The sequence below is a fragment of the Streptomyces sp. NPDC088923 genome (assembly GCF_044749745.1).
In the GTDB taxonomy this organism is placed as follows: domain Bacteria; phylum Actinomycetota; class Actinomycetes; order Streptomycetales; family Streptomycetaceae; genus Streptomyces.
This window is the reverse complement of sequence record NZ_JBIVIO010000003.1, coordinates 528,588-586,258: the sequence shown is the minus strand read 5'-3', so window position 1 is coordinate 586,258 and position 57,671 is coordinate 528,588. Positions and strand designations below refer to the sequence as shown.

Annotated in this window: 40 protein-coding genes (2 of these 40 cut by a window edge); 19 read left to right on the top strand and 21 right to left on the bottom strand. The window is 72.4% G+C overall.

All coding sequences use genetic code 11. The features are described 5' to 3' along the window. A protein-coding gene (locus ACIP4O_RS18070) for a toxin glutamine deamidase domain-containing protein (protein ID WP_401575466.1) crosses the window boundary here: on the bottom strand, nucleotides 1-3,055 show its 5' portion. 920 nt of this gene lie to the left of the window's left edge; the window shows 3,055 of its 3,975 coding nt (coding positions 1-3,055); it begins with the start codon at nucleotides 3,053-3,055; the stop codon falls past the left edge of the window. A gap of 608 nt (nucleotides 3,056-3,663) precedes the next feature. Here ACIP4O_RS18070 and ACIP4O_RS18065 point away from each other — a divergent pair. Beyond that, nucleotides 3,664-4,122: a hypothetical protein gene (locus ACIP4O_RS18065; protein ID WP_401575465.1), complete on the top strand. Its 459-nt coding sequence runs from the start codon at nucleotides 3,664-3,666 to the stop codon at nucleotides 4,120-4,122. 465 nt (nucleotides 4,123-4,587) lie between these two features. Here ACIP4O_RS18065 and ACIP4O_RS18060 read toward each other — a convergent pair whose 3' ends face one another. From ACIP4O_RS18060 to ACIP4O_RS18040, 5 genes are all read right to left on the bottom strand, one after another. After that, on the bottom strand, nucleotides 4,588-5,517 hold the full coding sequence (locus ACIP4O_RS18060; RefSeq protein WP_401575464.1) for a helix-turn-helix domain-containing protein: 930 nt from the start codon (nucleotides 5,515-5,517) through the stop codon (nucleotides 4,588-4,590). Nucleotides 5,518-5,708: 191 nt separating this feature from the next. Beyond that, on the bottom strand, nucleotides 5,709-15,695 hold the full coding sequence (locus tag ACIP4O_RS18055) for a hypothetical protein (RefSeq protein ID WP_401575463.1): 9,987 nt from the start codon (nucleotides 15,693-15,695) through the stop codon (nucleotides 5,709-5,711). Between the two features lie 75 nt (nucleotides 15,696-15,770). Further along, a complete protein-coding gene (gene eccCa, locus ACIP4O_RS18050; protein ID WP_401575462.1) occupies nucleotides 15,771-19,910 on the bottom strand; it encodes a type VII secretion protein EccCa in 4,140 nt (1,379 codons plus the stop codon). Continuing rightward, nucleotides 19,910-20,359, bottom strand: a complete 450-nt coding sequence (locus ACIP4O_RS18045) for a WXG100 family type VII secretion target (protein WP_401575461.1) — start codon at nucleotides 20,357-20,359, stop codon at nucleotides 19,910-19,912. Before ACIP4O_RS18045 ends, eccCa begins: the two co-directional genes overlap by 1 nt. A gap of 131 nt (nucleotides 20,360-20,490) precedes the next feature. Beyond that, entirely contained in the window at nucleotides 20,491-20,808 is a 318-nt protein-coding gene (locus ACIP4O_RS18040; protein WP_361324952.1) for a WXG100 family type VII secretion target, read from the bottom strand. A gap of 196 nt (nucleotides 20,809-21,004) precedes the next feature. Here ACIP4O_RS18040 and ACIP4O_RS18035 point away from each other — a divergent pair, with 196 nt between their 5' ends. Next, nucleotides 21,005-21,655, top strand: coding sequence for a hypothetical protein (locus ACIP4O_RS18035; protein WP_401575460.1), 651 nt, complete (start codon nucleotides 21,005-21,007; stop codon nucleotides 21,653-21,655). A 119-nt stretch (nucleotides 21,656-21,774) separates the two neighbouring features. Here the strand turns inward: ACIP4O_RS18035 and ACIP4O_RS18030 are convergent, their stop codons facing one another. From ACIP4O_RS18030 to ACIP4O_RS18015, 4 genes are all read right to left on the bottom strand, one after another. Further along, on the bottom strand, nucleotides 21,775-24,471 hold the full coding sequence (locus tag ACIP4O_RS18030) for a right-handed parallel beta-helix repeat-containing protein (protein WP_401575459.1): 2,697 nt from the start codon (nucleotides 24,469-24,471) through the stop codon (nucleotides 21,775-21,777). Nucleotides 24,472-24,496: 25 nt separating this feature from the next. After that, nucleotides 24,497-25,864, bottom strand: a complete 1,368-nt coding sequence (locus ACIP4O_RS18025) for an EsaB/YukD family protein (protein WP_401575458.1) — start codon at nucleotides 25,862-25,864, stop codon at nucleotides 24,497-24,499. A gap of 300 nt (nucleotides 25,865-26,164) precedes the next feature. Further along, nucleotides 26,165-26,461 (bottom strand): YbaB/EbfC family nucleoid-associated protein, encoded by a 297-nt coding sequence (locus ACIP4O_RS18020; protein ID WP_401575457.1) that lies wholly within the window; start codon nucleotides 26,459-26,461, stop codon nucleotides 26,165-26,167. 101 nt (nucleotides 26,462-26,562) lie between these two features. Beyond that, nucleotides 26,563-27,543: a ricin-type beta-trefoil lectin domain protein gene (locus ACIP4O_RS18015; RefSeq protein WP_401575456.1), complete on the bottom strand. Its 981-nt coding sequence runs from the start codon at nucleotides 27,541-27,543 to the stop codon at nucleotides 26,563-26,565. Nucleotides 27,544-27,779: 236 nt separating this feature from the next. Here ACIP4O_RS18015 and ACIP4O_RS18010 point away from each other — a divergent pair, with 236 nt between their 5' ends. Next, nucleotides 27,780-28,109, top strand: coding sequence for a WXG100 family type VII secretion target (locus ACIP4O_RS18010; RefSeq protein ID WP_401575455.1), 330 nt, complete (start codon nucleotides 27,780-27,782; stop codon nucleotides 28,107-28,109). A 91-nt stretch (nucleotides 28,110-28,200) separates the two neighbouring features. Beyond that, nucleotides 28,201-28,524: a WXG100 family type VII secretion target gene (locus ACIP4O_RS18005; RefSeq protein WP_401575454.1), complete on the top strand. Its 324-nt coding sequence runs from the start codon at nucleotides 28,201-28,203 to the stop codon at nucleotides 28,522-28,524. Nucleotides 28,525-28,724: 200 nt separating this feature from the next. Here ACIP4O_RS18005 and pepE read toward each other — a convergent pair whose 3' ends face one another. Further along, complete coding sequence (gene pepE, locus ACIP4O_RS18000; protein ID WP_401575453.1) at nucleotides 28,725-29,453, bottom strand: dipeptidase PepE; 729 nt, start codon at nucleotides 29,451-29,453, stop codon at nucleotides 28,725-28,727. 26 nt (nucleotides 29,454-29,479) lie between these two features. Beyond that, the gene (locus ACIP4O_RS17995) at nucleotides 29,480-30,313 is read right to left on the bottom strand and encodes an IclR family transcriptional regulator (protein WP_361324925.1); all 834 of its coding nucleotides are present in this window, start codon (nucleotides 30,311-30,313) and stop codon (nucleotides 29,480-29,482) included. A 158-nt stretch (nucleotides 30,314-30,471) separates the two neighbouring features. Between ACIP4O_RS17995 and ACIP4O_RS17990 the strand changes: the two genes are divergently transcribed. From ACIP4O_RS17990 to ACIP4O_RS17975, 4 genes are all read left to right on the top strand, one after another. Continuing rightward, a complete protein-coding gene (locus ACIP4O_RS17990; RefSeq protein WP_401575452.1) occupies nucleotides 30,472-31,425 on the top strand; it encodes a DUF1177 domain-containing protein in 954 nt (317 codons plus the stop codon). After that, nucleotides 31,425-32,816, top strand: coding sequence for a cytosine permease (locus tag ACIP4O_RS17985; protein ID WP_401575451.1), 1,392 nt, complete (start codon nucleotides 31,425-31,427; stop codon nucleotides 32,814-32,816). The genes ACIP4O_RS17990 and ACIP4O_RS17985 overlap by 1 nt, the downstream gene beginning before the upstream one ends. Beyond that, nucleotides 32,813-34,138, top strand: a complete 1,326-nt coding sequence (locus ACIP4O_RS17980; protein ID WP_401575450.1) for a M20/M25/M40 family metallo-hydrolase — start codon at nucleotides 32,813-32,815, stop codon at nucleotides 34,136-34,138. Before ACIP4O_RS17985 ends, ACIP4O_RS17980 begins: the two co-directional genes overlap by 4 nt. Before the next feature lie 428 nt (nucleotides 34,139-34,566). Then, on the top strand, nucleotides 34,567-35,877 hold the full coding sequence (locus ACIP4O_RS17975) for a ricin-type beta-trefoil lectin domain protein (protein ID WP_401575449.1): 1,311 nt from the start codon (nucleotides 34,567-34,569) through the stop codon (nucleotides 35,875-35,877). Nucleotides 35,878-35,920: 43 nt separating this feature from the next. On the opposite strand, the gene ACIP4O_RS17970 is transcribed toward ACIP4O_RS17975, so the two are convergent. Next, a complete protein-coding gene (locus tag ACIP4O_RS17970) occupies nucleotides 35,921-36,481 on the bottom strand; it encodes a DUF308 domain-containing protein (protein ID WP_401575448.1) in 561 nt (186 codons plus the stop codon). A 164-nt stretch (nucleotides 36,482-36,645) separates the two neighbouring features. On the opposite strand from ACIP4O_RS17970, the gene ACIP4O_RS17965 reads away from it, so the two are divergent. Continuing rightward, nucleotides 36,646-37,254, top strand: coding sequence for a TetR/AcrR family transcriptional regulator (locus tag ACIP4O_RS17965; protein WP_401575447.1), 609 nt, complete (start codon nucleotides 36,646-36,648; stop codon nucleotides 37,252-37,254). Between the two features lie 149 nt (nucleotides 37,255-37,403). Here the strand turns inward: ACIP4O_RS17965 and ACIP4O_RS17960 are convergent, their stop codons facing one another. Then, nucleotides 37,404-38,033 (bottom strand): chorismate mutase, encoded by a 630-nt coding sequence (locus ACIP4O_RS17960; protein ID WP_401575446.1) that lies wholly within the window; start codon nucleotides 38,031-38,033, stop codon nucleotides 37,404-37,406. An 86-nt stretch (nucleotides 38,034-38,119) separates the two neighbouring features. Beyond that, a complete protein-coding gene (locus tag ACIP4O_RS17955) occupies nucleotides 38,120-38,917 on the bottom strand; it encodes an alpha/beta fold hydrolase (protein WP_401575445.1) in 798 nt (265 codons plus the stop codon). A gap of 361 nt (nucleotides 38,918-39,278) precedes the next feature. On the opposite strand from ACIP4O_RS17955, the gene ACIP4O_RS17950 reads away from it, so the two are divergent. After that, on the top strand, nucleotides 39,279-39,869 hold the full coding sequence (locus ACIP4O_RS17950) for an FAD-dependent oxidoreductase (protein ID WP_401575444.1): 591 nt from the start codon (nucleotides 39,279-39,281) through the stop codon (nucleotides 39,867-39,869). A gap of 362 nt (nucleotides 39,870-40,231) precedes the next feature. Here the strand turns inward: ACIP4O_RS17950 and ACIP4O_RS17945 are convergent, their stop codons facing one another. After that, nucleotides 40,232-40,657 carry a hypothetical protein gene (locus ACIP4O_RS17945; protein ID WP_401575443.1) on the bottom strand — a complete coding sequence of 142 codons (426 nt, stop codon included), beginning with the start codon at nucleotides 40,655-40,657 and terminating at the stop codon, nucleotides 40,232-40,234. Nucleotides 40,658-41,311: 654 nt separating this feature from the next. Here ACIP4O_RS17945 and ACIP4O_RS17940 point away from each other — a divergent pair. Beyond that, nucleotides 41,312-42,319 carry a hypothetical protein gene (locus ACIP4O_RS17940; protein ID WP_401575442.1) on the top strand — a complete coding sequence of 336 codons (1,008 nt, stop codon included), beginning with the start codon at nucleotides 41,312-41,314 and terminating at the stop codon, nucleotides 42,317-42,319. Nucleotides 42,320-42,363: 44 nt separating this feature from the next. On the opposite strand, the gene ACIP4O_RS17935 is transcribed toward ACIP4O_RS17940, so the two are convergent. Together ACIP4O_RS17935 and ACIP4O_RS17930 are read right to left on the bottom strand one after the other, a co-directional pair. Beyond that, nucleotides 42,364-42,912, bottom strand: a complete 549-nt coding sequence (locus ACIP4O_RS17935) for a CGNR zinc finger domain-containing protein (protein WP_401575441.1) — start codon at nucleotides 42,910-42,912, stop codon at nucleotides 42,364-42,366. Between the two features lie 88 nt (nucleotides 42,913-43,000). Then, complete coding sequence (locus tag ACIP4O_RS17930; protein WP_401575439.1) at nucleotides 43,001-43,474, bottom strand: SsgA family sporulation/cell division regulator; 474 nt, start codon at nucleotides 43,472-43,474, stop codon at nucleotides 43,001-43,003. Between the two features lie 583 nt (nucleotides 43,475-44,057). On the opposite strand from ACIP4O_RS17930, the gene ACIP4O_RS17925 reads away from it, so the two are divergent. Next, a complete protein-coding gene (locus tag ACIP4O_RS17925; RefSeq protein ID WP_401575438.1) occupies nucleotides 44,058-44,984 on the top strand; it encodes an alpha/beta fold hydrolase in 927 nt (308 codons plus the stop codon). 132 nt (nucleotides 44,985-45,116) lie between these two features. Then, a complete protein-coding gene (locus ACIP4O_RS17920; RefSeq protein ID WP_401575437.1) occupies nucleotides 45,117-46,241 on the top strand; it encodes a glycosyltransferase in 1,125 nt (374 codons plus the stop codon). Between the two features lie 156 nt (nucleotides 46,242-46,397). On the opposite strand, the gene ACIP4O_RS17915 is transcribed toward ACIP4O_RS17920, so the two are convergent. Continuing rightward, nucleotides 46,398-46,664: a hypothetical protein gene (locus tag ACIP4O_RS17915; RefSeq protein ID WP_401575436.1), complete on the bottom strand. Its 267-nt coding sequence runs from the start codon at nucleotides 46,662-46,664 to the stop codon at nucleotides 46,398-46,400. A 250-nt stretch (nucleotides 46,665-46,914) separates the two neighbouring features. On the opposite strand from ACIP4O_RS17915, the gene ACIP4O_RS17910 reads away from it, so the two are divergent. Together ACIP4O_RS17910 and ACIP4O_RS17905 are read left to right on the top strand one after the other, a co-directional pair. Beyond that, complete coding sequence (locus ACIP4O_RS17910; RefSeq protein WP_401575434.1) at nucleotides 46,915-47,346, top strand: Ohr family peroxiredoxin; 432 nt, start codon at nucleotides 46,915-46,917, stop codon at nucleotides 47,344-47,346. A 158-nt stretch (nucleotides 47,347-47,504) separates the two neighbouring features. Next, nucleotides 47,505-48,422, top strand: coding sequence for a TIGR03619 family F420-dependent LLM class oxidoreductase (locus ACIP4O_RS17905; protein ID WP_361324854.1), 918 nt, complete (start codon nucleotides 47,505-47,507; stop codon nucleotides 48,420-48,422). A 582-nt stretch (nucleotides 48,423-49,004) separates the two neighbouring features. Here ACIP4O_RS17905 and ACIP4O_RS17900 read toward each other — a convergent pair. Further along, nucleotides 49,005-49,451 (bottom strand): VOC family protein, encoded by a 447-nt coding sequence (locus tag ACIP4O_RS17900; protein ID WP_401575432.1) that lies wholly within the window; start codon nucleotides 49,449-49,451, stop codon nucleotides 49,005-49,007. A 38-nt stretch (nucleotides 49,452-49,489) separates the two neighbouring features. Next, the gene (locus ACIP4O_RS17895) at nucleotides 49,490-50,314 is read right to left on the bottom strand and encodes an alpha/beta fold hydrolase (RefSeq protein WP_401575512.1); all 825 of its coding nucleotides are present in this window, start codon (nucleotides 50,312-50,314) and stop codon (nucleotides 49,490-49,492) included. Nucleotides 50,315-50,791: 477 nt separating this feature from the next. Between ACIP4O_RS17895 and ACIP4O_RS17890 the strand changes: the two genes are divergently transcribed. The 4 genes from ACIP4O_RS17890 to ACIP4O_RS17875 form a co-directional block, all read left to right on the top strand. Beyond that, nucleotides 50,792-51,850, top strand: coding sequence for an alpha/beta hydrolase (locus ACIP4O_RS17890; protein ID WP_401575431.1), 1,059 nt, complete (start codon nucleotides 50,792-50,794; stop codon nucleotides 51,848-51,850). Nucleotides 51,851-52,101: 251 nt separating this feature from the next. Beyond that, nucleotides 52,102-54,882 (top strand): AAA family ATPase, encoded by a 2,781-nt coding sequence (locus ACIP4O_RS17885; protein ID WP_401575429.1) that lies wholly within the window; start codon nucleotides 52,102-52,104, stop codon nucleotides 54,880-54,882. 268 nt (nucleotides 54,883-55,150) lie between these two features. Beyond that, nucleotides 55,151-55,573, top strand: coding sequence for a hypothetical protein (locus ACIP4O_RS17880; protein WP_401575428.1), 423 nt, complete (start codon nucleotides 55,151-55,153; stop codon nucleotides 55,571-55,573). A gap of 71 nt (nucleotides 55,574-55,644) precedes the next feature. Then, nucleotides 55,645-57,671: the 5' portion of an AAA family ATPase gene (locus ACIP4O_RS17875; RefSeq protein ID WP_401575427.1), read on the top strand. Its footprint extends 745 nt past the window's final position; 2,027 of the gene's 2,772 nt are visible here — the first part of the coding sequence; the start codon lies at nucleotides 55,645-55,647; its stop codon lies beyond the right edge, outside the window.

Genomic DNA, 57,671 nt, shown 5'->3' with positions numbered 1-57,671 from the left:
ACGGATTCACCCGCCCCACCCACCCATAACGCCCCGGCAACCCCACCCCAACCCCCGCGGACACCACAGGGACAGGTCTGTCAGACACGTCATGCGCCGTGGGTGAAGGGGCACCGGGCCTGTCGGGGATGGGTGCGCCCAGGAGACGGCTGTCGTTCCGGCGGGCTGCATGTCGTTCCGCGGCTTTCCGCGTCTCGCGCAGGGTCTCGCGCATCGCCGTGTACGGCGCGAGGAGTTCTTTCGGTACCGATGGGGCGGCGGTTGTTCCTGACAGCCGCGCGAAATGCGCTTCCCACTGTTTCAGCATGTCCAGTGTCTGCTCGGAGATTCCCCTGCTCGGCGCGACAACCGCAGCTCCCACGTCGTGTGCCAAGTATTCGCGGGCCTCGGCGGAGAGCGTCGGCACCTGCAACTGCTCAAGATGTGCGACGTTTTCGAAAACCCGGATCAACGACTTCACCAGAGGGTGCGCAAGGATGGAAGCCGCAGCCCTCGACGGCGTTGTGTTCTGCGAGAACGAGGCCGCAGGGAACGTGCGCTGGGACATGTGGCTCAGTTCATGGACGAATTTCCCCATCTCCGCCGGAGTAGTGAGCCCCTTGCCGTAGTTGCGCAGTTCCAGAAGTATCAGCGGAGTCCCAAGACGTCCGGAGTTGTTGTCCAGTTCGAAATCGCTGATGCCGAAGATGTCCGACTGATCGACTATCAGGGCTTCTCCCGATTCACCGAGGAGCGCGGACCACAGATAGTCGCTCATGGTGAAGTTTCCGGTAACTGCGATCCTCCTCGCGAGCAGCTGCTTGCCCCTCAGCTCGGATGCCGGATGGGATGTGGAAGGATAGTTTTCCACCAGCCTGTTCAGATGCTCGACGAATATGTCCTCAATTTTTTCGCCCTCACGGGCGAGAAACGTTTTGACTGTCTCGGGAAGTATTTCGTGAATCTCACGGAAGGGGACCCTGGAAAGCGCTGGAACGGCCACCTTCGATATGGTCTCCAAATACACCGTGGCCACCGGTTCGGCAACGACGTGTTCGAACACGAGCCAGGCGTATCCGCGCAGTTCCTCCAAGCCTGCGATCGAGCCGAGGAAGGCGATTTCGTTCGGCCCGAAATCACCGATCACGCTGCGCGCGTAGTTCCCCACGACTTCTTCGGCAAATTGGCGACCGATGCCGAGTATCGGCGCGAAGTTGGAGAATTCTTCCGGGAGGTTCTGCGCGACGGACCGGAGCGTGGTGCTGAGCCCGCCAAGCGTCACGCCGACAGTGTATTGCGTGTACGCCGGATGTCCTGGACCTGTCAGAGCCTTTCCCACAAGGAGGCTGCGGCCGGCTTCGGTGAGCACCCAGCCGGGGCCGAGGGCCTTTTCGAGCGGTATCGGACGGCGAGAGGCGTTCGCTCGTGCGAGCCCTTTCTGAACAGAGTCGCGCAACTCCATACCCCGCTGAGGGCGGAACCTGTTTCCCTCGTCCGACAGCACTTGCATGGGCGGAAGAACCAGCTCGGGAATCTTGATGTGCTGTTCGCCGGTCGGTTCCTTGCCGGTCATTTCCCTGATCAAATTCGATGACAGCGCAGCGGCGCCCTTTTTGCCGAGGAAAATAGTGACGCTGTCGACCTTGATCTGAGGCATATGGAGAGCCCGAGCAGGTGCGATGAATTCGACCTCGTCGCTGCGGAGAGACGTGTAGTAGGCGAGAACCGTGCCGTAGGAGAGAGCTATCGACGACTTCCCTTTCTCGTCGAGTATGAGAGGGAACTGGAACTCCGTCTCCGTTCCGATGGCTCCGACGCGAATCGGTCGCGCCGGAGCTGTGCTTGCTCGTTCCGCGGAGCCCAGAGGGTAGCCGGGGATGTCATGCGTGGTCGGGAGGAAGGACAGCGCGTCCGTCGGCAGAGGGGCCAGGTCTCCCGACTGACCGTCCAGGAACACCACAGCCTCGTCATCCCGGACCACATTGATCACATGCGCGATCCCACCCGACGCACTCCCCCGCACCACCATGCCCCGCTGCCCCGGCGCCGCCGACAACATCGCCTCGACCACCGACTCCACACCCGCCACCGGATAAGGCTCCACATCCCGATAACACCCCAAAAAAACCGTCAAACCATCCACCGCACCCCCTGCAGGGCCCACCCCCTCCTCACCCCACCCCGACGGAGGAGCAACAAACACTGCCCCCTCCGCCAACGACAAATCCACCGCAATCGCCACCAACACACAATTCGTCAAAAACTCCCCACCCGCCTCACGGAACGGATTCACCCGCCCCACCCACCCATAACGCCCCGGCAACCCCACCCCAACCCCCGCGGACACCACAGTCACGGGGAGAGTGCGAGGTGCGTCGATCGGAGGTTCCGGTTCGGGGGTGTCGTTCAGGGGGATGAACCCGACAGTGTGCGGGGCCGGGGGCAGGATGGCGGCCTCTTGGCCTGTCCGGCCGTCCAGGTAGACGACTCCGTGGTCGGGATGGTGCAGGACGGTGAACACGTGGTCGGCTCGATCGGGGTCGGTTTCCGCCTCGGGGTCGATGGCCGACTCGGAGCCGTTCCAGGTGAGGACGAGACCGCGGGTGTGCGGCGGGGTGGCGGCCATGAGTTCCGAGATCTCGCCGAAGCCGTGCACGGTCCGTGGGGACCGGCCGGTGACGGCGTCGCGCAGGGCTTGGGCGGTCCATGGGTCCGGTGTCTCTTCCTCAGCAAGTTCGGCCGGTCGCTGGGCGGCCCGCGAGGGCTCTTCCGGGGGCAGCGGAACGGAAGCGGCCCGCCCGCCGGTGTCGGGGCCGCGTGTCAGACGGGGCGAGTCGAGGTATGCCGTGGGGCGTGGCGGCGCCACCTCGGCCCTCGGCGTGTCCTGCGGGGGCTGCTGCTGCGTACCGACGCGGTCGACGGTGGAGCGCAGGATCATGCGGTATGCGTCCGCGAGCCGCTGTTCCACCGTCCGCTGGATCTCCGCGCGTGCTGCCGGGCCCAGTTCCAGCTCCAGCAGGTCCTGTGCCACGGGGAAGCATGTCTCGCGCAGGGAGGGGGAGTCGGACACACTCATGGGACACTCCGTCCACTAGCAACAGCCGGGTTCGCACAGCCGGAACCGATACGTCGTCAAGAAAACACGTGTGCGCAACGTCTGGAGATACCGTAGCCCCTCCTGGTGGGCCGGGGCGGACGGTGCCGCGGGTCCCGTCGCGGCCGGTGGTTCGGTTGAGGGCGAGCGCGGCGAAGTCGCGGGCGGGGTGCACGCGTCGCGGCTCGTCTCCGGAAGCCGAAGCCGGATCTCGCTCAGGGTGGGGAAGGCGGGGACGGCGTGCCAGAGCTGGTTGCCAGAGGCAACACCGGTGATGGCGAGAGTCGCGGCGGGCAGCAGCTCCGCGACGCAGGGTCCGGCGAAGGTGGCGCCGAGGACGACCTCGCGTTTCGGGTCGAGCAGTTGGTGCGGTACGGGCCGGGCCGGGCCGGGAGCACTGAGACCTGGGGCTCGCCGGTCCGGCGGCTCGGGAGATATGTTTTCTCTCTCGTACGTGTACACCCGTCACGTCCCGGACATCGTCAGGGCGCCGTTCATTCCGACGGGCGGAGTGAAACCGCGAAGCATCCGATTACGTGGTGCTGACAGGCCCCCCGACGCTGGGGCCACGGTATGAGGAGCGAGTGAGCATGGCGGACATGACGCGGGAGAAGCTGGAGCGGCCGGTCAGTGCGGTGGTGCTGACCGATGAGGCGGTGGCCAAGATCACCGCCCTGCTCCAGGACGCGGAGCCGGGGCTCGCGCTCCAGGTGACGGTGGAGCCGGGCGGCTGCGCCGGGCTGCGCTACCAGCTCCTCTTCACGGACAAGTACGCCAAGGCGCTGCTCCGGATGCGGGCCGAGCGCGCGGGCGAGACGTTCACCCACGACGAGGAGACCACGGCGCAGAGCGCGGCCCTGGAGGCCGACGGCATGTCCGTCGGCTGGTTCGGCACGGTCGGGGTGGTCACCAGCGCCCACGACGACCATCAGTTGACCGGTGCTCGCGTGGGCTACCAGGAGACCCTGGAGAGCTGGGGCTTCACCATCGACAACCCGAGCACGACCGCCCCTTGCTCATGCAGCGGGGCCGAACACTGCGGCAGGTGACGTGGCGTCGTACGACCGTGGCCGATCCCATGCCATGGGCGTACGACGGCACACCCGCGCGGGGTTGGAGGGCACCTCGTGTTGCTCGCAGAAAACCGTCCCGCCATACATGTGTGTCCGCTCCCTGCTCCGAGCCGGAGGCGACCGATGACGCACGCGCGCAGCCCGTCCGCCGTTCCGCCGTTCCGCCGTTCCCTGCGCAATGATGTGGAGGAGAAGCAGGCTTCCGTCCTGGAGTTCGCTATGGAGGCTCTGGCGCGGACAGGGGAGGCCGGCCTCAAGTCCCTCGCGCGCGCTGCCGGCGTCGGCGTGGGCATCACGTACCGGCACTTCCCGGCCCGGGAGAACCTTCTTGTCGCGGTCTACGCCGGACGAACTCACGGCGCTCGCCGATGCGGCGGACGCACCACTCGCCGCGTACCCCCCGCGGGAGGCCCTGCGTCGCTGGCTGCTCCTGGTCGCCGGCTAACTGGACCGCTGCTTTGTTCCCGTATCGGCCCCGGACTTCTGCCGCTGACCCAGCCGCGAACCAGCGGTCAGGGCTTCGTGATCGTGGTCTTCTCGGACCGTGGCACGGTCCATCCTGTTCGCGACGATCAGTTCGCACGGGAGCTCGGCGAGCACCGACAGCATGCCGAACATCGCCCGCCCCTCCATCCTGGCGGTGCCGATGCCCCGCTCGATCGCGTGCAGGCCGATCCCGCGCTGGCGCAGTTCGGCGCCGGGGGGCACCAGGTAGAGGACAGACCGGGAGAGGCGGTCGTGCCGGGTGATCTTCAGTGTGCCGCCAGGTCGCAGCAGCCGCATGACGTCATGGGCGGTCACCGTGCCGTCATCGGGTCCGGAGCGTTGTGGGCGCGGCGGTAGGCCAGCGGTGACAGGCCCCAGGTACGTGTGGAAGTGCTTGCGCAGGGCGACGGGGTCGCCGAAGCCGTAGGCTGTGGCGATCCGTGCGACGGTCAGGTCGGTGGACGCCAGCAGCAGGCGAGCGTGCGCCAGCCGCTGCTGCGCCAGCCGCTTCAGCGGGCTGCTGCCCACCTCGCCGCGGAACCGCCCGGTGAAGGTGCGCTCGCTCGTGTGCGCGTGCCGGGCCATGTCCTTCAGGGTGACCGGCTCGGCCAGCCGGTCCAGCGCCCACAGCCGGGTCGCCGAAGTGGAACGGTCGGTGTCCCGCGGAACCGGGTGCTCGATGAACCGCGCCTGCCCGCCCTCGCGCCACGACGCAGCGCCGCGCGGCGGCCGATGCCACCGCCGCGCCGTGGTCCAGACGGACCAGATGCAGGCACAGGACGATGCCGGTCGCTCCGCCGGCGGACGTAAGGATGCGTCCGTTGTCGACGAAGAGGACGTCCGGATCGACGTCGACGTCGGGGAACAGCCGCGCCAGCGCGTCACACAGCGCCCAGTGGGTGGTGGCCCGCCAGCCGTCCAGCAGACCTGTCGCCGCGAGCAGGAAGGCCGTGGTGCACAGACTGACGATGCGGGTTCGCGACCCTATCCGGTCCAGCGCCGCGGCGAGTTCCTCGGGGAGCGCGCCGGTGGCGAGAAGGTGCTCGCTGGCTTCCCGCGGGTCAGGCGGGCCCGGGTCAGGCCACCGTGGTCGGCGTTCCGCCGACCGGTGGACAGAGGCTGATGTCGAGGTCCTGGAAGAGCACGTGGACGGTGTGGCCGTAGCGCGGAGGCACGTGGGAGAACACGTGGTTGATCCAGTCCGCTTCCTCGCCGGGGAAGGTGGACAGATGGACGTACACGTCCCTGGGCGACTCCCCGGCCTGCGCCAAGGTGTTTTCGATGTGCGCCGTCACCATCGCCGCCAGCTCCGTCCCGGCGCCCTCGACGGGGACGGGCTCGCCCGGCTGCCAGCCGGAGGCGTGGAGGTAGTCGGCTAGCTGCGGGAAGTTCTGCGGGGAGTACTCGATCGGGTTGTCCCTGGTGGCGGGGGCGGGGCCGGTCTCCGGGCGGGTGGCCGACGTGGTGGCGGCGGGGGGCGCGGCGGTCACCGGGCGGGTCTGCTGAGACGCGGCGGCCGCAGGCGCGGCCGCCATTCCCGCCCCGGCTGTCTCCCCGGCTGCGCCGAGGGCGGCGAGCGGGTCGTCCATCCGGGCGTTGAGCTGGGTGTCGATCCGCTCGGTGCCAGTCCACCGCCAGGTGCCGTACTGCCGTCCCAGCGCGGAGGATTCGGCGAGCGCCAGCCGAATACCTCCCGTCCGGTAGGTATGGGCGATCAGCAGGATGATGTCTTCGAGTTGCCCGACGCGGGCCCGCTGTTCGGGAGTGCCCCTGCCCGCGAAGACCGGCCGCTGGTGGTCCACCGCGACCCGCAGTCGCGCCCAGGTTCTCGACGCGAACTGGACATCCAAGGGCGTGGCCCCGCTCCTGTCGGCGATGGTCCGCCGGTCCTGCGCGGACAGCGGTACGAACGGAGCCTCCCCGTCCGCCCAGGCGTGTTCCGTGCGACCGCGCAGGGCGTCGAGAAAGGCGCTGTCGGTGCCCTCGGCGAAGCTGAGCGGGTCCTCGCCGAGCACGGCCTCCAGAAAGCCCCGTACGAAATGGCCGCCGTTGTGCCGACTGGGGTGGTGGCTGTCCGCGTTGGCGATGGGGTCGGCGTGCTGGAGGGCGTACAGGTAGCCCTCCGCGAGCCGTTCCGGCTCGACATAGAAGGAGGTCAGGACCTCGGTGGTCTGGCTGCCGAGCTGCTGGGAGTGTTCGAGGAAGATCCCGCCCGGGCCCCAGCCGCGGCCCCAGACCCACGCCAGGGGGTCCGGGGTCTCCCGCAGCGGCCCGTAGCGGAAACCGACCGGCCTCGACTGCCCCGGCAGATACACCTCGATCGCGGGGTGGCCGTCGGCGTCCCCCATGACCACGACCTCGACGCGCGGGCCGCCGGGCGCCGCCCGTTCCGCGAAGGCGGCCAGCGGGCGCAGTCCCCGCGTCACCATCTCCAGGGGGTCGGCGGCCAGGGCGCGCAGCGTGCCGTAGCGCTGGCCGAGCTCGGTGGAGAGCCGTAGCGCCTCCGCCTCGCCCGCGCCGCCGCGCCACGCGGCTGCGATCATCGTGGCGAAATCGGCGAGCATGGTTATCTGCCGCGCCTGGGTGTCGCTGCGCTCGGGGCCCGCCAGGGGGCGCTGGTGGTCCAGGGCGACGCGGTACCTCGCCCAGTTCCGCGCGTCTTCGTCCGACTGGCCGACGGCTGCCGCCAGCAACTCCTGGTCGTCGTCGGTAAGTTCAAGGACGTGCGGGTTGCCGGCCCAGTCGTGGCGCTGCCCCGCGCGCAGGGCGGCGATGAGGTCGTTGGGGCTGAGCGCCCTGCTCGGCACGACGTCCCTGCCGAGCCCCGCCGCGATGAAGTTGCGCGCGAAGATGACGCAGTTGTAAGTGAACAGGCCGTACTGGCTCTCGAAGTTCCGCTCCGCGTAAAGGTAGGCCCGGGTGAGCTGCTCGGGGGTGAAGCGGTACGTGACCAGCACCTCGTTGGTCTCGCTGAGGAGGTCGTACTCGGTTTCCAGGTTGACGCGGCCGGCCGCGTACCCGGCGAGCACGGCCATCGTCGAGGAGTCGTCCATCGGGCCGAAGCCGAGGACGAGGGGCGCCGACCGGCCGGGCAGCCGGACCGCGAGGAAGGCATGGCCGACGTGGCCATCCTCATCCAAGAACTCGGCCAGCGTCCGCGAGCCGGGATGCGCCCCGAGGACGACCTCCACCTCGTGGGTACTTTGGCCTGAGGCGTGCACGTCGGGCGCCTCGCTCGCGGGGCGGGTGGCGTGTTGCTGGATGTACTCCCGCAGGGGGCGCATCGCCTCCACGAAGTCGGCGAGTGGGTCCTCTTGGGCGGGGGTGGCGGGGTTTCCGGGCACCTCCGCGTTGGGCCCGCCGGGAGCCCGGACGGCTTGCCCGGGCTCGGCGGCCTGCGGGGGCGGGGCGTCGAGGTCGGAGTCATCCGTGTCGAAGTCGAAGGTGCTGTGCGGCAGGGCGGCGTCGCCGGGACTGGCCGGGCCCGCGCCCCACAGTTCCTCGTCCTCCTCGTCGTGACCGACCGCTGGTACCACGGATGCCGGGACGACGGCGGCGTGGCGGGGGTCGGCGTACGCCGCCGGCATCGGCAGGGCCGCCTCCGTCCCGTCGTCCTCCACCGTGCCGAGCGTCAGGTTCAGCACGTCGAGGTCCCGCTGCTGCAACTGGGACAACTCGGCCCTGCGGAAGTTGAGTTGTGCGAGCGCTGTCTGGGATTGGCTGCTGAGAGGCTGCCTCGTCCCGACCTCGCCCCACAGACTGTCGATGAGTCCCTGAAGGATGTGTTCCTGGGCCTCCACGGGCAGACCCTGGGCAGCGGGAGCGGCGGGCGGCACGGCGGGAGCGGCGGGCAGAGCGCGCGGAGGTGCGGGCAGAGATACGGGCGGGGTGGGGAGTGCCCGGCGCGGTGCTTCGGGCACGCGGCTGCGCAGTCCCTCGAACTGCGCGCGCTGGGAGGCGGACATCTGGCCGGACCACTGGGAGAGGTTCAGCACCAGTGCGCGCAGGTGGTGTTGGGCCATCCCGGATTCCAGCCCCTGGGCCAGCACCGCGAGAGAGCCGTCGATCAGGGCCTCGTCGGCCGCGGCGGTCCACACGTGAACGACGTCGGGGGTGACGGGCGCCTGGGGCGGGGACAGCGTCGGGGCCGACGGTTTGGAGGGTGCCGGTGTGGGTGTGGGTGTGGCTGTCTGCGTAGGTGTGGGTGTCTGGGCCGATTCGGAGAGGGCCTCCAGGAACAGCGTGTAGCTCCGGGTCTGCGCCGCGTCCATGTGCGAAACCTGCGCGGACAGCCAGTCGAGCGTCCCCTCTTCCTCAAGCGCGCGGATGCCGCCGTCGGCCAAGGCGGTCCATACGTCGGCGAGCGTGGCGGTGACGGTGCGGGGCCCGCGCGGGAAATCGTGGCCGTACGAGGCCGGCGCGCCCATGGCTGGCAGTGTGTCCTCGTCCCGCACACCTGCGCGCAGCGGTTGCGGCACGTCGGGGGTCTCGGGCTCGGTCGCGACGGGTTCGGCGGATACGGGCTCCGCAGGTGCGGATTCTGCAGGTGCGGATTCCGCAGGTGCGGGTTCCGTGCGCGCGGGCGCGGCCGTGGCGAGGTTCTCGGGGTGGGCGGCGACGTACAGCTCCCGGCTGATGTTGGCGGAGATCACCGCTTGCGAGGTCTCGAAGCTCTTCAGCTGTTCGGGAGTCATCAGGTGCCCGCGCTCCCCCAGCCAGTCGAGGACGGAGAGCGCACGCGGGGTGACCTTCACCTCGGGCTGGGCGCGCAGCTTCATCCTCGCGATCCAGTTCGCGACGAGTGACTTCTCGTCGTGACCCACGTGGTCGCGGACCGGCAGCGCGGAAAGCGCGGCCTTGCGGGCCGCCTTCGCACCGCCTTGCGCGTACGCCTTGGCCACGTGGATGACGACGAGATCGTCGTGCTGCTGCGCCGTGTGCGCGGTGGGGCCGACGCTGGGTCCCTGCGGGTGCGGACGCATGCCCCCGCGGAAGGCGTAGCCGACCTCCTGGAGGTGGTCGATGGCGACGTCCGCGTGGGCGTCGGGCACACCCGGGTAACGCTGCTCGCCCGGAGGCTCGGTGACGACGGTTCCGCTCGCGAGGGGGGTCGCTTTCGCGGTGTCTCCGGCGGAGCCGGCGGGAGGCCGAGGTGCGCTGTGCGGTGCGACGTGAGCGGGGGCCTGTGCTTCGGGTGCGGGGGCTTCCGGCGTGGGCGCGGGGGTGGCGGACCCGGCGTTCGTTCCGGTACGGGTGGGGGAAGCGGGCGCGGCGGTGTGCGGCTCTCCGCCCGGAAGCACGGGCGCGGTTGCCGTCTCCGTGGCGGTCGGCTCGGCGGGACGCGGGGTGGGCGTCTCCGTGACCGCCCCGGTGCGGGCGGGCGACACCGGCGCGGACGTGCGCGGCCCCTTAGCGGGCAGGGCGGGCGCGGTGACCGGCTCCGCACGGGTGGGCTCCGTGGTGTGCGGGACGGTCGGCTCCGGTGCCTGCGGCTCGGGGTGGCGGACGGGCGGAGCCATCTTCAGACGCCTGGGCGCCTTCGAGACCTGTGTGGGTGTGTACTCATCGGAGGAACGGGCCGGGCGCGAGTCGCCGCCGGTACCGCCGGCGCCCCGGTAGTACTGGCCGCCATGACCGCCGGAGCTCCCGGGCTCGCCCGTGTACGGGTCCGGCTCACTCGTGTACGGGCCCGGCTCGCCCGTCGGCGTACCCGTGAAACCGTGGGCCGAGTTGCCGCCTTGAGCCGAGTACGCGTCCGCGGTCGCGGGTGCGGGTGCGGGTGCGGGTGCGGGTGCGGGTGCGTCAGGGTGCGCGACGCCGGCGGGCGTGGTCCCGGTCCGTACGGCAGTGCTGGGCCGCGCGGACGGGCGCGGGGGCCGGGCGGTGACGCCGGAGCGTGTGCCCGTACCGGCCGCAGGGGTGGCTTCGGTGTGGGTGTCGGTCCTCGTGGCCGTATCGGTGCGCGTGTTGGTCTTCGCTGGGGTCTCGGTACGGATACCGGTGGCTGGGGCGACGGAAGTCTTCTCGCCGGTCTCGGCAGCCGCGCCGGTGGTGGCGCCGGATTCCTCGCCGGACTTCGCGTCCGCGCCGTGGGCGGCCGCGTCGGCGGGGCCCGCACCGGCCTGGGCGTCGGGCCCCGTGGCCGTACCGGAACCCTTGCCCGACTCGGCCTCGGACTTCATGGCGGAGCCGAAGCCCTCGCCGGACTCGGCCCCGGACCCGGTACTCGTACCCTCGCCGGGCTTGCCGCCCGATGCCGCGTGGCCGCCGCCCGACACCTGGCTCGGGTCGTTCTCCAAGCGGGCTCCGCCCCGGCCTGCGGGAGCGGAGCCTCCCCCGGTCCCGGAAGGGGCGGTGTTGCCCTCGCCGGGCTGGAGGAGTTCGGTCGTCGTGGCGGACGCCTGGTTGCCGGAGCCGTTGTCGCGCCGGGACCAGGGGTTGCTGGGGTCGTTGGCGCTGTTCCACTCCTGCTCGCCGCCGAGGTCCTTCAAGGTGTGGATGTTCTTCCCGCCCGGGCCGGGACGCGAGGGCGGCTTGGGGGCGGAGTGACCGCCACCGCCGCCGGACGAGGCGTAGTGGCCACCCTCCGCCGCGCTCCCGCCAGGCGTCTGGCGCGTATCCAGGTCACCGAGACCGACCACGTTCGTCCTCGGCTTCCGCCCGGCACCCGGAGCGGCTCCCTTGCCGACCCCCGAACCCGGCGACTGACGCGTATCCAGATCACCAAGACCGACCACGTTCGTCCTCGGCTTCCGCCCGGCACCCGGAGCGGCTCCCTTGCCGACCCCCGAACCCGGCGACTGACGCGTATCCAGGTCACCGAGACCGACGACATTGGCGCCGGTGTTCGTCCTCGGCTTGTACCCGGCGCCCGGAGCGGCCCCCTTGCCGACGCCCGGGCGGTCCGGGGAGAGGAGGCCGTGGTCGAGGCTGCCGGTGCCCCCGCCGAGCACGGTGCCCTGGCCGCTGAACGGCTTCGCGGGCTGCTTCGGCGCGCGCTCCCCGAGGGAGCCGCCCGCACCGGACACGTGTTCCGCGCCGCTGTCCCCGCCTGAGGCCCAGGCGGAAAGCACCGGATCGTGAGCGCCCTCGTTCCCCAGGACGTTCCCCTTGCCCCCGAACACCTCGAAGGGTTTGGCGGGCGCGTTCCGGTCGTCCTGCGCTCCGCTCGTGGCCGGTTCGCGCGCGGGACGGTTCTCCGCAGGGCGCCGCGCGGCGGAACCGTCATTGGTGGGGTCCGCGGCGGGACGGTCCGGCGCGGGGGTCTTCGCCGCCGGGGGCGCGTCCCGGTCGGCGCCGGGGCGCGCGGCAGGTGTCTCCCGTGGCGCTCCACCGGCAGGCCGTACGGTCCCCACGTCCGCACCCGCCGCCCGCACCTCGCCCCGCTCCCCGTGCGGACCAGTCGGCCGGTACCCGTCCCCGGCGTCCGCCGCTCCGGCCGACTCCGCCCGTGCGGGCGCGCCGCCTCGGATCTCGCCCTGGGGGCGCGTCCCGCCCGCCTCCGCACCGGGGGCGTGGGCGTCGGGCTGGCGGGCCTCCCCGCCACGTACAGCGCCCGTGGTCCGCCCGTTCTCCGGGTTGCCGCCCCGCGCGGGACCGTTCTGCGCAGGACCGGTCTGCTGAGCAGGACTCCCCTGCGCCCGCTCGCCGTGCGCTGCCGAGCCGTGAGGGGCAGTCTGCGCGGGACGCGCGGCCCCCGCCCCGTCGCTCGTGCCGCGGGAATCGTCGGTGCCGGGACGTCCCGCCTTGTCGCCGGGGACGTGCGCGGGCTCGCCCTCGGCTGTCGGCCGCGCGGGGCCCCCGTCGGAGACGGGCCGTACGGGCGCGCTGTCTCGCGCGGGAGGCGCGGCCTCGTTCCCGTGCGTTGTGGTGGCCGGCGGGGTGGTCTGGGCCTCGGGGCGTGAGACGTCCGCCGGGCTGTGGGCGGTGTCGTCCCTTACGGGTCCGGTGGGCGGCTGCGGCGCTTCCTCGACGGGGGTGGAGGCGGGCGTGGTGACGCCCTCGTGCACGGATTCGCCGCGCGCGGGGGCGGCGGAGCCCTCCGGAGCGGGCGGGTTCACGTGGTCGGGGCCGCCGAGCCTGGTGCCGTCCCCGAAGAACGGGGACGTCTTCTCGCCGCCATGGGTGACGGGGATGTCCGCCACCTCGTAGTACCACGTTCCGGAACCGGGCGTCACGTTCTCGCCACGCGCGATCTCGCCCAGCCGCTCCTGCCGCTCGCCCCGCCAGACGGGCGGCTGCTCGCCCCCCATCGACTCCGTGGCCGAGTGCCCCAGCGGGGACGAGGCTTCGCCGGACCCGTCCCCCGACACCGGATCAACAGCCACGCCGCCGACATCCTTCACACCCGCTCCCTCGACGGGGGCACCGGAGGACTCACCAACCGCTGGACTCGGCGCGGCCGGCTCCGGGCCGCCCAGCCGGGTCCCCTCGTCCCCGAACGAGGCTATTTCCTCGCCGCCCTTCGTGATCACCGTGTCGGGCGCTTCGTGCCAGGCACCGCGACCCGGCCCCTGGGCCCCGCCCGCGCGGATCGATTCGAGTCGCGCCACCCGCTCCGGCCCCCACGACGGCGGCTTCACGCGGAACGACTCCCCCTCGTCCGGCTCCGGGCGGACGGCGGTGTTCCCGGCCTCCGCTTCCGCGGTCGCCGAACCGTGTTCCGGAGCGGGCACGGCCTCGGCGGCAGGGCCCGACTCCCCCTTGCCCGCTGCCGGTTGAAGGCTCACGGGGTCCTTGGGACGGAGTTCCCCCCGGGCGATCTCGTCCAGACGGCGCTTACGAATCACATGGGTCGGCTCGCCCTTGCCCGACCCCGACGAGGCGGGGGTCTCCGCCGAGCCGTCCGCTCTCGTGCCCTTGGCCCCCGCGTTGTCCCTGACCGCGGAGCCCTCGGCCTCCCGGCCCGGGGCAGAGGGCTCCGCGGACACCTTGGGGTCTCCCGGAGCGGTGACGGCCTCAGCGCCGGGCCCCGACTCGCCTTTGCCCGCCGCCGGTTGGGGGCGTACCGAGTCCTTGGGACGAAGCTCCCCGCGCGCGATCTCGTCCAGACGGCGCTTACGAATCACATGGGTCGGCTCGCCCTTGCCCGACCCCGACCCCGACCCCGACCCCGACCCCGACCCCGACCCCGACCCCGACGAGACAGAAGTCCCCCCGCCCGCGTTGTCCCTGACGCCGGAACCGCCCGTCGAAACGGATGGCTCCGCCGCAGCCTTCGGCACCTCCGGCACCGGCCTGTCCCCGGCACCGCGCACCTCCGAAGCCGGTACGCCCTCGGGGCCCGTCCCCGGCTGGGCCGCCGCCGACGCCGGTTCCGCCTTCGCGGGCGCCGGTCCCGCCGGAGCCGTGTCCTTCGCCGCGAGCTGCTCGCGGGCGATCTGCTCAAGCCGCTGCTTGCGGATGACCTGCCACGGCTCGCTCGCGCTCTTGCCCGTATCGGCGCCGGCCTTCGCCGCCGCCGGGTGGTGGGTGTCGGACCCGGCGCGAACCGGACCCGCATCGGGACCGGCCAGCGGCCGGGCCCCCGGCTCCGCCGCCAGCCCGGCGCCCGTACGCCCACCGCCGGAGGTCGGAGCCGAAACCGTCCCCGGGCGCGCTGTCCGCGGGTCGTGAACCGCCGAACCGCCTCCGGCCCGTTCCGCCTCCGAGCCGTGGAGCGCGCCCCCGCCCCGCTCCGCGTCACCAGCCACCGGGCGGGCCCCCCGCTCCGCGTCCAGCCCGGAACCCGTACGCCCACCGCCGGAGGCCGGAGCGGAACCCGTCGCGGGGCGCGCGGTCTGCGGGTCTCGGGACACCGGACTGCCGCCCCCGGCCCCCTCCGCGCCGAGGAGGCTGCCCCGGGCGCCGTCCTGGTCGCCGCCAGAGGCGCGTACCTCTCCCCCGCCCGGAACGGGCCGAGCCGCCCCGTCACCACTGCGGCCCCCGGGACCCGACGGACCCGCACCCGCGGAAGGCTCAGGAGCGGCGGCGCGTACCGCCCCGGGGCCGGTCAGCGCCGCCGTCTCCTCGGGCTTCGCGCCTCCGGGGCCTTCGTGGGGGGTGGGGGCGGTGTCCTGGCGGGCCGGAGCGGCTGCGGGGCGGACGCCGGTTCCGGCCGGAGCGGAGTCCTGGGCGGTCGGGCGGGGCGGGGCGGGCGTGCCGGTGGTGGGGGTGGTCTCGCCGGTGGCCGCGGCGGAGGTGCGGGTCGGGCCGGAGGTCACCGGGTGCGGGGCCGGGGTCTCGGCGCCGGCAGGACGGGTGCCCCTGGGAGGCAGCTCGGTGGTCTTCAGCGGGGTGTGCGCGAGCGGGTTCTCGACGGTGTGGCCCGAGAACCCGGGCGCCGCGCCGCCGTCCTTGGGCAGGTTGCTGACCGGGACCGGTACGCCGGGGCCGTCGCCGCCCTTGCCGCCGCTGCCGGTGGGGACCGTGTGCGGCTGGGAGTGGACCGCCGGGTCCAGCCACTTCTCGCCGATCTTCGTGGCAAACACGGCTTCGGCGCCCAGCCCGATCGCCCACGCCTCGTTGGCCCAGTCGATGTGCATCTTCTCGCCCGCCGCGGCGTTGGCCATGAGCTGGATCAGCAGGTCGGAGCCGAGGCCGAGGCCGGAGGCGATGACGGTCTCGGCGGCGAAGGCGGCCAGTTCGATGCCGAACATCTGGGCGGCCGAGCGCTCCGCCAGGTTCATCACCGCGGTGGCCCACTCGGCGAACATCTCCAGATAGGGCATGAGCAGGATGCCGACGCCGACCGTCAGGCCCAGCAGGGCGAGGCCGAAGATGTTGGCCAGCGCGGCCACCAGGCGCTGCTTGTTGATCTCCTTGACGGCCTTGTCGACCTCGTCGGCGTAGATGTTGAGGGCTTCGCCGGTCTTCCAGGCGATGTCGGCGGCGGCGAGCATCGAGGAGCGCACGCTCTGTTCACCGGACCCGAAGCCCTCGCGGGCCGCGACGGCCGCCTTGCCGCTCCACTGCATCCCGTCCATCTGATCCTTCATGGACTGCACCAGCTCGTAGACGCTGTCGCCGTACTGAATCCACTCCGCGGCGAAGTCCCGGATCGGACCCGTGTCGAACTGAGCCATGGGAGGAGGAGACCTTTCAGCGGAACAAGCGGAACAGCGGTAGGGGTGCGGGGGCGCCCGGGGGGCGCCCCCGCGTCAGACGGCGGTCACCGGCGGGAATTCTGGGGCGGACGCGGCGGACGCCGCGGACTGACCGGGCCGGTCGGATTCCGTAAGGGGTTCCGGGGGTTCCGGCGCGTCGTGCACGGCCTGGATCACGACCCCCTCCTTGCGTGAGACGAGCGTGCCGCGCCCCGGCGTGCGGCGGGCCGCGCGGTGGTCCCCGAGCAGCGCGCCCTCGCGCGGATCACCCGACAGCAGCAGGCCGCCTGTGCCCAGTTCGCGCAGCCGCGCGACGAGCGGGTCGGAGGTGAGCGAGCGGGAAGCACCGCCGATACGGCGGGCCAGCACCAGGTGGAATCCGATGTCGGCGGCGTGCGCGAGGAAGTCGGTCACCTGGGCGAGCGGACCGCGGCCCCCGAGCCCGCCGGAGACGAGGTCGTAGTCGTCGACGACGAGGTACAGCTCGGGGCCGGTCCACCAGTTGCGCGCGCGCAGGTCGCGGGCGCTGATCCCGGCGGGCGGGGTGCGCTCCCGCAGTTTCTCGACCAGTTGCTCGACGTACACCTCGGCGGACGCGAATTCGCCGGCCTGTGCGCCGATGTAGTCGTCCGGTACGCATTCGAGCAGGCCGCGCCGGTAGTCGACGACGACGAAGCGGATGTCCCACGGGGAGCGGGCCGCTGCCATGCGGCGCATCCAGGAGCGCAGGAACTCGGTCTTGCCCGAGCCGGTCTCGCCGAGCACGAGGAAGTGCGGGCCGCCCTCCTTCTCCAGGTTGAGTACGGCGGGGGCGAGGTCCGCCTCGCGCAGCCCGACGGGTACGTCGCCGGTGCCGAGACCGGCGCCCCCCGGGTGGGCCGCCTCGACGGCCGCGGCCAGTTCCCCGGCGTCGATGTGCTCGCCGAGCACCCGCAGCGGCGGGGCCTCGGGGCCGCCCCAGCCGGTCCGCAGCTCGGTGACGAGATGCCGCTGTGCCTCGGTGAGCCCCTCGGCGGTGGCGACCGCGTCGGCGCGGGGCAGTGCGGTGTGGAACATGTTGCCGGGCGCGATGATGCCCCGCCCGGGGACGACGGCACGCAGGCCGCGCGCGGCGGTACGGGAGATCTCGGACTCGCCGGGGTCGTTGAGGCGCAGCTCCAGGCGGCCGGTGATGCTGTCGCGCAGGGCGGCACGGATCTCGTTCCAGCGGTTGGCGCTGAGCATGAGGTGGATGCCGACGCCGAGTCCGCGCGAGGCGATGTCCTGCACGATCTCGTCGGCCTCCTCGATCGCGCCGCGCACCGCGCCCCAGTTGTCGAGGACGAGGACCAGGTCGGCGGCGTCGGTGCCCTCCGGCAGGGCTCCCCGGGCGCGCAGGCGGCGGAAGTCCTGCGCGGAGTCGATCTTCAGCTCCCGGAAGAGGCGTTCGCGTTCCTCGACGCGCTGGCGCACGACGGTGAGTGCCCGGCGCACGCGGGCTTCGTCGTGGCGTACCGCGACCCCCGACACATGCGGGGCCTCCTCCATCCCGGCGAGCGTGCCACCGCCGAAGTCCACGCAGATGAAGCGGAGTTCGTCGGGGGTGTGGGTCAGCATGGCGGAGGCGAGCGCGGTGCGCAGCAGGGTGCTCTTGCCGGACTGCGGGGCGCCGACGACGGCGATGTGGCCGTGGGCGCCGGAGAGGTCGAGGAGCAGGGCGCGTTGTTCCTGGCGGGCGGGCAGGTCGACGACCCCGACCGGGAAGCCGAGCCGGCCGCCCTCGGGCCAGAGCGAGGAGTGCAGGCCGCGTTCCTCGCCGGTGTCGAGCGGGCCGAGCAGCGAGTCGAGTTCGACGGTCGTCGGGAGCGGTGGCAGCCACACCTGGTGCACGGGGGTGCCGTACGGCAGCATCCGCTCGACGGCGGCCTGCATCTCGGTGCGGCGGCCTGCTTGCGGCAGCGGTACGGGCGCGGTCAGCTCGTCGGCGGTCTCGGCGCTCTCCTCCCGGGCGTCGCGCGCGGTGCGCCAGCCGAAGGGGGCGGGGGGCGCGGCCTTCGGCCGGGCGGCGGGCTTGTCGCCGGGGCCGCGGTGGGCGCCGGAGACGTGCGCCACGCGGAAGCGCTCGTACACCGACTCGTCGACCTTGAGGTAGGCGGAGCCGGGGATGGCGGGCAGTTTGTAGGCGTCGGTGGTGCCGATCACTGCGCGGCTCTCGGCGGCGCTGAAGGTGCGCAGGCAGATCCGGTACGACAGGTGCGACTCCAGTCCGCGCAGCCGGCCTTCGTCGAGGCGCTGGGTGGCCAGCAGCAGGTGCATGCCCAGGGAGCGGCCGACGCGGCCGATCTGCACGAACAGTTCGATGAAGTCGGGCCGCTGGGAGAGGAGTTCCCCGAACTCGTCGACGACGATCATCAGGTACGGCATGGGCTCCAGCGGGTGCCCGTGCACATCGGTGGCGCCCTGCGCGCGCAGGATCTGGTACTCGCGTACGGAGTCGACGTTGCCGGCGTCGCGCAGCATCCGCTGGCGGCGCTGCTGCTCGCCCTGGAGGGCGGCGCGGACCCGCTCGATGAGCGCGAGGTCGTCGGCGAGGTTGGTGATCAGCCCGGCCACATGGGGCAGTTCGGTGACCCCGGCGAAGGTGGCGCCGCCCTTGAAGTCGACCAGGACGAAGCCGAGTTCGTCGGGCGAGTGGGTGAGGGTGAGCCCGGTGACCAGGGTGCGCAGCAGTTCGCTCTTGCCGGACCCTGTGGCGCCGACGACGAGGCCGTGCGGGCCGACGCCGCCAAGCGCGGACTCCTTGAGGTCGAGGACCAGTTGCTCGCCCTCGCCGGTGACGCCGAGCGGGAGCCGGAGCAGGTCCTCGGCCTCGGGGGCGCGCCACAGGGAGGGCGGGTCGAGGGTGTCGAGGCGGTCCAGGCCGAGCATTTCGGGGAGCGAGACGGTACGGGCGAGGACCTGTTCGCGTTCGCCCGCCAGTCGCAGCGGGGCGAGGGCGCGGGCGGTCTGCTCGGCCAGGGCGGGCGGGCAGCGGTCGGCCACGGCGTCCTGGACGGCGCCGACCAGCGCCGGGTCGGGGCTCTCCAGGGTGAGGGCGCCGTCGGCGGCGATCCGGGCGCGGGCGTCGACGCGGCCGGGTTCCTCGGCATCGCGCGTGACGGTGCACACGATGTGGAGGCCGGTCGCGGGTCCTGCCTCGGCGAGCAGTTCGGCGACGAGCGGGGAACGGGCCCAGTCGGCGGTGGGCCGGTAGCCGTCGAGGACGACGACGAGGTGGCGGGATGCCGGGGTCTCCCGGCGCAGGAAGCCGCCCGTCCGTTCGGCGCGTTCGGCGCGGACCCGTTCCAGGTGGGTCTCCAGGATGTCGGCGAGTGCGTCGAGGTCCTGGGCGAGCGCGGGGGTGGGGCCCTTGGTGGCCTCTCGCGTGTGCGGCAGCCATTTGGCCCAGGCCCAGGGCACCTCGTCCTCGGCGAGGGCGGCGAGGGCGACGTCGTCGGGGGCGTGCAGGACGGAGAGCTGGAGCAGCAGGGCGCCGACCGCCTCGGCGGTGCGTTCGGCCGGCCCGGTGAGGCTGAGCACCCCGGTGTGGGCGAGGTCGATCCAGGCGGGCTGGCGGCCGACGCGGGCGTAGTCGCGCACCAGGCGGTCGGCGGCGCGCTGGGACTGCGACTCGAACTCGGCGGTGGGGTCGCCCCGCCGGTGGGAGGTCAGTTTCATGGCGGGTGCGCCGAGGCCCTGGCCCAGGCGCAGCCGCAGGAAGTCCTCGTCCCCGGGGCGGCGTTCCCATACCCGGCGCTTGCCGGTGGTCAGCGCCCAGAGCCGGTGCGGGCTGGGCTGGAGGAAGGCGGCGACGGCGCGCTGCGCCTCGGCGGAGGCGCGGGCCTGGGCACGGATGTCGGTCAGGAACTCGACGTAGCGGTCGCGCTGGCGCAGCCGGGTGGTGCGGCCGGCGTTGCGGGACTGGGCACGTACGTACGCGGTCACGCCGACGGAGGTGACGACGAAGCCGACGCCGAGCATGGTCATCCACAGTCGCCCGAAGGTGACCATGTAGGCGGCCATGCTGACGCTGCTGAGCAGCGGCAGCAGCAGATAGAGCCAGCTCGACGCCTGGTTCTCGGCGGTCTTCTGGGGCGGGGCAGGCAGCGGCACCTGCTGCTCGGGGACCGAGGGCGGCAGGACGCGGGCGGGGCGGTGGAAGGCGGTCTGGCTCATCAGTTGGGAAAGTCCTCCAGGACGGCCGATTCCTCGGGGTCGAGGTTGGCCGGGGCGTCCGGCGGGGCCGAGGTGGGCACGTTGCTGTCGCCGGAGCCGAGCGCGGCGGTGAAATCGTGGAAGGCCTGCTCCAGCTTGACCTCCGTGTTGCTGAAGGTCACGGCGACCATGTCGACGACTCCGGCCATGACGTTGAGCACGCCTTGGCCGGGGTTCTTCTTGGAGCCGAACATCTCGGTCATCACGGCGTCCCAGCGTCCACCGAACGCCTTCGCCTCCTCGGCGGAGGTGCCGGCCCAGCCCAGCTGGAGCTGGAAGGAGGCGTCCGCGATGTTCTCGACCGCGTCCGCGACGTTGTCGGCCAGGCCGAGCAGCCGCCTGGAGATCTCCTCGATGCCTTGCGGGTCGACCGACACGGTCGCGAAGTCGTAGTCGGCTGGGTCAGCCACGAGGACCTCCCTCTGCGATGGGGGTGTGCGATGAAGTGTGCTTGTGGGTGTGATGCGGGTGTGCGGTGCGGTGTGCGGTGTCGCGTGCGGTGCGCCGCGCGATGTGCGTGCGGTGTGCGGGTGGCGCCGGGTCAGGTGGCGTTGTGGTAGTTCTTCGTCTCCGCGTCCAGGTAGCTCTCGTACGACGCCTGCATGCGCCGGATCATGTCCTCAAGGAGCTCCCGCAGGTCCCGCGCGGAGCGGGTGAACCATTCCGCGACCGGTTCGGCGGAGGCGGCGGCGGGGCTGCGCCAGTTGTCGCCGATCCGGTCGAACTCGTTGCCGATCTGCACGAGATAGCCGGAGATGTCGTGGGAGTACCCCTTGACCTTGCCGATGGCGCTGTGCAGTTCCGAGAGCGCGACGGCCCACTGCGCCGCCGTCTTCGGTGCCGTGGAAGTGTCAGCCATTCCGTCCGCCCCTGTCTGGTGTCCCGCTCCGGTGTCCCGCGCCGCCGCGGGACAGGTGTCCTGTACGGCCGTACGGGACACACGTCTTTTTCAAGATACGTGTTTCCTGAGTTCTGCTCGACACCGGGTACGTGCGAACATGGCGGGCGACATACCCGTGGTGCCACCCGCACCGCCCGTCCGGAGGAGGAGGCCGATGGCCGGTCCCTACACGTCCAAGTACGACACCAGTCCGCTGACCGGGAACAACGGCCAGTCGGACGACAACAAAACCGACGAGGACTCCGGCAAGGACCTCAGCCACCTCGTCCCGCAGGTGAGTGTCGCCTGGGAGAACCCGCCCTCGTTCAACCTCCCGCCAAGGGATTCGGGCGGCTCCGGCGGCACGTCGAAGGACGTAGCGGAGAGCGGACCGTTCCTGATGGACGGGCCCAGCGTGCGGAGCGCCGAGCAGTCCATGCTCGGCGGGCTGCGCACCTCCTCCGCGGCTTACTCCGCCCTGCGCGGGAAGGTCCTCGCGACGGAGTACGAGATGTTCGGCCCCAAGGAGAAAGCACAGCCGGCCGCGGCGATGAACTCCACCACCCCCGGAAACAGCAGCGGCGGCACCAGCAACATGCCCGACGGGGACACCGATCCGGAGGGCCAGGCGCAACTGACCGAGATGGCGCAGAACTTCTACGCCTCGATGAAGCCCGCCATGGAGAAGGCGCTCTGGCAGATCGCCAACTCCCTCGAATTGTCGGGTCAGTTCCTCGCGATGGTGAACCGGGCGGGACAGACGTACGCGCAGATGGACCGCGCGTGCGTCTTCCCCGAGCCGCCGGCTTCCTCGGTGGTGCGCTGACACGGGGCGAGGGGCCGGGCGGTACGCGGGGCGAGGGGCCGGGCGGTACGCGGGGCGGTGCGCCGACCGGCACGTACGGCGGTGCACCGCCCCCCGCAACGCCTCCCGCCCCGCCGCCCTCACGAGTGCACCGCCGTACGCGGCAGATCCTCGGGCAGCACCAGGGTCAGCGCCTCCGGGCCCGGGTCGGCCAGGTCGGCGACGCGTTCGGCGTGCAGTTCGGTCATCCGCTGGAAGACCTGGCGCGCGGTACGGCCGTTGCCGAACCGCTCGGTGCGCTCGACGCCGTCGAAGTAGGCCCTCAGCCCGGCCACCGTCTCCTCGTGCAGCCGATACTGATGGCTGCGGGCCTGGTGCTCGACGATGTGCACCAGGTCGGTCGAGGTGTAGTCGTCGAAGCTGAGGGTGCGGGTGAAGCGGGAGGCCAGCCCGGGGTTGGAGGCGAGGAAACGGTCCATGTCCTCGGGGTACCCGGCCACGATGACGATGACGTCGTCGCGGTGGTCCTCCATCAGCTTGACCAGGGTGGCGACCGCCTCGTGCCCGAAGTCCGAGGGCTGGTTGTGGGGGACGAGCGCGTACGCCTCGTCGACGAAGAGCACCCCGCCGAGCGCGCGCCGGAAGACGGCGGTGGTCTTGGGTGCCGTGTGCCCGACGTACTCCCCGACCAGCGCCCCGCGGTCGGCCTCCACGAGGTGGCCGTGCGCGAGCATTCCGAGCCCGGCGAGCAGTCGCCCGTACAGCCGGGCGACGGTGGTCTTGCCGGTGCCGGGATTCCCTGCGAAGACCAGGTGGCGGCTGAGCGGCGGCGGCTGGAGGCCGGCTTCCTCGCGCTGTTTGACCAGCCGCATCACCTTGGTGAGCGAGGCGATGTCCGCCTTGACGCGTTCCAGGCCGACGAGCCGGTCGAGTTCGGCCAGCAGCGTGGGCAGTGGGTCCTCGGCTGCCTCCGGGACGTCACCGGGGGCGGCTGCCCCGGGCGTGTGCGGTGCGGGAGCGAGGCCGTGCGGACGGGCGGTGGGCGCGCTCTCGTCCTGCGGCATCGACACCGTGTCGACGCCGGTGCTGCGGCACTGTGCGAAGACCGGCGCGGCGGTGTCGTCGGCGGACAGGTCCTCGCCCGAGTCGGCCACCAGGCAGCGCCGGAAGACCGCTTGAACGCGCGGGCCCGCGTACAGTGCCGGGTAGCCCGCGCCGGAGACCTCGCAGTCCTCGAAGAGCCCGGCGGCCGCGTCGTGCAGGTAGACGCCGTTCTTGCCCGCCCCGGCGATCCGCAGCCCGCGCACCCGGGGGCGCGCCCCGGTCCAGACGACCAGTCCACTGCCCCGGGCGCCGGTGACGGCCCCGCCGTCGATCCACGCCTCGCTGTCCTCGTCGAGCCGGACACCGGCCGTGGCGGCGCCGTCGACGGTGCAATCGGCGAGGAGCGCGCCGGTGTTCCGGGCGAGGTGGACGCCGTTGCCGGTGGCGGCGCGCACCTCGCAGCCGTCCAGCAGCGGGCGGTGCCGGGTGTCCAGGCGTACGCCGGTGCCGCAGGCGGCGAGCGTGCAGCCGCGCAGCTCGGCGTCGCCCCCGGCCACGTCGACGCCGCACAGCGCGGCCCGCTCCACGGTGGCGGCCCGCGCGGCGAGCCGGGCGCCGGGCTCGACGCGTATGCCGTGCCGGGCGCCGTCCGCGAGGGTGCAGTCCTGGAGTTCGGCGCGGGTGCCGGCGGCCAGGTGCAGCAGGTCCAGTGTGGTGTGCGAGAGGGTGCACCCCGTGAGGACGGCGGCCGAGGCGTCGCGCAGGTAGACGGCGTTGCCTTCGACACGGGCGAAGGTGCAGCCCGTGGCGCGTACCGCGGCCCGCTCCCCCGCCGCGAGCGCGGTCTCGCCGAGGTCGACGGCGCGCACCCGGTCCAGGACCAGCACGGCGTCACCGACGGCGTGCAGCGCGGCCGAGCCGGTCTCGCCCACCGCGCAGTCGGCGAGCCGGGCATCGGAGGTACCGGCGAGCAGCACGCCCTCACGGCCGGTGCGCAGGATCTCGCACCGCTCCAGCCTGATCCGCGGCTCGGCGCGCCCGGCCGCGGCACCGTCCGGGTCCGCGGCGTTTTCGGCCGGTGCGGTGCCCGGGCCTGGCCCCGCGTGCTCGGCGTGCAGGGCGTGGCCGGCCGCGTCGTACAGGCGGCAGTCGCGCAGCAGCAGCCGCGCCTGCCCGGCGGCTCGGACGGCGTCCTCGCCGCACTCGCCGAGGAAGCTGTGGGCCGCGGTCACCGAGGCGGTGCCGGTGGCGGTGACGGCGCAGCCGGCCGCGCCGACGACGCGGGTGCCGTCGAGTTCGGCGCGGGCCGCGTCGGCGAGGTGCACGCCGTGCCGCCCGGCGGCGTCCACGAGGCATTCACGCATCAGTGCGCTCGCCGTGGAGCCGAGTCGCAGCCCGTCGCCGCCGGAGGCCCGCAGGGTGCAGCCGTGCAGGGCGAGACGCGCGTCGTGCGCGGCCTCCACCGCGCCCTTGGTGACGGTGCAGCCGTGGAGTGCGGTGCGTCCGGCGCGCAGCAGTACGGCGGGGCCGCCGCCTTTGCCCTCGATGTCGAGGTCCCGCAGGACCGGGGCGCCGCCGACGACGCTGATCGCCGGTCCCTGGGCGCTGGTGATACGTACGGTGCCGGGGCCCTTGGCGGCCGTCACCGTCACCTCGCCGTCCAGCACCAGCGATTCGTGATAGGTCCCGGGTGCCACCAGCACCACGGTGCCGGTGCCGGCCTCACGGACGGCGGCGGTGATGCCGCGGTAGGTGCCCCAGCCGCGCTCGGCGACCCGCAGCACTCGGCTCATCGCGGACCGCTCCGCGCCGCGCCGTTCACAGCGAGGTCCCCATCGACTGGAGGTGTCCGAAGAGGCCGAAGACTCCGAGCGCCAGCGGCACGGTGAGCACGGAGAGCAGCAGGCCCAAGGTGCTCATCCAGGCGGGCCGTTCGGCCTCCTCGTCATCGGTGTCTCCGAAGATCCGGGAGGTGCCCCGGGCGAGCACGGCGAGCCCGACCACGATGAGCGCGGCGGGGCCGGTCCACGCGGGGGCCCCGGCCGCGGCGGGGGCGAGGGCAAGGCAGGCACCCAGCCCGGCGGTCCCGGCCACCAGTTGGGGCAGTACGGCGCCGAACGCGTTGAGCAGTCCGGCGCGCAGCAGCAGCGCCAGCCCGGCGGCGGCGCTCAGCGCGAGGGCCCACACCTGGTCGGCGGCGGCCAGCAGCACCAGGGCGGGGACGAGCAGCGTCGCGCACAGCACGGTGAGGCCGATGAGGAGGCGCCGGGCGTCCGCCACGAGCCCGGCGACCTGGCCGTGGGCGCTGTCGCCGCCCTGCCCGCCGTCCAGGGCGGTGCCGGAGAGCGCGATCAGGTGGCCGGTGGCGGTGGGCGCGACCGCGAGGACGCCGAGCAGGACGACGACGACCACGGCGGCGCTCTCCAGCAGCCCGGCGCCGGAGAGCGCCAGGGCGGCCGTCACCGGTACGCAGAGCGCGGTCAGGGCGAGGACGGCGGTGGTGAGCGGGTGCGGTACGGCGGCGCGCGCGGCGACCGCGCCGAGCAGCGCGCCGATGCCGCCCGCCACCAGGAGCGCGGGGGTGTCGGTGCGGGCGGTGGGCAGGGCGAGCGCGGCGGCGGCGCACAGCGGCACCGCGGCGAGCGCGGCCGTCAGCCGAAGGCCGGCGGGCAGGCTCCAGCCGCGCCGGGTGGCGTGCGCGGCGAGCAGGGCGAGGCAGATGCCGGCGATCAGGGCGCCGAACCCGGCGAGCGGGCGGCCTGGGCCGGGACCGTCGAGTTGGGCGAACGCCCCCACCAGGACGGCGATCCCGGCGACCACGGAGCTACGGGCGCGGGCGGTGGCGTCCCAGACCCGGCCGGTCCGGTTGGCGGAGCCGATCTCCTCCGCCAGGTCGGCGACCTCGGCCTCGTCGTGCTCGCCCGCGGCGAAATCGCGCAGGTAGAGGGTGGCACCGTCGACCACACCGGATTCGGCGAGCGAGGTCTCGGGGGCGAAGGCGCGGGAGCCGGGGAGCGCGAGCGACCAGGCGGGCGGGAAGGTGTCGTCGGCGGTGCTCTGCCCGCAGGCCCGCAGAAGCATCGGGGTGTACTCGGCGATCGCCGCGTGGGCGGGCACCGACAGGTCGATCCTGCGGTGCTCGCCCACGATCGTCACGCGGCAGCGCTCGTCTTCCACTGCTGGCACGGGTGGTTCCTTCCGATGACTCGTACGGGTTGTCCACCGGGTGGTACGGCGGAGGGTGCGCCCGGCGGGACGAGGCGCGCACGTGTGAGGCAGGCCCGGGAGTCCGGGGCGGGGACAGGGTTCTCCGGTACGGCCCGGTGGGATGCCGGGTGTGTGCGGCAGAGCGACCAATCTAGCGCAACACGCGGGGCCGCGGCACACCCCGATGCACACGTGGACGAGAAACCTGACGACCCGTCGGGGCTCACCGCCCACGCCCGGCCGTGTTTCCGTGCCGAGGCCCGTGGCCGGGCTCCGGTGTCAGTCGAGCAGATCCCGGAACCGGGCGCGGTAGCGGGCCACCACGGTGTCCTGGGCATCGCGTACCGCTGCCAGCACGGTGGCGGCGAGGGTGTGGGTGTCCGCCGGGTCCGCGAGGAGCGCGGAGATCCGCAGGTGCTGGAGTTCCCCGACCGCGTTGACCTCGGCCCGTACGAGTCCGCCACCGGCACTGCCGGTGGCGCCTTCCGTGGAGCGGCCGGTGTGCGCGGTCACGAGTCTGCCGCGCAGTTCCTCCATCCGTTCCAGAACGCTGTCCAGGTCGGGTTCTTCGGTCATGGCGACTCCGGTCGCGAGGGGGCGGTGCTGGGTGGGGTGCGGGGGTGCGAGGACGTGGGGATGCGGGTGCGGGCCGGTCGCGGGGCGGCCGGCCCGCTGCCTCAGCCCAGGCCCCACTTCTGGTTGGGGGAGCCCGCGCAGCTCCACAGCTGCAGGCGGGTTCCGTTGGCGCTCTTCTTGTCGGTGACGTCCACGCAGTGGCTGGCGTGGGTGAGGTCGTCGGAGCCGTTCAGGTTGAACCGCTGCGCATAGCCGCCGTCGCAGGTGGCGATCTGGATCGCCGTACCGTCGGCGGTCGATCCGCCCGCGACCTGCATGCACTTGCCGGCCGAGCGGACGGAGCCGTCGCTGTAGAAGGTCCACTTCTGCCAGGCGTCGCCGGAGCAGTCCCACAGCTGGAGCGGGGTGCCGGAGGCGGTGTCGCCGTCCACGACGTCGATGCAGCGGTGCGACTGGAAGCCCACGATGCGGCCGGACTTGACCACGGTGGGTGCGGCGGTCGACCGGGACGAGGAGGAACCGGAGGACGAGGAGCCGGACGAGGAGGACGAGCCGGAGGACGACGTCTTGCCCTTCGCGGAGGAACCGCCGGAGGAGGACGTCGCCCCCTCCCCGCTGGAGGAGCCCCCGTCCGAGGAGGACGAGGAGCCCTTCCCCGCCGAGGAGCCGCCTGAGGAGGACGAGGAGCCCTTCCCGGAGGTGCCGTCCGCCGCCGGGCCGCCCAGGGCGGTGTCCGCTCCCCCGTCGGCCGCGGTCCCGTTTCCGGCGCTCTTCACGTGTGTCGTACCGGCTTTGGCACCGGCGCTGGGCGAGCCGGGGCGCTCACTGGCGTGCTCGCCACCCGCGGTGGCCACCACCTTCGTGGGCTTGGCGCTGTCGCCGGGGTCCTTCCGCATCGTGGACAGCACTCCGTAGCCGATCGAGGCGGCCGCGACCAGCGCGACCACGGCGGCGACGACCACGAGCCGGGAGGCCACGTGCGGCCGGTCGCGTTCACCGGCCCGGCGGGAAGTCGCGGCGAAGCTGCTCGCGAATCCAGGCAGTCCCGGTCCCCGCGGTTTCGTGGGATCTGAGTCCCCCATGGAGGGTCCTTTCACAGTTCGAGGTGTGCGGCCGCATCCGGCCGTAAGCACACATGGAAGCGGACAGCGCTACGGTACGTGTGAGATAGTGCCACGCGACGGACCGGAGCCGCGTCCAGTGCCGGTACAGCACACATATGATGCCCCGTCCGAGGGCACCCGCTCCCACGGCGCTGCTCCGGAAACATATCCCGGTGTGCGCACGCACACCTCGACGGAAGGCTGCCACTGTGTCCGTGACACGGGACGGAATCGTCTACAACGTGGACCCAGCCGTCATGGACGACTCGGTCAAGCAGACGTACGCCACCGCCGAGGACGTCCAGGCGCATCTGAGCGAACTGAAGAACTACGTCATCGGCCTGGAGGACGCCTGGCGCGGGATCGCCGCCGCCCGCTTCCAGGAACTGATGCAGGACTACGACGCCAACGCCCAGAAGCTCCACCAGGCGCTGGTGGCGATCGCCGACGGGCTCGGCGGCACCAGCGACAACTACCAGCGGGCCGAGCACGCGGCGCAGGCCAACGTCTCCCGGATCAGCTTGCCCCCGGCCAGGCTGAACTGACGGCTGGCCCGCCCTCGTCCACCGCTTCGGTGGCACCCGCCGCGCCCCGCGCCCGGCGGGCCCTTCCCGCTCTCCAGGAGGCGTACCGCCCATGCCGGACCTCGCAGGATCGAACATCTTCGTCGCCGGCCGGCTCGAAGAAGCCGGACCCCAGCTGAACAAGCGGGCCGCCGAGATCGAGGCGGAGCTGGACGCGCTGCGCAAGAAGCTCCAGCCGCTCATCGACACCTGGATCGCCCAGTCCTCGACCGAGTACCAGATGCACATGCGCGACTGGGACACCGCGGCGATCGCGCTGTTGGGCAGCGAGGCGGAGGGCGGCGTGCTGGGCACCATCGCCGCGATGATGCGCGTCAACTGGGGCAACTACGTGGACGCCGAGGAGGCCAGCGTCAAGACCTGGCACTACCAGTGAGCACTCGCGCGGCTCACGTATGCCGGGGCCCTCGCAGGAACCCTCTTCCTCGCGCGCACAGCTGACAGATGTGCGCCGCGCACCCGTACGGCCCGTGCCCTCCTCCCGTGGGCACGGGCCGTACGGCGCTCGCGCGGGCCAGGCGACGCGGATACCCGGCCGCCAAACCGGGGCGGCGGACACCGGCCTGGTGCCGGCGGTCAGCGCGCCGGAGCGTCGAACCGCGGTTCCGTCGTGAGCAGGTGGGACACGTCCGAGCCCACCGCCAGTTCCCGGGGCGCCGCCTCCCGCGTGAACAGCCGGGCGGGGCGGGCGCCCTCGACGCGGGCCGCCTCGCCCTCGACACGCAGCCAGGAACCCTCGCGCAGGCCGAGGACCGGGACATCGTTCTCCTCCAGGAACTCGGTGAGCCGTTCCTCGCGGGTCTCGCCCTTGTGGGTGCTGGCGGGGTCCGGGTCCAGGTAGTGCGGGTTGATCTGGAACGGCACGAGGCCCAGCGTCTCGAAGGAGGGCGGCTGCACGATGGGCATGTCGTTGGTGGTCCGCAGGGTGGGCGCCGCCATGTTGGTCCCGGCGCTGGCACCCATGTACGGCAGCCCGGAAGCCACGGCGCCCGCCACGGCCTCGCGCAGCCCGGTCCGGTGGAGGGCACTGAGCAGCCGGAAGGAGTTGCCGCCGCCGATGAACACGGCGTCGGCTGCCTCCAGCGCGGCGACCGGGTCGGTGTGCTCGTGGACACCGTGCACCGTGATCCCGGCGGGCTCCAGGGCGCCGCGGACGCGTGCGGTGTACGTGTCGTGGTCGGCGAGCGCGTACGGCACGAAGGCGAGCCGGGCTCCGGCGGGCAGGAACGCGGTGACGGTGTCGAGGGCGTGTTCCAGGTAACCGCGGCCGTACTGGGTGGAGTTGGAGAGCAGGAGCAGATTCACGGGGGCACTTCCTCGGGGTTGTTCGGTCAGGGCGTGGTGGTGCGGCGGGGCTTGGGTTTCGGGCGCTGCGGCGGGTGGGTGAGGCGCTTCTCCAGGAGTGCGGCGGCGTGCCGCAGCGGTTCGAGGCGGTTCTCGGGAGCCCCGTCGAACCGCTCCTCGGCGCCGCCGAGGCTCAGGCTTCCGTACGGTTCGCGGCCCAGGAAGACGGGTACGGCTACGGTCGCGATGCCGGTGTCGTACTCCCCGACCGTCCAGGCGTAGCCCTGGGCGCGGACCTTCAGGAGCTCCTGCTCCAGCGCGTCCGGGTCGGTGACGGTCCGGTCGGTGAAGCGGGCCATCGGACGGCCGCGGAAAAGCCGGTGGCGCTGCTCGTCCGGCAGGTAGGCGTAGAAGGACTTGGAGGTGGCCCCGGCGTGCGCCGGGTAGAGCTCGCCGATGAGCGGGTGGTAGCGCAGCGGTCCCGCCTCGCCCTCCTCGGCGGCCACGCATCGCATGTGGAAGCTGTCGGGCAGGCAGAACAGCACGGTGTCGCCCGTGACCCGGCGCAACTCCTCTAGGACCGGCCCGGCCAGCAGTTCCAGTGAGCCCGAGCGCTCCCAGAGGCGGCCCAGACGCAGCACGGCGGGGCCGATGCGGTAGCGGCGGGTGACGGGGTCGGAGACCAGGAAGCCGCGCCCGGCGAGGGTGGCGAGCAGCCGCTGGGCCACGGAGGTGTCCCAGCCGAACTCCGCCGCGACCTCCGTCACGCCCCAGTCGGGCCGGGTCCGCTCGAACGCGAGCAGCACGAGCAGCGCCCGGTCCACGGTCTGGAGCGCCCCGGCGGGCGTCCGCCGGTCCACCTCGAACTCCGCCATAGCCATCTCACCATTCAGACTCTCGGGCAACCGAGTTGCAGATAACGGGAAATTATTGCGCTCAACGCTATCCGATCCCGAATCTGCTCTCAGCACCCCGCCCTGGGCGCGGTTCTCCGGCGGGCTCCGGAGGGGTGTGACGATTGCGCGAGAAAGGCCCCCTCATGTTGAAGTACGTACTGGACCTCGTCGAGCTGCTCGACGACCCCCGGGTCAACGGCAAGACGGTCGTCGAGTACCTGGACGCCGCGGCGGGGGCCGAGGGCTCGTCCGCCCAGGTCACCACGGTCACCGGTGAGCGGGGCTCGACGGACTTCGTGTCGGTGCGCATCCCCGGTTCCCGGGGCCGCACGGCCCGGGGCGACGCCCGCACCCTGGGCGTCGTCGGCCGGCTCGGCGGCATCGGCGCCCGGCCCGAGGTGACCGGCCTGGTCTCCGACGCGGACGGAGCCGTCTCGGCGCTCGCCGCCGCGGCCAAGCTGCTCGACATGCGCCGTCGGGGCGATGTGCTGCCCGGTGACGTGATCATCGCCACCCACATCTGCCCGGACGCCCCGACCGAGCCGCACGATCCGGTGCCGTTCATGGGCTCGCCGGTGGACATCGCCACGATGAACCGGCACGAGGTGAGCGACGAGATGGAGGCCGTACTCTCCATCGACACCACCAAGGGCAACCGCGTCATCAACCACAAGGGCCTGGCCCTGTCGCCCACCGTCAAGGAGGGCTGGGTGCTCCGCGTGAGCGAGCAGCTCGGGGAGCTGCTGGCCGTGGTGACCGGTGAGCCGTTGGTCACGTACCCGGTGACCACCCAGGACATCACCCCGTACGGTAATGGTGCACACCACATCAATTCGATCCTCCAGCCCTCCACCGCGACGGCTGCCCCCGTGATCGGTCTGGCCATCACCTCGGCCGCGGCGGTACCCGGCTGCGGAACCGGAGCGAGTCACGAGAGCGACATCGCGTCCGCCGCCCGCTACGCCGTCGAGGTCGCCAAGGCCTACGGCGACGGTCGGCTGGACTTCCACGACGCGGTCGAGTTCGACAACCTCGTCAGCCGCTACGGCTCGCTGACCCACCTGCAGTCCTTCGGTCGTACACCCCGGGAGTCCTGATGGCAGCCACCCCGCAGTCCGGTGCCGTCGCGCCCGCGCCCAAGAGCATCGGCAGCGACGACTACTCGCTCTCGCGCGTCCCGCGCGACAAGCGGTTCGGCTTCTGGACGATGCTCCTCCAGTGGCTGGCCCAGTCCGGTTCGATCTCGCAGTTCACGCTCGGCGCCACCATCGGCGTCGGGATGACCTTCGGGGGCGCGTTCCTGGCGTTCACGCTGGGCGCGGTGATCCTGGAGGTGGTGATCTTCGCGATCGGCCTGGCCGGGATGCGCGAGGGTCTGGCCACCCCGATGCTCACCCGCTGGGTGGGCTTCGGCCGCAACGGCTCGGCGCTGGTCAGCTTCGTGATCGCGGTCAGCCTGGTCGGCTGGTTCGGCGTGCAGAACAAGATCTTCGGCGACAGCGTCTCGGCGCTCGTCGGCGGGCCGTCCTGGATGTGGTGCGTGCTCGCGGGCATCGCCATCACGGCCCTGGTGATCTTCGGGTTCAAGTACATGGCGAACTTCGCGAAGGTGGTCACCCCGCTGTTCTTCGCCATGGTCGCCTTCTCCGTGATCCGGACCCTGAACGACCACTCGCTGAGCGATCTGGTCCACTCGCCGCCGCCGGGCGACACGATGCCGCTGGCCGTCGCCGCCACCGCCATCGCCGGCGGCTACATGACGGGCGCGATCGTCTCCCCGGAGATGACCCGCTACAACCGCAAGAGCTCGCACGTCTTCCTTCAGAGCGCCTCGTCGATGATCCTCTCCGAGTACATCGTCGGCCTGACCGGTGTACTCCTGGGCCACCTGGTCAAGAGCAGCGAGGTCTCGCACATCGTGCTCTCCACCTCCGGCGCCTTCGGGGTCCTCGTCGTCCTGATGTCCACGGCGAAGATCAATGACTGGAACCTGTACGGCTCCTCGCTCGGCGTCGTCAACTTCTTCCAGGTCGTCTTCGACAAGCGGGTGCACCGCAGCGCGGTCACCGTCGTCCTCGGCCTCGCGGGCACCGTCCTGTCGGCCGTCGGGATCATGAGCCACTTCACCGAGTTCCTCACGATCCTCGGCGTCGCCATCCCGCCGATCGGCGGGATCATCGTTGCCGAGTACTGGGTCGTCAAGCGGATGCGCAAGCCGCTGGACGAGACCCGGGAGTCCGAGACCCTGCCGGCGCACTCCCCGACCTGGGTGCCGGTGTCGATCGCCATCTGGATCGCCGCGTTCTGCGTCGGCAAGTTCTACGACGGCGGCATCCCGGCCCTGAACTCGCTGGCCACCGCCTTCGTCCTGTACAGCGCCCTGGGCCTGCTGGGCTGGATCAAGCCCTACGGCGTCTCCGTCCTCGCCGACGAGCAGGACTCCACGGCCCCGGCCGCCCGTACCACCACCCCTGTGGGAGCAGCATGAGCACCGCACCCGAAACCGCGCCGGTCCCGGCCTCCGAGGAGGCCCAGGACGAGGTGATCGCCCTGTGCGCCGAGCTGATCAGGTTCGACACCTCCAACCCGACGAGCGACGAGCGGGCGAGCGCCGAGTGGGTCGTGGCCCGCCTCGCGGAGGCGGGCATCGACTCGGAACTGATCGAGTCGGCGCCGGGACGGGCCAGCGTCATCGCCCGGATCGCCGGCCGCGACCCGGACCGCGGCGCCCTGCTGGTCCACGGCCACCTGGACGTGGTCCCGGCGGACGCCTCCGAGTGGCAGGTGCCGCCCTTCTCCGGCGAGATCCGCGACGGCTACCTCTGGGGCCGGGGCGCGATCGACATGAAGGACACCGTGGCGGTGATGCTCGCCACCGCCCGGCACCTCGCCCGCACCGGTACGAAGCCCTCGCGCGACCTGGTCCTCGCCTTCCTCGCGGACGAGGAGGCGGGCGGCAAATTCGGCGCCCACTGGCTCGTCGAACACCGCCCGGAGCTGTTCGCCGGGGTGACCGAGGCGATCGGTGAGGGCGGCGGGTTCTCCTTCGCGATCGACGACACCCGTCGGCTCTACCCGATCGAGAACGCCCAGCGCGGCATGGCCTGGATGGAGCTCACCGCCACCGGCCGGGCCGGCCACGGCTCCTCCCCCAACGACGAGAACGCGGTCACCGACCTCGCGGAGTCACTGACCCGGATCGGCCGCGAGACCTTCCCGATCCGGCTGATCGAGCCGGTCCGCGCGCTGCTGGAGGAGGCCGCCCGGCTCTACGGCGTCGAGTTCGACGAGGACGACATCGACGGCAGCCTCGCCCGGCTGGGCCCGGTCGCGGACTTCATGCAGGTGGTCCTGCGCAACTCGGCGAACCCGACGATGTTCGCCGCCGGGTACCAGACCAACGTAATCCCAGGGAAGGCCACCGCCCGCGTGGACGGGCGCTTCCTGCCCGGCCACGAGCAGGAGCTGATCGACACCATCGACCGGCTGCTGCTGCCCTCCGTCAGCCGGGAGTGGGTCAACCACGACATCGCGATGGAGACCACGTTCGACGGCCCGCTCGTCGACGCCATGTGCGCGGCGGTGCGCGCCGAGGACCCGGACGGCCACCCGGTGCCGTACTGCAACCCCGGCGGCACGGACGCCAAGGCCTTCACCCACCTCGGCATCCGCTGCTTCGGCTTCAAGGGCCTGAAGCTCCCGCACGATCTGGACTACGGCCGCCTCTTCCACGGCGTGGACGAGCGGGTCCCACTGGAGGGCCTGCGTTTCGGCGTCCGCGTCATGACCCGCCTCTGGCAGAGCTGCTGACCCGGCCCGCGCTCGGTCTGACGCTGCTGGAGGCCTGCCCCGCCGCCGCGGGTGGCAACCCTCACCGGCGGTCGCCCGCAGGCTCCAGCGCGTCTTCCGCACCTCCGCACGGGTCAGCGTCCGCTACGCCTCGGACTCGCGGTGGTTCCACGGGCATTCATTCCTGACGAGATGGCTGTTCGCGGCAGCCGGTCCGGGCGGACAGGATGGTTCCAGTCGACCCTTCGTGGACGGTTGTCCATCGAAGGCCGGGGCCGCGTCCGCGCCACGGCCACGGCCCCGGCGTCCGGCGTCCGGCGTCCGCGTCCGGAAGGCTCACGCGGTCTTGGCCCGGGACCCGTCTCCCGCTATGGTCCGAGCGACAACGTTGCCAAGCGGGTACGGTCCCGCGCTCGTGCGGTGCCGCCCCACCTCTGTGGAGGTGCCTCATGCTGGATGGTCCGCGCTCCGAGATCCGCTTCCTCGCCCGAGGGTCCGCACGCGTGTGGTGGGCCGTCGCGGCGGCACTGGCCCTCGCCGTGCCCGCGACGGCCGCTCACGCCGCGCCGCCCTCCGACCAGGGGACCTCGGCGGTCGCCGCCTCGGGACTCGATTACGTGGCGATCGGCAGTTCCTTCGCCGCCGGGCCCGGTATCCCGCCGGCGCAATCGGGCGGCGGAGCCGCGGCCTGTGCCAGGTCGGCCGGCAATTACCCCGCCATCGTCGCCCGCGAGACCGGGGCGAACCTGACGGATGTCTCGTGCAGCGGCGCGACCACCGCCAACGTCCTGACGACCGGCCAGGCCGGTCAGCCGCCGCAGATCGAGGCCGTGACCCCCGCGACCCGCGCGGTCACGATCACGATCGGCGGCAATGACGTCAACTACTTGGGCAGCATCAACGCCTACTCCTGCCGGACCAGCGGCGGCAGCGACTGCGGCACCGTCGACCAGGGCGCGATCAACCGGACCTTCCCCGAACTGGCCGGGCGGATCGAGAACATCGTGGACCGCGTACACAGCGCGGCACCGCAAGCGCACGTCTACCTGGTGAACTACTTCACCATCCTGCCGGACTCCAAGGTGTGCGCCGACGCTCCTCTGACCGACGACCAGGCGGTGTTCGAGCGCGGCATCGCCACACGCCTGGCGGACGCCACCGCCACCGCCGCGAGCGCCACGGGTGCGACCCTCGTCGATCTGGCGTCCGCCAGCCACGGACACGACGCGTGCGCCGCGAGTCCGTGGGTGGAGACGTACCGTCCGGCCGGGGGCCGCTCCACGTACCACCCCAACGAGGCGGGGATGAGGGCGGCGGCCTCGCTCGTGGAGTCCGCTCTGGAGTCCCAGGGCCAGGCGAGGACCGACACGTTCCGCTCGGGGGTCACGGGCAAGTGCGTCGACGTACGCAACTCCGGCACCGCCAACGGCACGCCGGTGCAGCTGTACGGCTGCAACGGTACGGCCGCGCAGCGGTGGACCCACGTTCCCGACGCGGGCGGCGCGCTGCGGGCCCTGGGCGGCTGCCTCGACGTGAGCGGCAGCGGGACGGCGAACGGGACCAAGGTCCAGCTCTGGCAGTGCAACGGCTCCGGCGCGCAGCGCTGGGTGACCGGGCCCAACTCCTCGCTGATCAACCCGCAGTCGGGCCGGTGCCTGGACGACCCCGGAAGCTCCACCGCCGACGGGACTCAGCTCCAGATCTGGGACTGCAACGGTACGGCCGCGCAGCGGTGGACCGCGGCGGGCGGAGCTCAGTAGCCGAGCGCACCTCGCGCGACCGCAGCCGTACCGCCCCGCCCTGTCAGCGCTCCTTGGCGCCACGGCCCAGGCGCAGGGCCGAGAGGAGGAAGAAGACGCCGCCGGGGATCGCGTAGCCCACCGCGCTGGTGAGCATGGGGTCGTCCGCCCCGGCGGATGCCACGAACGTCACCCCGGCCAGGACCGAGATGCCGCCGCTGAGGATCATCGGCCACTGGCCGCCCATCTTGCGGCGGGGGACGGCCACGATCAGCTGGACCAGCCCGGACACGATCGCCCAGGCGCCCCATACGCGCAGCACCGCCGGGATGCCGGAGGCGCAGGCGATGCCCACGCCGATGGCCGCGATCAGGCTGACCGCCATGTTCACGTAGAGCAGCGTCGGCGATCCCGCGGTGCGCGACGCCCTCGCGTCGACGACGGCCGCCCCGACATCGAACAGGGGGTAGAGCACGAGCAGCACGGCCGCGACCGGACTGATCCTGTCGGTCGTCGTGAACATCACGAGGGCCCAGACGAGAGCGAAGACGAACCGGACGAAGTAGAGACGCCGCAGGGCGGACGCCGTGGTGATGATGCCTGACGGAGCAGCGATAGCGCTCACGATGTTCCTTTCGGTGAACACGCGAAGGGAGGCGCTGTTCCCGCGGTCGACCGACTCGATGAGACCGGCAGCGCATTCGCGAGAATGAACGTTCTGTTCTCCATAGACTGGCAGGGATGCGCCGAGCCGTCAAGACCGAACGTTCTACCCGTTATGATGGCGGCATGGTGCGCAGCGAATCCGAAGGCCGACCGTCCGAAGCGCGGAACCGACTCCTCGCGACAGCCAGCCGGGTGTTCTACGCGGAGGGCATCCACAGCGTCGGCGTCGATCGCATCGTCGCGGAAGCACAGGTGACACGGGCCACCTTCTATCGTCACTTCCCCAGCAAGGAGAGCCTGGTCGTCGCCTACCTGGAAGCGGCGGACCACGTCATGCGCGAAAGGGCCGCCGCGGCCGTCGCCGCCGGTCTCCCCGCGGCCGACACCGTCCGGGCTGTCGCCTCGGCCATCGGTGAGGACATCCGGTCCCCCGGCTTCAGGGGGTGCGCGTTCCTCAATGCCGTCGCCGAGTTCCCGGACGCCGATCACCCGGTGCACCAGGCCGTCCTGGCGCACCGCCAGTGGTTCCTGGACACCGTCACCGAGCTTCTGTCGAAGATCGGCGAGCGGCCCGCCGAGCCCGCCGCTCGCCACTTCGTGATGCTGCGGGACGGCGCGATGGCCGCCGGCTGCCTCTCCGCTCCGGAGCTGGTGTGCGAGACCTTCCTGCTGGGGGTGGAGGGACTCCTCGAAGCGCACACCGCCCCCACCCGCTCGAAGCCGTCCGCCTGACAGAACCGAGGCGCGCGCCTCGCCGGGCCCGGGCGCTCACGTCTGCGGGTTCGCCCCGGACGAGGCGCCCCCGCCCGGTCCGCCTGGTGGGGGCGAGATCGAGCGAGAGAGTGCGGACGGTGGCGCTGGGCGTGGGGGTTCTGATCCGGTCAGCCGCACACCGATGGCGTCGCTGCCCGGAGGGCCTGACGGTGCAGGGCGTCCAGATCGGCCAGTACCGCGCCCGAGGTCGTCGACCATGCGAGTTCCACGGAGCATGCGGTGGGCCTGTCGCGAAGTTGTGCGGTGGTGCCGAGTTCGTGCAGCAGGTCCGCGGTGAGGCGGTCGAGGCGTGCGCGGATCACGGTGAGATCCGGCCGCGTCGTGGGGGCTTGCCGCGGGTGGGCAGTCCACCGCGCGAACAAGCCCTTCTGCACGACCTTGCTCGCCGTGATCTGGTCGCGGAAGAACGCCACCGCCGCTTCAGGCCGCACGCCATTGGCATGGGCCTGTTCACGGACCCGGTCGAGGACCTCGCTCTCCCTCGCGGGATCGTCGATCGGCGAGTCGGTGCCGAACTTGGACGCCGCCACGTCGTCACTGACGCGAATCCGCTCGATGACCAGGTCGGTCAGCGGGCCGAGTGCGCCGAACGGTGCGCTCGCCCCGGCCGTGCCGGCGAGAGCCGCGACGTTTCCGTGGGGCTCCGCCGCGAGAGCCTGGGGGGCGGTCAGGGCCGTCGTGGCCACACACAGCGCGGCGAGCACGGCACCGCGGGCGACATTGGTACGCAGGTTCATCGATCTTCCTCACATGTGTTTCTCGCAGCGGGCGCGCGGGACGCTCCCGCACGCCGGAACCAGGGAGCAAGCGCGGCGCGGCGGGTTCACCGCGTGTCGCGCGCGGCTTCCTCGATCATGTGCGTGACCTTGTCCGCACGGCTGATCATCACCGCGTGGGAGGCATCGACCTCTTCGGTGTGCGCACCGGCCCGCTGTGCCATGGTGCGCTGGAGACGTGGGGCGATCGCGTGGTCCTGGCGGGTGATCAGGTCCCAGGAGGGAATCGACCGGAACGCTTCTTCGGCGCTGGGTTCGCTGACCGCCCTGATGTTGGCCGGCCGCTGGGTCGTCGCCAGGTCGGTGGCGGTGGTCTTGTCGACGTCGCCGGCGAAGACCTCGCGGAAGTGGGCCGGGTCGATGGACACCTCCGTACCGTCGGGGACCGGGGTCTCCACGAGGGGGATCGGCGGCGTCGACTGGGCGGCCAGGTCACCGACGCTCTCGCCCTTCACGGGGATGAAGCCGGCGATGTAGACCAGCGCCTTGACATCGGGGTCCGACACCGCGGAGTTGGTGATCACGGCGCCACCGTAGGAGTGGCCGACCAGCACGACGGGACCGTCGATGGTGGCGAGGTAGCTGGAGACGTAGGCGGTGTCGCTCGTGAGTCCCCGCAGGGGGTTGGCGAGGGCGCGGACCGGATAGCCGTCCGCGCGCAGGCGTTCCACCACCCGCGTCCAGCTGGAGGAGTCGGCCCACGCGCCGTGGACGAGGACGACGGTGGGTTTGGGCGTGGAGGGGCCCGCGCCGGTCGCCTGCGCCACTCCCGGGGCGCTGGTGGCGGCGAGGAGCGCCAAGGCGCCGGCGGTGAGGGCGACACGGCGGGGGATGCGAATACGCATGAGCGGCCTTTCGGCTGGATGGGGTGCGAGGTCAGGTGTGCGGGTCGTCGGAAGCGCGGACGGAGCGGGGCGCGCGCGTCGTGCGGTGACTCGTGGAACGGGGCACGCGATCGCTCCGCTCTCCGCGACTTCCAAGGGAGAACGTTCGGTATTGCCATTAGACAAAGGGGGTGACGCTCTGTCAAGACCGAACGTTCTCCCTCTCTCCCTCGTCACGCTGATGGACCACCACATCCGGCTCGGGCGCCCGCTTCCGCGGAGGGGGTGGCAAGTGAGGCGGCGTTCGGCAGCGGCCGACGGATGGACAGAGAGAGGCGCGGAGCGGCACCGTAACGCCCGATCCGCCGGGGTGACCACTTGCGTGATCACCGCACCGGCAGTCGTGTCCGCCCCGGTCCGCGTCGTGCTCGTCGAACACGCGGGCGAGCTGGGCCCCGAGCTGGGTGCCGGACCGCGTCCGTACCTCACCGAAGCCGTGCGCGGGCTTGGCGTCGAGGAGCGGCTCGGCTCCACCGTGGAGCGGTACGAGGACGGTGTCGTGCGCCTCGCGGACGGTGAGACGATCCCGGCCGCGACCGTCGTCTGGTCCGCCGGGATGGCCGCCGGCCCCCTGACGAAGCTCGTTCCGGGCAAGCGCGACCGGATGGGACGTCTGGCCGTGGACGAGTTCCTGCGCGTCGTCGGAGTGCCCGGGGTGTACGCGGCGGGCGACACCGCCGCCGCCGCCGAGGCGGGCGAGGGCCACCTCGTGATGCAGAGCTGTCAGCACGCGGTGCCGCTGGACAAGTTCGCGGGCCACAACGTCGCCGCCGGGCTCCTGGACGTCGAGGAGGTGCCTTTAGCAGCGGCCCCCTACGTCACCTGCCTCGACCTGGGGCCCGCGGGGGCCGTACTCACGGCGGGCTGGGACCGCCGCGTGGTCCAGCTCACGGGCCCGAGGCCAAGGAGATGAAGCAGCGCGTCAACACCGAGTGGATCTACCCACCGGTCGACGACGCCGAGGCGATCATCGGTCTCGCCGGCTACCGCACCATCTGGCCGACCGACCAGGTGTCCTGAGGAAAGACCGGTGCGGGGAGCCGGACGGCCAGGGGGTGCCGGGCCCGCGCGGCGGCGGCACGAAGGCCGCTCCCGCGAGCCCGGCGCCCCCACACCCCGGGGACGCCGCCAACGGCCGATCCCCACGGAAGATCCCCCGCGGGCTACGGCCGCGTGGCGGCGATCCGCGCGACCGTCGGCACGCGGGCAGGGCGCTGGCCGTCGTCAACGCGCCGCTGAGAGGTGAGCAGGGGCTGACGCCCGGAGGGCGCGGGTTCAGGAGCGCGGGGTGGCCTCGATCTCCAGCCAGGCGCCCGCGCCGGCGTTGGCCGTGGTGCCCTTGGCGAAGAGCTTCCAGCCGCCGGCCGTGGGGTCGACGTTGAGTCCGTCGATGTAGAAGGTGTCGCTGCTCGTGTTGTACCTGCCGAGCACGCTGATACCCGTCTGCCTGCCCCCGCCGTAGTTCACGACGTTGAAGGTCTGGCAGGTGCCGCGGGCGACGGTGGCCGTGCCGACGCCCTGCTGGTCCTGCTGGGCGGTGTTGAAGACCAGGAAGGCGTCGTAGTTGCCCTGGGCGCAGAGCTGCACCCGGCCCGCGCCGATGGCCGCTTGGGCCGAGCCGCTCGACAGCAGGACACCGGCCGCCACGGCGGCTCCGACGACACCGGCCGCGGCACGCCTGGACAACGACTTGGAGTTCATGCGACACGCCTTTCTCGGCATTCCCGGAACCTCCGGGTGGACACAAGGTATGAGGTGTGAGGAGCCGGAATCAAGATACGTGTTTTGGACGCACACCTGTCTGGAAACGGGCCCTGGCCGGGGACGTCCCGGCCGGTGAGAGGCACCCGGCAGGACCCCGCATGCACGCCAAGCCGTCAAGCGGCCCACGGAGAGACCGATTCGGGGAGACGGTTCCTGCCGCGCCCCCGTACGTGCCGGGACATGTGCACATGTTCCTTCGCTCACACATACCGGTGGTAAGGTACGTTGCTGATTCCGCCCCAGGTCGGGCACTGTCCCGTCGGCGTCGGCGCACCGGATACCGGCACGGCTCGGGCCATCACTTGGGTGGTCGCCGCGCGCCGCCCCTCATATGTCCCGGCTGACGCCCGGGCGGGACCGGCTTTCCCCAGCACCGCCGCGTCACCACGCGTTCCGCGCGCCCGTTCGGAAGGACCCTCCATGACGTATCCCCCCGCGTCCCCCTCTGCGGGAGATCTCCCCGCACGTCCTGCGCACAGCGGCGAGAGCACGGGGTCGGGAGGGTGCCGCGAGCCCGCGGCGACGTTGACGGGTGGGCCCATGAGGGCCCCGTCCTCCGCTCGCGGCGTCAGCCCACGCGGGGCGCGGGCGGTGCGCTCCCCGGGTGACCGTGCCCGGCTGTTCGCCGCGTACGAGGAGGCCGCCCGCGAGGACCCCGCCGGGACCTGGGACGCGTTCCGCGCGGAATGGAACTGGGCCGCGTTGCTTCCGCACGCCATTCCCCTGGTGTCCGGAGGCGTCCGCCCGGCCGCCGGTCCGGTGCCCGGGGGTCACCGCGTCACCGGCACGTGGCGGCTGCCGGACACGCCGGCCTCCGCCTCGGGGGCACCGGGGCACGCGGGCGGGGCGGGGCCCGCCCCCTGGCTCGTGCTGCCCCTGCCCGAGGGGACCGCGGCGCCCGGAGACCCGGACCTGTTCGTCACGCCGCTCGGCCCCCTCCGCTCCCCCAGCCGCGACCTGGCCGAGGACGTCCCCACCCCCGTACTGGCCGACGACGTCGTGCAACTCGACGACCTCCACGTCGCGGACGGGCTCGCCGCGTACTCCGGCGCCACCGCGCTGCGCCGGAGCGACGCGCTCTTCCTCGCCACGGCGACCGCGGGGATGGCGCTCGGCGCCTCGGGCCGGATGGTCGCGGCGCTCGCCGCGCTGGACCCCGCCGGCCCGCTGGACCGGATCGCCGCCCGCCTCCGCGGGCCGGCGCCCTCCTCCCCCGCCGCCGTGGCCGCCGAGCTGGAAGGCCTGTTGCACGCAGAACGCCTGGGATTCACCGCGGAACTCCACAACGTTCCTGGCCGGGGGCGACTGGTGGTCCTCGCCGGTCGCGCGCCGCTCGATGTCAGGGTGTCGAGGGCCGCCGCGCTGGCCCGGCATGTCGCGGCGACGGTGTACGAGTGCGCGCTGCCGTTCGCCGTAGGGGCGTCGGCCGGGGACGACCGGCTACGGGCGGCCGGAGGCGGCCGGGGAGCGCACCCCTTGGAGTCCCTCGTCGTGGACTGCGCTCCGGTCCTTCAGCACCTGCGGCTCACGGTCGACCTCGTGCGGGAGGTTGTCGCGGAGGGCCGCGCGGCGGCCGGGCAGGGACCGGTGGGTCCGTAGGGGCGTCGAGCGACACCCTTTCCGGCGGTGATGCCCGCCCGGGCTCAGGTGAGTGCGGTCTGCTGCCGGGCGCGGTAGGCGGCGGCCTTGACGCGGTTGCCGCAGGTGCGCATGGCGCACCACTCGCGGCGGTGGCCCCGGGAGCGGTCGAGGTAGACCTGCGTGCACTCGGGGCGGGCGCACTCGCGCAGCAGGTCCGCATCGGGACCGCCGAGGAGTTCCACGGCCTCCCGGGCGAGCGAGGCGAGCCCCTGGGCGACGGAGCCGGTCCGGATGGCGCCGTCCCGGCCGAGGCGCAGCCGTACGGGCAGGCCGATCGCCTGCTTGTTCAGCGTGGTGACCGCCTTGCTGGGCAGTTCCTCGCCCCACAGCCGGGCGGCGACCAGCGCGTAGACAGCCTCGCGCAGGTCGACGGCGACGGCGAGGTCCGTCTCGTCGGCGCCCGGCGGCAGGTCCATCATCCCGGACTCGACGAACCAGTCGTCGAGCAGTGCGGGGGTGGCCAGCTTCTCGGCGGGCGCGGCGTTGCGCCGGGCGCGCAGGGTGCCGACGAAGTCCAGAGGCAGGGTGCCGCAGGGAAATGCATGATTCACATCACCATACTGACGAGTGACAGAAGAATGTGCAATGCCCCCGCTCACAGGGGACGGCGCCCTCCCTCGCCCCCCGGGCGGTGAGAAGTCAGTCCGTGGGTTCGGCGAAGTCGTCGCACAGCGAGGTCAGGAAGCCGTCCCAGTCCAGTGCTCGGCCCTCCGCGTGCGCGGGCACGCGGACGTACGTGGCGGCGAGCCATCGCGACACCGCCCGGGCCGGCAGTTCGAGCAGGGCGCTGGACTGCCTGGACTCCAGCCGCATCCATGCGGCCCTCCCCTCCTCCCCCGGCGCCGCCCATACCCGGACGTCGCCCTCGCCGCTCTCGTCGTGGAGCCCGTGGCGGAGGAGTTCCCGGCCGATGCGCCAGGTCACGCTGGGGCCCCGCATGGGGCTGAGGGTCAGGGACACGACCATCGGCGCGGAGGGGTCGAACCGGAACGCCGCTCGCAGGGGCCGACGAGTACCGCCGTCCAGCACCCGCAGGACGACCAGGTCGAGAGCGGGCTTGTCCTGCTCGGGCGTCGTCTGGCGCATCCGGAGGCCGGACTGTTCGCCGTCCATGACAGTTTTCCCTTCGGCAAAGCGATGTCATCGCTACGACTGTGGTCGATGCGCGAGGGGTAAGCCATCAGTCACTTGACCGGGAGCGGGAATACGTCGTCCGCCCGCTCCGGGCGCCCCGACGCTCTCTGGGAGCGCCGCAGGAGCCCTCTCCGCACGCGGGAAGCCCCGCCGGGCGGGAGGCTTACGTACGTGCGTACGTCATTTGACTTGCCGAGCGGCGTGGCGGGGCGCGGGCTGCGTTGAGGCGGCGGGCGGGTCGGCGGTACGTCGGGGGGACGACGGGCACGGCACGAGCGCCGCGCCCGCGCGTTGTCGAGGACACCACGTTCTCGCGCCGCCGCGCAGCGTATCCGATGCGCCGTCGCCAATCAATCACACGTATCACCGATGAGGCCCGACGCATGTGTCCGCGTGGCCGCCCGCCTCCGCGTACGCCGGGAGGTGCCTCCTGGCGGCGAGGCGGCTTCCCCGCCCCGGCGAGTGATTGTGACGTGGATCACGTCTGCCGGATCGCACTTTCCCCAAGCGGCGACGTCATGCCGGTGTCAGCGAACCTTTCGTACCAGCATCGGAGCCACACATGACGCTCTCCGCCTCCCCCACTCCCCCCGCAGCCGGAGCTCAGGGGCCCCTCACGCAGGGCGCCCACTCCTTCGAGATCGGCGGTATCGCGCAGCGCTACCACGTGCACGGCACCGGCCCGGTGTGCGTGGCCCACTCAGGGGGTCCGGGAATCCACTGGGAGTACCTGCGCATGCCGCTCCTGGAGCGGCACCTGACCATGGTGTACGTCGAACCGATCGGCACCGGCGCCTCCGGTCGTCTCCCCTCCCACCCGCACGGCTACACGAGGGAGCGCTACAGCCTCTTCCTGCAGGTGCTCATCAACCGGCTGGAGGTGCCCTCGGTCCACCTGCTCGGCCACTCGCACGGCGCCTTCGTCGCCGCTCATCACGCGCTGCGCCGGCCCGAGCGCCTCGCCGGGGTGGTGCTGTACGAGGGCGCGCCGGTGACGGGGCCCGAGCATGGCGCCGAAGCCTCCCTGCGCGTCGCGGAGTTCGCACGGAAGTACGCCGGTCATCCGGGCCTGCCCGGAGTACTGGACGCCTTCGCGTCCATGTCCGCCCTCCACGACGACGCCTCCACGCTGGCCGTCGCCCAAGGCGTCCTGCCCTCGTACTTCGCGGACTACTGGGGCAACGAGGAGCACTACGCCCCCGTGCGCGAGGGGGTGCGCGCGGGATACGTCTCCGGGCTCGACGAGGACCTGCGACCGGAGGTCGTCGACGACCGCGCCGCGCTCAAGGAGCTGGCCGTACCGGCCTTGGTGGTGGTGGGCCGCCATGACGTGATCTGCGGGCCGCGCTGGTCGCAGGAGATGGACGAACTCATCCCCGACTCACGGCTGGTGGTCCTCGAACACAGCGGCCACCTGGGCCACGTGGAAGAGCCCGAGACCTTCGCGGCCGCCGTCCGCGACTTCGTCCGCGCCCACCCCACCGCCTGAGCCCCGCGTGGTGCCGAGACAGGGTCGCCTCTCTCGGCACCACGGGCTGGTCACGCCACCGCCTCACCACAGTCAGGTGTTCACACGCACTCGACGAACATGTTGATACGTGTGATGGGTTAGTCTCCTCGTATGCGTGTTCTCTTCTCCAGTACTCCTCAACACGGCCACCTCCTCCCCGAGTTCCCTCTCGCTCGCGCTTTCCGGGACCGGGGGGACGAGGTCGCGTTTCTCACCTCGGCCGGTTTCGCTTCGCTGTTCGCAGACGAGGGCTTCACCCACTTGCCGGTGGGGCCCGAAATAGACGTGCTTCTGGCGGAGGCGGCGCGGCTGGCGGGTGTGAGTGATCCGACCCAGCCCAGTCCCGCGGCCGCCGCCGAGCTGTTCGCCAGTGCCCGTATCAATCTGACCGGTGACGAGGCCGTCGCCGCCGCCCGTGCCTTCGCGCCGGACCTCGTCGTCGTGGAGGGCACCGACTACGTGGGGCCCCTGGTCGCCGCGGTTCTCGACGTGCCCTACGCCAAGCTGGCGCTCGGGCCCGCGATCCCCGCGGAGTTCACCAGTGTCTTCGATGCGGTCGCCGCACTTCGTTACAGGGAACGCGGGTTGACGGTTCCCGCGCCCACCTGGAACCTCGACCCGTGCCCCGCCCTGCTTCAGGCCCCCGGCTGGGAGCCCCCGCGGGGACACCTGCCGATCCGGGCGGAGGCACACCGCGGGGCCGGAGCGCCGAAGACGGCCGCCTTCGTGCCGACCAGTGACCGCGCCAAGGTGCTGGTCTCCTTCGGTACGCACTTCACCGAGCCCGCCGTGCTGCGCCCGCTCGTCGGCGCGCTCTCCGCGCACGCCGATCTGGTGGTCGCCGTCGGGCTGACCGCGACGGCCGCGGACTACGAGGATGTCTCCGGAGGCGTGGAGATCGTCGGTTTCACGCCGCTCGCCGACCTCCTCGGCGGAGTCGACCTCGTCGTCACCCACGGCGGCGCCGGAACCACCATGGGGGCCCTCTCGCGGGGCGTGCCGCTCGTCGTCGTACCGCAGGGTGCCGATCAGTTCGTGCAGGCCGGGGCGGTGGCGGCGTCGCGCACCGGTGTCGCGGTGATGCCGCCTGCCGGGCCCGAGGCCGTGGCCGAGGCCGTACGGGAGGCGCTCGGCAACGCGGAGTACCGCGACAACGCTCGACGCGCGGCCGAACAGGTCGCCGCCGCGCCCTCCCCCGGCGAGATCGCGGAACGGCTGGCCGCGGCCATCGGCTGAGACGTCGGCGAACGCGGTACGGGGGCCGATCCGGATGTCCGGATCGGCCCCCGCTCGTCGTCGGCGGAGCGCGCTGAGGGCCACCGGGCGGGGCGTACTCCCGCGGCGGCCCCGCTCTCTGCCGGGTGCGAACGGGACCACTCGCGCCGGTTCACGTCAGAGTCCCAGGTCCAGGACGAGACACGAGTACGGGCTCCACGAGCCGTTCGCCCCGAAGCGGTCCGCGCGGAGCACGTCACCGCCCGGCGCAACCCGCACCTCCTGGCGCGTCAGATCGGCACGCACCCGTTCCGGAAGCACGCCGAACCGTGCCCGCCGGGCGGCGGCACAGGCATCGACAGCGGGTCCGGCATCGGCACCGGCAGCAGGAGTGCTGAGGCCGTCGTTTTCGCCGAGCGGTGGGGCGGTGTTGGTGGTGGTCATCGTCCACTCCTCGCGGGGGATGTGTCCGGGGGGCCTGTTGCGGGTTTCAGTGTGCACTTCACGCCGTAACCGGTCAATACAGTGACTTTAGAAACATGGCGAGGACGAGATGACCCCACTCACCCCTTGACGCCACCTCACACACGTGTCCACAATCATCACCGCTCTAAACGGTGATGGACGCATGACGATCCCCACCGCACGGCAACCAGCAACCAGCAACCAGCAACCAGCACGAGGAGACAGAGCAATGGGAACCAGCTACACCGGCGTGGTCACGGTGACGGGCGAGGGCCGCAACGGGGGCCGGGTCGAGGCAAGTGACGGTCTGCTCAGCACTTCCCTCGCCCTCCCGCAGGAGCTGGGCGGCGCGGGCGGCGCCACCAACCCGGAGCAGCTCTTGGCGGCCGGCTGGGGCGCCTGCTTCCTCGGCGCGCTGCGCAGGGCCGCCACTCAGCGGGGGACCCGGCTGAAGAGCACCGCGATCACCGTCGAGATCACTCTGACCCACGGCGACGACGGCGAGTTCAGCCTCTCCGCCATCCTCGGTCCGGAGCTGGGCGGCGTGGACCAGCAGACGGCCGACGAACTCGCGAACGCCGCCCACCAGCTCTGCCCGTACTCCAAGGCCACCCGCGGCAACATCCCCGTCACCGTCAACGCCACGGCCGTCGCGGCCTGAGCGTCCTGAACGCGCGCCCGCCCCGGCGCGGGCGCGCCCACCGGGACGGCCGCACGCCGGCGCCTTCCACCCCGCACGCCTCCACACGTACAGTCGACCGCACCCCGCGCACACCGACCGGTGGCGACACCACCGGCACCCACCCCGAGGACAGAGACATGCTGCTGGGCCTGGCCCTCCCCACCTTCGGTACCGACGCCCACACCGAGGGCATCGTCCACGTCAGCCGGGCCGCGGAGGAGCTGGGCTACGACTCCTTGTGGACCGGCGACCGCGTACTGGCCCCCCGCTCCCCCAGCACGCCCTACCCGAGCGGGGACGGGACGATGCCTCGTACGTACGAGAACCACATGGACCCGCTGACCAGCCTGGCCTTCGCCGCCGCGCACACCAGCCGGGTCCGGCTGGGCACGAGCACGCTCAATGGCCTGTGGCACCCGCCGATCATGCTCGCCCGGGCGCTGACCACCCTCGACGTGCTCAGCCGCGGACGTCTGGATGTGGGCCTCGGCCTCGGCTGGATGCCCGACGAGTACACCGCGGTGGGCGTGCCGTGGGAGGGGCGCGGGGCCCGGCTTGAGGAGACCCTCGACGTACTGGAGGCGTACTGGGCGAGTGAGGAATTCTCGCACCGGGGACCGCTGTTCACCGTGCCCGAGACCGTCGTGGGGCTCAAGCCCGAGCAGCGGCCCGGGCCGCCGGTGCTGCTCGCCGCGTTCACGCCCGCCGGCCTGCGCCGCGTGGGCAGGCGGGCCGCCGGGTGGCTGCCCGTGGCCATGCCGCTGCCCGCTCTCCTGCGCGGGTGGCAGTCGATCGTCGAGGAGGCGGGCCGGGCCGGCCGGAATCCGGAGGAGCTGCGCATGGCGCTGCGGGTGAATCCCACCCTGACGCAGGTGAAGGCCGATCCGGAGCGGGTGCCGGGAGCGGGCACGCTCGGCCAGTACATCGACTACGCGCGCGCCGCCGCGGAGGCCGGAGTGCACGAACTGTTCATCGATCTCGGCCAGACGCCCGCGTCCCTGGAGGAGCGTGTCGACATGGCGGGTCGCTTCCTTGAGGGCGTGCGCAAGGGCTGATCGGACGCCGGACGCCGGGGCTGGGCGTGCCGGGCCCGGAGCACAACGACACTCCCGAGGCGTACGAGCGCCGGCCCAGCCGTCGCCGGCCTTCGGCCGTGACCGCCCGGAACCCCACCGCGTGGGCGGCACCGCGCTGGACCTCGGTGCCGCCCACGCCGTTCATCCTGTGGCATCGGACTTCGAGCGTGTGCCACCGAAGTCCGGACGGCGCGGACCGCCCTCGATCACGGCGTCGTGCCAGGAAGATGGACTCTTTGCCCGGCCGGTCAGACGCGTCACGGACGTCCTGCACCTCGAAGCCAGGGGCGACCAGGTCCATGCGGCCGAACGTATGCGGAGCCGACCTCGACGAGGTACTGCGTTTCGCTGGTCTCGGCCGGCTGATGTTCTCGTCCGGCTCGCAGCCGACCCGTCGGGCGTGGCGCGGCGATAACAGCCCGCGATGGCACGGGACGTCGTCGGGGCCGGCCCGTCCCCGCCCCGGCGCCGGCCCCGACGACCCCGTTGGAGCGGGTTCGGGGGCGGGCGAGTGCGGGGCCGGAGACGGCCGTGACACGGGGTCGGCCGTCTCCGGGGTTTTCAGCGCCCGGGGGCCCGTGCGGTGACCTCCTGGAGGAGCCATTCATTGCCGTCGGGGTCGGCGAACGAGGCGAAGGTGCCGTAGCTGGGGCGGCCGGGGGCGAGACCCGGGACGCGGTGGGTGCCGTCGGCGTGGTGGAAGGCGCCCGTGGCGTCGTGGAAGGGGCCGTCGACGTCGATGCCGCGCGCGGTCAGCTCGCCGATCGCCTTCTCGATGTCGGTCACGATGAGGTGGAGCCCCTGCGCGGAGCCGGCCGGGGCGCTGGTCAGGCCTTCGCCGAAGATGACCGAGGCGGCGGAGCCGGGGGGCGTCGCCTGGACGATGCGGTATCCGTCCTCGATCGGGAAGTCGGCGTCGGCGCGGAAACCGAGCGTGCCGAGGTAGAACTCCTTGGCCTTGTCGACGTCGGAGACGGGGAGGACGACTACTTCGAGTTTCAGGTCCATGGCTGTGCTCTCGCTTTCGGGTGCGGGATCGGGACCGGTCAGCGGGTGGTGCGGGCCGCTTCCTCGATGACGCGGGTGACGAGGGCGGGACGGGAGACGGCGACGGAGTGGGAGGCGGCGACCTCCGTCACGTGGGAGTGGGCCCGCGCGGCCATGAAGCGCTGCGCGGCGGCGGGGATGTTGAGGTCGCGCGTCGTGACGACGTCCCAGCTCGGGATGGTCTTCCAGGCGGCGACGGTGGCCTTCTCCTCCAGCGCGGACTGCGCGACGGGCCGCTGGCCCGCTGCCGCGAGGGCGGCCTCGTCCCGGGGGACGTCCGCGGCGAACTGGTGGCGGAACTTGTCCTGCTGGATGTAGAGGTCGGTGCCCTGGCTGCCGTCGGGATTGGTGATGTTCACCGGGTCGAGGGCGTCGGGGAGGGTGGAACCGGGGAACATGTTCGTCAGTTCCAGGGCGGATTCGCCGGGGGCGGGCAGGAAGGCCGCGACGTAGACGAGGGCCTTGACGCCGGTGTCGTGAGCGGCGGCCTCGCTGATGACGGAGCCGCCGTACGAGTGGCCGACGAGGATCTTCGGTCCCTTGATGTGGTCGAGCAGGCCGCGCAGGGAGGTGGCGTCGTCGTGCGGGCCGCGCAGCGGGTCGGCGGCGGCGACGACGGGGTACCCGTCCGCGCGCAGCCGGGAGATGACGCCGTTCCAGCTGGAGGAGTCCGCGAACGCGCCGTGCTCCAGGACGACGGTGGGCTTGGGCTCGGCGGGGTGCGCGGCGCTCTTGACGGGCACGTCGGCGCGGGCGGTGCCGGCCAGGGCGAGAGCCCCGATCACGAGGCCCGCCGTCGCCGCCGCGCCGGCTCCCCGCAGCATCTTCCGCTCACCCGCGTCCTTGACCTTCTTCACGACAGTTCCTTTCGTCAGAGGTGCGATCAGCACACCGCGCCCCGTCACCTGTTCGGATGGTGACTAAATTGCCAGCCCTCACATCACCTGTCAAGATAGTGACGAAGGGAGGGGAACACGTATGCACAGCCGAAGACTGCCGTTCTCATCCCCGGCTTCACATCCGTCAGTTGACGGTCCACCGGTGCGGTCGGCTCGGCCGCAGTCACCGGGTCCGGGCGTAAGCCGCTCGCCGCCGGGAAAGCACCCGTTCGGCCCTGCCGCACCGCCGGCCGCGCGGGGACCGCACGGAACGCCTCTCGGGCACACCTGTGCCGCCAACGGCGTCACGTATGACCGTCATCTGACTGATGTACCGCGTCGGAGCGACGGGAAGAGTAGGGACGACAGCACAGCGCCGCGCACCACGCGGGGCACGACGTCGCAGCGCACGGAAGGTTTCAGATGATCAGCAGGCGCAACTTCAACAAGGCGGTCGGGCTGGGCACGGGGGCGGCCGCCGTCTCCCTGACCGGCCTGCCGGGTGTCTCGGTCGCGGCGCCCCCGCGACACGCCGGCAAGGCACCCGTCGTACCGACGATCACACCTGGCACGCACACCTCCTTCCCCGCGCTCAAGCAGGTCAAGGCCGGATTGCTGAACGTCGGCTACGCGGAGCTGGGGCCCGCGCGGGGGCCCGTGGTGATCTGTCTGCACGGCTGGCCGTACGACATCCACAGCTACGTCGACGTCGCCCCGCTTCTCGCGGAACAGGGCTACCGCGTCATCGTCCCGTACCTGCGCGGCCACGGCACGACGTCCTTCCTGTCCGCCCGGACGTTCCGCAATGCGCAGCAGTCGGTGATCGCGCTCGACATCATCGCGCTCATGGACACCCTGAAGATCCCCCGGGCGGTGATCGCGGGCTTCGACTGGGGCTCGCGCACCGGCGACATCCTGGCCGCCCTGTGGCCCGACCGCGTCAAGGCCCTCGTCTCGGTGAGCGGATACCTCATCACCAACCGTACGACGCAGCTCAAGCCGATCTCGGCGGCCGCCGAGCACACGTGGTGGTACCAGTACTACTTCGCCACCGAGCGCGGCAAGGCGGCGATGGAGAGCAAGGAGCACCGCCCGGAACTGACCCGGCTCGTCTGGGACCTCGTCTCGCCGTCGTGGGACTTCGACGACGCCACGTTCGCGCGCACGGCCGCGGCCTTCGAGAACCCCGACTACGCCGCCATCGTCATCCACAACTACCGCTGGCGGCTCGGCCTCGAAGAGGGTGAGCGGCGCTACGACCGTTACGAGACCGCGCTGGAGAGGGGTCCCGCCATCGGTGTGCCGACCCTCACGATCGACCCCCTCCTCGACCCCTTCACCGCACAGCCCGGGGACGGCAAGGGCTACCGCGAACACTTCACCGGGAAGTACGAACACCGCGCGCTGAACATCGGCCACAACGTCCCGCAGGAGGCCCCGACGGCCTTCGCCCAGGCCGTGGTCGACGTGGACCACCTCTGACCTACACCGCCGCCCCCCTGTAAGCCCTTCTGACGAGCCGTGGCCGGCCCTGCCCCCTGGGGCAGGCTTCGCCCGCCCCAGCAAGGCATCGTGGCACCGCTCCCACCCCTGCGTGCCACCGAGCGATGGCCGCCCGCGCGAGTGACTTGCGCAAGCGGCTGATCGCTTAAGGTGAGGGATCGAGTCGGCATGTCGAAGGGCGGGGCAGAGCGTCGCGCTTCTCTCGCGTCAGAGCCGTGGGAGGCAGCACGATGGACGGAGTGGATTGTCCGCGACACCCCGCGCCCACGCTCCTGCTCGGCCGTGAGGAGGACTTCGAACTCATCCGGTCCTTCCTCGACGACTCCGTCGTACGAGGCGCCGCCCTGCTCCTGACGGGCGAGGAGGGGGTGGGCAAGAGCGCGCTGCTCGACGCGGTCGCCGCCTCGGCGGAGGGCCGTGGCGTCCGCGTACTGCGGGCCGCTGGTGTGCAGTTCGAGGCGGACATCAGCTACGCGGGACTCAATCAGCTGCTCCTCCCGCTCTTCGGTTCCTTCCAGGACCTGGACCCCCTGCACCGCGACGCGCTGAGTGTCGCGGTGGGCATCGGCGAGGGCCCGGCGCCCGACCGGCTGCTGACCTCCACCGCCGTCCTGCTCCTGCTGCGCGCGGCCGCCGCGCGGTCCCGGCTGCTGCTCGTCGTCGACGACCTGCCCTGGCTGGACCGGGCGACGACCGCCGTCCTCGGTTTCGTCGCGCGACGGCTCGTCGGCAGCAACGTGGGACTGCTCGCGGCGAGCCGCGGCGGCGCGGACAGCTTCTTCGAGTCCGGCGGCCTCACCGAGTACCGGCTGCGCCCCCTGGACGAGCAGTCCTCGGCCGCTCTCCTCAGCCGGGTTCATCCCGAGGTCTCCCCCGCCGTACGGCGCCGGATCGTGGCCGAGGCGCGCGGCAACCCGCTGGCGCTCGTGGAGTTGCCCGAGGCGCTGACGGGGCGCCAACGGATATCGCTGACAGCGGTGCCCGCCGTCCTGCCGCTCACGCAACGCCTGCAGGCCGTTTTCGCCTCACGTGTCTCCGCCCTCCCCGCCGCCGCCCGCGAACTGCTCCTGCTCGCGGCCCTGGAGGCCACGGGGGACCTCGCCACCGTCGAGGCCGCCGCCACCGGCCGGGCCACGCTCGCCGACCTCGGCCCGGCCGAACGCGACCGTCTCGTGTCCCTCTCCCCCGGCGCGCGCTCGCTCTCCTTCCGGCATCCCCTGATCGCTGCGGCGGTGGTCGACCAGGCGTCTCTCTCGGACTGCCGCAGGGCCCACCGGGCGCTCGCCGAGGTCCTGCGCGACAAGCCGGAGCGCCGGGCCTGGCACCTCGGTGAGGCGGCGGCGGGACCGGACGAGGACGTCGCCACGCTGCTGGAGGAGGCCGCGCGGCACCGTTCGCGGCGTGGGGACGCGCTCGGCGCGGTGACCGCGCTCACCCGGGCCGCCGGGCTCAGTCCCGCCGCCGCGGACAAGAGCCGGCGGCTGGCCGAGGCCGCGTACATCGGGGCCGACGCCGGGGGTGAACTGGAGGACGCGTCCCGGCTGCTCGCGGGCGCCAGGCTCGCGGACGCGGCAGGTCGGGAGTCGCTGCACGCGGCGGCGGCCTCGGCGTTCCTGCTGATCAACAAGGACGGCGACATCGAGACGGCGCACCGGCTGCTCGTCGGCGCGATCGAGGAAGGGGACCACGGCTGGGACGCGAGCAACGACGCCCTGGTCGAGGCCCTGCACACCCTGCTCCTGCTGTGCTGGTACGGGGGCGAGCCGCGGCTGTGGCACCCCCTGCTCCGGGCCCTGGACCGGCTCCGCCCCGAGCCGCCCGAGCTGCTGTGGGTGTGCGCGCGGACCTTCGGCGACCCGGCGCGTACGGGCCCTGCCGCACTGCCGCGCCTGGAACGGCTCCTCGACTCGGTGGGCACCGATCCGACCCGGGTCGTCCGTGCCGGCGCCGCGTCGGTCTACCCGGACCGCCTGCCGGACACGCGGGCCGCCTCGTGGCGCCTGGTCGAGCAGGGCCGCTCCGGCACCGCCCCGGTACGCCGCCACCTCGGGGCCCTGATGCACCTGGGGCTCGACCACTACCACCTGGGCCGCTGGGACGAGACCGCGCGACTCGCCGCCGAGGGCGTCGCCCTGTGCGAGACGCACGACTACGGCTTCTACGCGTGGTACTTCCAGTACCTCCAGGCCATCGTGTCGGCGGTACGGGGTGACACGGCGTCGAGCACGGCGCTGACCCAGCGGATCATGCGGTGGTCGGCGCCGCGCGGCGCGCACGGCGCGCGCTTCTTCGCCTGCCACGCCAGGGCGCTGGCCGCCCTCGGCGGGGGCGACTTCGAGACCGCGTACCGCTACGGGGCCGAACTGAGCCCGCCGGGGACGCTCGCCCCGTACGTCCCGCACGCGCTGTGGGGCGCGCTGGATCTCGTGGAGGCGGCCGTGCGTACGGGCCGGGACACCGAGGCCGCCGCCCACGTCGCCGCGATGCGCGATTCGGCCATGTCCGCCCTCTCCCCGCGCCTGCGCCTTCTCGTACGGGCCTCCGAGGCACTCGTCACGCCGGGGAAGCCGGGCGCCGGTCTGTTCGCTGTGGCGCTTGCGGAGGACCAGTGCGAACGCTGGCCTTTCGAGCACGCCCGGGTGCGTCTCTTCCACGGCGAGCGGCTGCGACGCCTGCGGGCGACCTCGCAGGCCCGCGCGGAACTGTCGGCCGCGCTGGAGGTGTTCGAGGCGCTCGGCGCCTCCCCCTGGGCGGCCCGCGCCGCCTCGGAGTTGCGCGCCGGTGGCCACAGCGGGGCCGGCACCCCGAAGCCGGGACGGGTGGCCCTGACGGCGCAGGAACGGGAGGTGGCGACGCTCGCGGCGAGCGGACTGACCAACAAGCAGATCGCCGAGCGGCTCCTCCTGTCCCACCGGACCGTCGGCACCCACCTCTACCAGATCTACCCCAAGCTCGGCATCACCTCGCGGGCCGCGCTGCGGGACGCCCTCGACGCGAACGACACCACCTGAGCCGGGACATGAGGCGCCCTGCCCCATCGTGCCGCTCCGGGTCCGGAGAAACGTGTGTGCGGACGGCATCACCACAGGTCGGGCGAGCAGCGGGGCAGACCGCTCGGCGGGCACACCGTATGGTGTGTGTCGTGCGCCACGGCACGTCGGTGGCCACATGCTGTTGTGCACCACGGCACGTCGGTGGCCACATGCTCCGGTCCATTGGCAGGCCGGCCCGGGTCCGGCTGGCCTCGACACCACGGACGGCGAGAGCCCGAGGACGAACATGCAGCTGCACGTGAACCACTCGCCGAAGCCCGGCGACGCGGCCCGGTTCGCGGCCGACATCATCGAGATCGCAGCCGATATCAGCGGTGCCGAGCTGGACTACGGTCCCGCGAGCATCGCCGTGATCGAGGACATCGTCGACGGCTTCCGCGCGGACGGTGCGACGAGCGGTGAGATGGCGGACTCCCTGGTCGCCTTCGGCTGTTACGTCGGCGAGGTCCTGATCCGGCACGTCGGCGGCTCGTGGCACCGCACACCGGACGCCCTGCACGTGGTCCCGCTCGCGGTGCGCCTTCCCGGCCGGTGCGAGTGCCATCCCGTCGACTGGGTCTTCGGCCGTCTCGAACTCGGCTCCCGCGGCAGTATCCGTGAGCTGTACGCGGCGGCCGTCGCGTCTGTCACCGCAGAGGCGGACGGCTGAAAGCGGCGCACCGGCCCGGGGGCGGGCCGGTGTACGGTGACGACCGCAGGCAGCGGCCGGGAAGGAACCCGATGAACGTCCTGGACCGACCGGTCCGCAGCGCCCCGGGCCGGTTGATCGGGCGGGAGAGGGACCTGGAGTTCCTCAGGGCCCACTTCACCGGCTCCCCCGTCCACGGTGCGGCTCTGCTGCTGTCGGGCGAGGCAGGTGTGGGCAAGACCGCGCTGCTCAACGCGCTGGCCGCCGAGTCGGTGCGGACCGGCACGCGCGTCCTGCGGGCGAATGGCGTGGAGTTCGAGGCGGACATCCCGTACGCGGGCCTCAACCAGCTCCTCGTCCCCCTCTTCGACTCCTTCGAGCGGCTCGGTCCCGGTCACCGTGACGCGCTGCGCGTCGCGGTGGGCATCGGGAGCGGCCCGCCGCCGGGGCCCCTGCTGGTCTCGACGGCGACCTTGCTGCTGCTGCGGCTGATCGCCGCGGACACGCCCCTGCTCGTCGTCGTCGACGACATTCCCTGGCTGGACCGGACCACCATCGCGGTGCTCGGCTTCGTCGCCCGGCGGCTCGTCGGCAGCCGCATCGGTTTTCTCGCGGCGTCCCGGCTCGCCACGGACAGCGTCTTCGAGGCCAGTGGCATCAAGGAGTACCGGCTGCGCCCACTCGACGACGCGGCGGCGGCGGAGCTGGTGGCCCACACGTATCCCGGTATCTCCCCGAGCGTGCGCCGTCGTATCGCCGCGGAGGCGCAGGGCAATCCGCTCGCCCTCGCGGAGCTGCCCGCCGCTCTCGACACCGATCAGCGGGCGGCCCGGGCGGCCCTGCCCTCTGTTCTGCCGCTGGGCGAACGGCTCCACAAGCTCTTCGCCGACCGTGTCGCCGGTCTGCCCGCCCCCACCCGGGAACTGCTGCTCGTCGCGGCGCTCGACGGCACGGGCGACCTCGCCACGGTCGAGGCCGCACTGTCCGGGCGCGCGGGTGTCGACGACCTCGGGCCCGCCGAACGCGACCGGCTCGTACACCTCTCCACCGGGCCGCGGCGGCTGGCCTTCCCGCATCCGCTGATCGGTTCCGCCGTGGTGGCTCAGGCGACGGCGGCCGACCGCCGCCGGGCGCACCAGTCGCTCGCCGACGTCCTCGGCGAGCAGCCCGAACGCCGTGCCTGGCACCTCGGGGAGGCCACCGTCGCACCGGACGAGACGGTCGCGGACCAGTTGGCGCGGGCCGCGCGGTTGCGGCTGCGGCGCGGCGACGCCCTCGGGGCGGTGACGGCGCTCACGCGGGCGGCGGGGCTCAGCCCCTCGTCGGCCGACCGGAGCAGGCGACTGGCGGAGGCCGCCTACATCGGCGTCGACTCCGGGGGAGAACTGGCGGACGCCTCACGCCTGCTGGCGGGGTCCCGGCGCGCCGATCCGGGCGGAGACGAGTCCCTGTACGCGGCCGCCACCGCGGCGTTCCTCCTCGTCAACGAGGAAGGCGATTTCGACACCGCCCACCGGCTGCTGACCGGGGCTGTCGAGACGGGGCGGCACGGCTGGGACGCCTCCGATCCCGCTCTGGTCGAGGCCCTGTTCACGCTGATCATGCTGTGCTCCTACACCGGCGAACCGCCGCACTGGGAGAGCCTGTTCCGGGCCTTGGAGCGGCTCACGCCTCAGGCACCCGAGCTGCTGCGCGTGTGCGCGCAGACCTACGCCGACCCGGCGCGCACCGGCGCGGTGGGCGTACGGACGCTGGACAGGCTGCTGTCGGACGTGGGTCACGACGCGAACCGGCTCATCCGGCTCGGCACCAGCTCCGTCTTCGTCGACCGGCTGGCCGCTTCCCGGACGGCCTCCCAGCGCCTCGCCGCACAGGGTCGCGCGGGGGACGCCCCGGTCCGCTGGCACCTGGCCGCCCTGATCCACCTGTGTCTGGACTACTTCTCCACCGGCCGCTGGGCGGAGGCCACCGACCTCGCCGCCGAGGGCCTTGCCCTCGTCGAGGAGTACGGCTACCGCTTCTTCGCGTGCAAGTTCCAGTACGTCCAGGCCCTCGTCGCCGCGGCTCAGGGCGATACCGCCACGGTCGACGCGCTGGGCCGGGAGATCGACCGCTGGGC

Bases quoted from the DNA above. Each gene is read 5' to 3' on its own strand.
- ACIP4O_RS17930 (WP_401575439.1), bottom strand. From the start codon at position 43,474: ATGGACGGCGAACAGTCCGGCCTCCGGATGCGCCAGACGACGCCCGAG.
- ACIP4O_RS17955 (WP_401575445.1), bottom strand. From the start codon at position 38,917: ATGCGTATTCGCATCCCCCGCCGTGTCGCCCTCACCGCCGGCGCCTTG.
- ACIP4O_RS18005 (WP_401575454.1), top strand. From the start codon at position 28,201: ATGCCGGACCTCGCAGGATCGAACATCTTCGTCGCCGGCCGGCTCGAA.
- ACIP4O_RS17965 (WP_401575447.1), top strand. From the start codon at position 36,646: ATGGTGCGCAGCGAATCCGAAGGCCGACCGTCCGAAGCGCGGAACCGA.
- ACIP4O_RS17920 (WP_401575437.1), top strand. From the start codon at position 45,117: ATGCGTGTTCTCTTCTCCAGTACTCCTCAACACGGCCACCTCCTCCCC.
- ACIP4O_RS17885 (WP_401575429.1), top strand. From the start codon at position 52,102: ATGGACGGAGTGGATTGTCCGCGACACCCCGCGCCCACGCTCCTGCTC.
- ACIP4O_RS17895 (WP_401575512.1), bottom strand. From the start codon at position 50,314: ATGCTGCGGGGAGCCGGCGCGGCGGCGACGGCGGGCCTCGTGATCGGG.
- ACIP4O_RS17995 (WP_361324925.1), bottom strand. From the start codon at position 30,313: ATGGCTATGGCGGAGTTCGAGGTGGACCGGCGGACGCCCGCCGGGGCG.
- ACIP4O_RS17945 (WP_401575443.1), bottom strand. From the start codon at position 40,657: ATGAACTCCAAGTCGTTGTCCAGGCGTGCCGCGGCCGGTGTCGTCGGA.
- ACIP4O_RS17990 (WP_401575452.1), top strand. From the start codon at position 30,472: ATGTTGAAGTACGTACTGGACCTCGTCGAGCTGCTCGACGACCCCCGG.
- ACIP4O_RS17985 (WP_401575451.1), top strand. From the start codon at position 31,425: ATGGCAGCCACCCCGCAGTCCGGTGCCGTCGCGCCCGCGCCCAAGAGC.
- ACIP4O_RS17925 (WP_401575438.1), top strand. From the start codon at position 44,058: ATGACGCTCTCCGCCTCCCCCACTCCCCCCGCAGCCGGAGCTCAGGGG.
- ACIP4O_RS17910 (WP_401575434.1), top strand. From the start codon at position 46,915: ATGGGAACCAGCTACACCGGCGTGGTCACGGTGACGGGCGAGGGCCGC.
- ACIP4O_RS18040 (WP_361324952.1), bottom strand. From the start codon at position 20,808: ATGGCTGACACTTCCACGGCACCGAAGACGGCGGCGCAGTGGGCCGTC.
- ACIP4O_RS18020 (WP_401575457.1), bottom strand. From the start codon at position 26,461: ATGACCGAAGAACCCGACCTGGACAGCGTTCTGGAACGGATGGAGGAA.
- ACIP4O_RS17975 (WP_401575449.1), top strand. From the start codon at position 34,567: ATGCTGGATGGTCCGCGCTCCGAGATCCGCTTCCTCGCCCGAGGGTCC.
- ACIP4O_RS17880 (WP_401575428.1), top strand. From the start codon at position 55,151: ATGCAGCTGCACGTGAACCACTCGCCGAAGCCCGGCGACGCGGCCCGG.
- ACIP4O_RS18055 (WP_401575463.1), bottom strand. From the start codon at position 15,695: ATGGCTCAGTTCGACACGGGTCCGATCCGGGACTTCGCCGCGGAGTGG.
- ACIP4O_RS18015 (WP_401575456.1), bottom strand. From the start codon at position 27,543: ATGGGGGACTCAGATCCCACGAAACCGCGGGGACCGGGACTGCCTGGA.
- ACIP4O_RS17915 (WP_401575436.1), bottom strand. From the start codon at position 46,664: ATGACCACCACCAACACCGCCCCACCGCTCGGCGAAAACGACGGCCTC.
- ACIP4O_RS17980 (WP_401575450.1), top strand. From the start codon at position 32,813: ATGAGCACCGCACCCGAAACCGCGCCGGTCCCGGCCTCCGAGGAGGCC.
- eccCa (WP_401575462.1), bottom strand. From the start codon at position 19,910: ATGAGCCAGACCGCCTTCCACCGCCCCGCCCGCGTCCTGCCGCCCTCG.
- ACIP4O_RS18030 (WP_401575459.1), bottom strand. From the start codon at position 24,471: ATGAGCCGAGTGCTGCGGGTCGCCGAGCGCGGCTGGGGCACCTACCGC.
- ACIP4O_RS18035 (WP_401575460.1), top strand. From the start codon at position 21,005: ATGGCCGGTCCCTACACGTCCAAGTACGACACCAGTCCGCTGACCGGG.
- ACIP4O_RS17890 (WP_401575431.1), top strand. From the start codon at position 50,792: ATGATCAGCAGGCGCAACTTCAACAAGGCGGTCGGGCTGGGCACGGGG.
- ACIP4O_RS17900 (WP_401575432.1), bottom strand. From the start codon at position 49,451: ATGGACCTGAAACTCGAAGTAGTCGTCCTCCCCGTCTCCGACGTCGAC.
- ACIP4O_RS18065 (WP_401575465.1), top strand. From the start codon at position 3,664: ATGGCGGACATGACGCGGGAGAAGCTGGAGCGGCCGGTCAGTGCGGTG.
- ACIP4O_RS17905 (WP_361324854.1), top strand. From the start codon at position 47,505: ATGCTGCTGGGCCTGGCCCTCCCCACCTTCGGTACCGACGCCCACACC.
- ACIP4O_RS17960 (WP_401575446.1), bottom strand. From the start codon at position 38,033: ATGAACCTGCGTACCAATGTCGCCCGCGGTGCCGTGCTCGCCGCGCTG.